Source organism: Nocardioides sp. LHD-245 (assembly GCF_030929495.1).
Classification (GTDB): Bacteria; Actinomycetota; Actinomycetes; order Propionibacteriales; family Nocardioidaceae; genus Nocardioides.
In genome coordinates this window covers 169605-225543 of record NZ_JAVFWN010000006.1, presented here as the reverse complement: position 1 = coordinate 225543, position 55939 = coordinate 169605, and the positions used below count along the sequence as shown (strand labels likewise).

Genomic DNA, 55939 nt, shown 5'->3' with positions numbered 1-55939 from the left:
GGACTACGACCCGGCGCCGTACCTGCGCACCGAGTTCGAGCTGACCGAGCGCGGCGACCGGGCCCGGGTCTACGCCACGGCACTCGGCATCTACCGGATGTGGGTCAACGGCACCGAGGTGACCGCCGACGCCCTGCTCCGCCCGGGCTGGACCGACTACGACACCCGGGTCCTGCACCAGAGCTACGACTGCACCGACCTGCTGGTCGAGGGCGCCAACACCATCGCTGTGCTCCTCGGCCGGGGCTGGTACGCCGGCCGGCTGGGTCTGCAGTGGGCGCCCGCCCTCTACGGCACGCAGCCCGCCTTCCTGGCCCAGGTCGAGACGGCGACCGGCACAGAGCGCCGGGTCGTGGCGGCCACCGGCCCCGGCTGGCGGACCTCCCCGGGCGCCGTGATCGCCAGCGACCTGCTCCGCGGCGAGATCGCCGACCTGCGTCGCGAGCACCACGGCTGGACCGGTGCCGGCTTCGACGACGCCGGCTGGAGCCCGGTCGAGCTGCCGGCCCACTCCGTCCCCGTCCATGCCCAGCCGCACGCGGACATCCGGGTGCTCCGTGAGCACCCCGGCACGCTGGTGCACCAGCACGCCCGCGGCCCGGCGATCTTCGACTTCGGCCAGAACCTCGTCGGCTGGCTGCGGATCGAGTCGGAGCTGACGCCCGGTGCCGACGTGATCGTCCGGCACGGTGAGATCCTCACTCCCGAGAAGCTGGTCTACCGCGACAACCTGCGCGGCGCCTTCCAGGAGGACCGCTTCGTCGACGCCACCGAGGGCCGGCGCACGCTCGAGCCCCGGTTCGGCATGCACGGCTTCCGCTACGCCGAGATCTGGGGCCTGAAGAACACCAACGGAGCCTGGCACCTGAACATCCCCGAGGAGAGCACCGTGACGGCGCTCTCGATGGACGCGGGCCAGGAGCTGGTCGGCTCGTTCGCCTGCTCCGACGAGGCGCTGACCGCGTTCGCCCGCGCGGTCGAGTGGACCGTGCGCGACAATTTCCTCGAGGTGGCCACCGACTGCCCGCAGCGCGACGAGCGGCTGGGCTGGCTCGGCGACGCCGGCGTGATCTCGCCGACCGCGAGCTACTTCTTCGACGTGGCGGCCTTCCTGGCCAAGTTCAGCAGGGATGCCGCCGACGCCCAGTGGGACGACGGCTCGGTGCCCTCCTACGTGCCGGTGGTGCCGCCGGGCAACGAGCGGCACGGTGCCCCGGGCTGGGCCGACGGCTACGTCCGGATGGTCAGCCTGCTGGTCCGCCGTTACGGCGACCTCGCCAGCGCCGAGGAGTACTTCGACTCGCTGCTGCGCTACCTCGAGTTCGTCGACCGGGAGAACCCGGACGGGATCCGGGTCAACGCCGTCGGCTCGGACTTCTCCGACTGGCTCTCGCTGCCCGACCGCGACGACGACGTGCCGCACCCGGGCTACGCCTACACCGGCGCCTTCTCGACCAGCCCGAAGCCGGTCGTCGCCACCGCGCACACCTACCGCTCGCTGTGCCAGGTCGCCGACATCGCCCGGCGGCTCGGCCGTGACGAGGACGCCGCCCGGCTGGAGCGGCGCGCGGAGGAGGTGCGCGCGGCGTACCGGGCGCGCTTCGTCGGTCCCGACGGCCGGTTCGAGGACGCCACGCAGACCGTCTACGCACAGGCGATCGGCTACGGGCTGCTCCGTGACGACGAGGCCCAGCGGGCCGCGGACCTGCTCCGCGAGCACATCGAGAAGCGCGGCCACGTCACAACCGGCATCCACGGCGTCGAGCACGTGCTGCCCGCGCTGGCCAGATACGGTCACGCGGACCTGGCGTCCGAGCTGCTGCTGCGCCGCGAGATGCCCAGCTGGCTCTACATGGTCGAGCACGGCGCCACCACCGTCTGGGAGAAGTGGGACGGCATCCGCCCGGACGGCTCCCTGGCCACCGCGGAGATGAACTCGTTCAACCACTGCGCGCTCGGCGCGGTCGGCGGCTTCCTGTTCGAGGACGTCCTCGGCCTCCACCTCGACGGCGCGGTCTGGGGCGACGGCCTCACCGTGGCGCCGGTCTACCTGGGCGGCCTGGACTGGGCCGAGGGCGCGCATCGCGGCCCGACCGGTCCGGTCTCCAGCCGCTGGGAGCGGGACGGCGATCGGGTCCGGCACGTCATCGAGCTGCCGGCCACCGGCCCGGCCAGGTTCGTCGCGCCGGCGGGCTACGCGATCGCCGCCGTGGACGGCGTCGCCGCCGAGTCGAACGCGGTCGACCTGGACGGCGGCCGTCACGAGCTGCTCCTGGAGCGTCGATGACGACTCCCGGAGCCGGACTGAGGGAGGAAGACATGGAGTGGAACGAGCGGGTCGCGGTGGTCACCGGCGCGGCATCCGGCATCGGCGCCGCCACGGCGCGGGTGCTGGCCGGGCGCGGCGCCGAGGTGCTCGGCGTGGACATCAACGAGGACGGACTGGCCGCGACCACCGAGGCGATCGCCGCGGCCGGCGGCCGGTTCCGCGCCGTCGTGTGCGACGTCTCCGAGCAGGACGCGGTCCGGACCGCGGTCTCCTCCTTCGCCGACACCGGCGGACGGGTCGACATCGTGGTGAACGCGGCGGCCAACTTCCTGGCCCGCGGAGCCGAGGTGACCACCGAGGAGTGGGACAGCGTGCTCGGGGTGAACCTGCGCGGCATCGGCAACGTGGTCCAGGCCGCGTTGCCGTACCTGCGCACCACTCCCGGCGCCGCGGTCGTGAACATCGCCAGCATCTCCGCGCACATCGCGCAGCGCTCCCGCTGGACCTACAACGCCACCAAGGGCGCGATCGTCTCGCTGACCCGGTGCATGGCGATGGACCTCTCCGAGTACGGCATCCGGGTCAACTCGGTCAGCCCGGGCTGGATCTGGACCCCCGAGGTCAGCAAGGCGGCCGACGGCGACCGGGAGCGGTGGGAGCCCGTCTGGGGCCGGTACCACCTGCTGCGCCGGCTCGGCGAGGCCGAGGAGGTCGCCACGGCGGTGGCCTTCCTGTGCTCTCCGGACGCCAGCTTCATCACGGGTGTCGACCTGCCGGTCGACGGCGGCTACCTGGCGATGGGCCCCGAGGGACTCGGGGACTCCTCCAGCTTCGCCGGCTCCGCCTGACCCGCCCCACCGACACCGCTTTCGAAGGAGATTCATGTTCAACGTCGTCATCACCGACACCAACCTGGGTGACGGTTCGCACGAGCGGGAGGTGCTGGAGCCCGAGTTCTCGGTCGCGAAGCACGACGTCACCACCGAGGCCGAGGTGATCGAGGCCGCCGCCGAGGCGGACGGTCTGCTCGTCCAGTGGGCGCCGATCACCGACGACGTGCTCGGCGCACTGCCCCGGCTCAAGGCCGTGGTCCGCTACGGCATCGGGCTGGACAACATCGACCTGGACGCGGCCGCCCGGCGCGGCGTCGTGGTCAGCAATGTCGACGACTATTGCCTCGCGGAGGTGGCCGACCACGCCGCGGCCTCGATCTACGCGCACAACCGTCGGCTGACGGCCGGCTCCCGCAACCTGGCCGCAGCGGGCTGGACGACCGCAGGGATCTCCCAGCCGCCCCCGCCGGGACGGGACCCGGTCGGCATCGCCGGCTTCGGCCGGATCGGCCGGGCCCTGGCCGACCGGGTCGCCGCGCTCGGCTTCCCGGTCCACATCTGGGACCCGTTCCTGACCGAGTCGCCCGGAGGCGTCACCGTCTGGCCGACCCTGCTGGAGCTCGCCGAGGCGGTCGGGCACCTGTCCCTGCACATGCCGAGCACCGCCGAGACGGCCGGCGTGGTGGACGCGACGATCCTGGCCGCGCTCGGCCGCGAGGGACATCTGGTCAACACCGCCCGCGGAGCGCTGGTCGACGAGACCGCCCTGCTCGCCGCCCTGGACGCCGGCACGCTCGGCTTCGCCAGCCTGGACGTCCTCTGCTCCGAGCCGCCGACGGGCGTCTCCGCGAAGCTCGCGGAGCACGCTCGCGCGCTGGTCACCCCCCACATCGCCTACCTGTCCACCGATTCCCTGCCGCAGCTGCGGGTCCGCGCGGCGCAGATCCTGGCCGATCTGCTCCGTGCCCACGGGGGACGGGCATGAGGGCTCTGGTCTTCACCAAGGCGAGCACGGTCGAGCTCCAGGACCTCGACGAGCCGCGGCCGGCCCCGGGCGAGGTGGCGATCCGGGTGGTCGCCTCCGGCATCTGCGGCAGTGAGCTGCACGGCGTCCGGCACACCGACTTCCGCAAGCCGCCCCTGGTGATGGGCCACGAGCTGGCCGGCACCACCGCCGACGGCCGCCGGGTCACGGTCAACCCGCTGCTCAGCTGTGACAGTTGCGACCAGTGCCTGCGCGGGGACGAGCACCTGTGCCGCAACCGCGCCATCCTCGGCATCCATCGGCCGGGCGCCTTCGCCGAGACGGTGGTGGTCCCCGAGGCCGCGGTCTACGTGATCCCGGACTCGATGAGCTTCGAGACCGCGGCGATGGTGGAGCCGCTGGCCAACGCGGTGCACGCCGTACGCCTGGCACGCCCGGAGGGCAACCCTCGGATCGCGGTCATCGGCGCCGGCACCATCGGGCTGGTGACCCTGCTCGTCGCTCTGGAGCACAGCGACCAGGTCACCATCAGCGACCTGGACGAGGGGCGACTGGCGATCGCGTCCCGCCTCGGCGGCCGGGCGGTCACCGAGCTGACGGGCGAGTTCGACATCGTCATCGACGCGGTCGGCGCCGAGCAGACCCACAAGATCTCCGTCGACGTACTCCGTCCGGGCGGCGTCGCGGTCTGGATCGGACTGCTCAGCACCCAGGCCGGCTTCGACGGGCAGGAGATCGTACGCTCGGAGAAGCGGGTGCTCGGGTCCTACTGCTACCGGCGGGCGGACTTCGCGGAGGCGCTGGAGATCGCCGGGCGGGTGCGGCTCGACTGGACCACGACCTTCCCGTTCGAGTCCGGTGCGGAGATCTTCGGCGAGCTGCTCGAGGGTCGCCGTGACGTGATCAAGGCGCTGCTGCAGCCCTGACGGAGCTGCTCAGCCAGGGCAATCAGCCAGAGCAAGGAGAGTGGGAATGACGTTCGGTGTGCGGATCCTGCCGCTGGGCTTCGGCGAGGTGCCGGGCCCGGAGGTGTACTGGATGTCCGACTGGGACCAGTGGTACCGGCTGGCGTTCCAGGCATTCCTGATCGAGGGACCGGGCGTGCGCGCGCTCGTCGGCACCGGCCCGGCCGAGGACCTCACCGCCATGAACGCGGGCTGGGCGGCGTTCCTGGGGGAGCGGGCCGCGTTCCAGCGCGAGCCGGGACAGTGGCTGCCCGACCAGCTCACCGCGCTCGGGCTGACGCCGTCCGACATCACCCACGTGCTGCTCACCCCGCTGCAGCTCTACACGACAGCGAACCTCACCCTGTTCGACCGGGCGCAGATCTGCCTGACCGAGCGGGGCTGGACCCATTTCCACTCCACGCATCGCCACCCGCACGACGACCGCTGGACGTCGCTGCTCCCGGAGGCGCTGAGCTATCTGACCCACGACGCCTGGGACCGGGTCCGGCTGCTCGCCGACGAGGACGAGATCGTGCCCGGGCTGCGGACCTGGTGGACCGGCTCGCACCACCGTGCGTCCATGGCCGTCGAGGTCGACACCGCCGTCGGGGTGGTCACCGTCACCGACGCCTACTTCACCCGGCGCAACCTCGACGAGGACCACCCGATCGGGATCTGCGAGAACATCTACGAGGCGATGGCCGCACACGCCCGGGTCAACCGGGTCGCCGACCACGCCCTCACCCTGTACGACGAGGGCCAGCTGCAGCGGTACCCCGATCTCGTGGTGGCGCCGGCGCCGACGGCCTAGCCCGGCGTCGGCGTGTCCCGTGTGTCCCGCCTGGTCCTCGGCACCGCCCGCTGGGCGTTGGCCGCGCGACCCGACCGGGCCCTGCTGAGCGCCACCGTCGCCGCGGCCCTGGACGCCGGCATCGACCGATTCGACACCGCGCGCGCCTACAGTCCACCCGGTCGGCCGGGGGAGGGCGAGCGGCTGCTCGCCGAGGCGCTCGGCCCGCACGCGCGGGCCGGGCGGGCGCGGGTGGCGACCAAGGGCGGGCACTGGCGTCGCCCGGACGGCTCGTTCGCGGTCGACGCCCGGCCCGCGACGCTGCGGTCCCACGTCGAGGCGAGCCTGCGCGTGCTCGACACCGAGCGGCTCGACCGCTACTTCCTGCACTGGCCCGATCCCGCGGTCCCGCTCGCCGAGAGCATCGGGGCGCTGGCCGACCTCCGCACGGCGGGGCTGATCGCCGAGGTCGGCGTCTGCAATGTCGGCGTCGCCCAGCTGGAGGCCGCGTGCGCGGCCGGTCCGGTCGCCGCGGTGCAGAACCGGCTCGCCTATCTGGGCGTGGACGATCCGGTCCGGGAGCGCTGCGCCGTGCTCGGGCTGGAGTACGAGGCGTACTCGTCGCTCGGCGGGCCGGACGGGCCGGGCCGGCTGGAGGAGCTGACCCGTCGTGAGCCGCGGGTCGCGGCGCTCGCCGCGCGGCTGGGCGCCACCGGGGCGCAGCTGGCGCTCGCCTGGCTGCTCGCGCAGGGTGCCGAGGTGGTGCCGGTGCTCGGTGCCGGGCGCGAGGGCTCGGTGCGCGCCAGCGCCGCCGCGGCGACGCTCACGCTGGTCGCCGACGATCTGGCCCTGCTGGACGAGGTGCGCCCGCGCCCCGCGCCTGACACCGCCTGACACCGCCTGACACCGCCTGACACCGCCTGACACCGCCCGACCGGGTCGGACGGCGCCAGGCGGCGTGGTGGGCAGGCTCAGGCGCCGGGGACGACCCGCTGGCGCTGGCGGCCGAGACCGTCGATCTCCAGCTCCATCTCGTCCCCGACGGTGAGATAGGGGAAGCGCCCGGAGAGGGCGACGCCCTCGGGCGTGCCGGTGAGCACCAGGTCGCCGGGTGCGAGCAGCACGTGATGCGACAGGTGTCGGATGATCTCGGCGACGCTGAAGACCATGTCGGCCGTGCTCGAGTCCTGGCGCTTCTCGCCGTTCACCCAGGAGCGCAGCCGCAGTGCCTGCGGGTCGAGCTCGCCGGCCGGGCGCAGGAAGGGGCCGACCGGGCAGAAGGTCTCCGCCGACTTGCCCTTCGACCACTGGCCTCCGGAGTGCTCGAGCTGGCTGGCCCGCTCGGACAGGTCGTTGGCGATCACGTAGCCGGCGACATAGTCGAGGGCCTCGGCGGTCGTGGCGAGCCGGCGCGGCGTGCGCTTGACGACCACGCCCAGCTCGACCTCCCAGTCGGACTTCTCCGAGCCCGGCGGCAGCAGCACGTCGTCGTCCGGGCCGACCATCGTGCCCGGGTGCTTGTAGAAGAGCACCGGCACCTCCGGCGGCGCGGCTCCGGACTCGGCGGCGTGGGCCGCGTAGTTCATGCCGATGCAGCTGATCGCCTGGGGCCGCGCGATCGGCGCGCCGATCCGCCGGCCGCTGAGCGCGGCCGCGTCGAGGACGGGCAGCTCACCGGCTGCCAGTGCGGCAGCGACCCGCTCGATGCCGTCGGCGGCGAGGAAGTCGCCGTCCAGGTCGGGGGTCAGGCCGCTGAGGTCGTAGGCGATCCCGTCGCTGCGGACGGCGGGACGCTCCTGGCCGAGGGGGCCGTGGCGGAACAGCTCCACGTGCTTCATCACTCCTGTGGTCGGGGTTGGCGGTGGGGAAGGGCGTGAGGTCAGCTGAGGCGCTGCGAGATCTGCACGGTGGCGTGCCGAAGGCTCTCGATGGTGCGCGCCGTGAGGTCGTCGGAGCGGCGCACGTGCGGCACCGAGACGCTGATCGAGGCGAGGCCGTAGTCACGGCTCGGCTTCAGGGGGAAGGCGATGCAGTAGACGCCCTCCGTGTACTCGGCGTCGTCCTCGGCATAGCCGCGGGCCCGGATCTCGCCGAGCACCGCGATCAGCTCGTCGACCGAGTGCAGCGAGCGCTCGGTGTACGGCGTGAAGGCGACCCCGTCGAAGCGCCGCCGGACCTCCTCGTCGGGCAGCAGGCTGAGCAGCGCCTTGCCGAGGCCGGTCGCGTAGGCGGGCAGCCGGGCGCCGACGTGCGAGGCGAGGCGGAGCTGCTGGTCGGGGTCGACCTTGCCGATGTAGACGTTGTCCGTGCCGTCCAGGATGGCCAGCTGCACGGTCTCGTTGAGGGCGTCGCGGACGGCCGTCATGTAGGGGAGCGCGAGCTGCTCGAGCGACGTGGCGGTCAGGTAGCTCTGACCGGCCTGCCACAGGCGAATGCCGACGGCGTACTTGCGGGTGTTCGGGTCCTGCTGGACGAAGCCGCGTACCGCCATCGTGTTGACCAGCCCGAAGGTGCTGCTCTTCGGGAAGTCCATGGCCCGCTGGATCTCGGTCAGGGTGAGGCCGTCGGGGTGCTCGGTGAGCAGATCGAGGATCTGCAGTACGCGGTCAGCGGATTTCACCAGGGCTGCCATGACCCCTCCTCAGGTTCACATGTTTGAATCACGGTTCGGCTACATGGGAACCGTAGCCGAACCTGCCTGCTCGTGACCAGTGGTCGGGCGGCGACCTGACAGCGAGAGGTTCATGTAGATGAACTTCCGTCTACATACTTGACACACGGGCGAAACCTGCAGCACGCTCGCTTTTCAGGAGAGCGAACTGTGGTTCTCAAACGGAACTCTCCGGGCGGCATGGCGCGGCCCCTGAGCAGAAGGAACGGCATGTGAACGCGACGACGAGAGAGACGACGGCCCCGGTCGACCGGCGCGCACCGGCGCGCTGGTCCCGGGTGCTGCGCAGCAGGGGCTGGCTCAAGCTGATCCGCCTGCTCGCGGTGCTGTTCATGATCTCCGTGCTGACCTTCCTCAGTCTCCAGCTGCTTCCCGGCGACCCGGCGCGGGTGATCCTGGGCGACCAGGCCAACGACCCGGCCACGCTGGCCGCGATGCGTCATGAGCTCGGGCTCGACCAGGGCATCCTGGCCCGCTACCTCGACTGGATCGGCGGCGCGCTCAGCGGTGACCTGGGCTCGTCCTATGTCACCAAGGAGACCGTCTCCTCGATGATCTCCAGCCGGCTGCCGATCACGCTCGAGCTGGTGATCCTCAGCCAGCTGATCGCGCTCGTGCTCGCGATCCCGGCCGGCATCGTCGCGGCGATCAACAAGGGCCGCGGAGCGGACCACGCGATCGGCCTGTGGGTCTTCGGTGTCCTCTCCACTCCGAACTTCGTCATCGGCGTGATCCTGATCTGGATCTTCGCGGTCACGCTGGGCTGGTTGCCGGCCAACGGCTACCAGCCCTGGTCCGAGGGTGTCGGCGCCCACCTGGGCTCGGTGATCCTGGCCTCGATCTCGCTGGCTGCGGCCCCGTTCGCCCTCTACCAGCGGGTGCTCCGGGCGGACTACGCCGAGACGCTCGGCCGGGACTTCATCGACGTCGCCCGGGCGAAGGGGATCTCCCCGCTGCGGATCGTGTTCCGGCACGCGATCCGGCCCAGCATCCTGGGCCTGCTCACCGTCACCGGCCTCACCGTCGGTGTGCTGATCGGCTCCACCGTGGTCGTCGAGAACCTCTTCGGGCTGCCCGGACTCGGCGCGGGCCTGGTCTCCGCCGTCCAGAACCGGGACTACATCGTCGTGCAAGGAATGACCCTGGTGATCGCCTGCAGCTTCGTGCTGATCAACACCCTCGTCGACTTCCTCTACGGCGTCGTCGACCCGCGGCTGCGCGGCGCGACGGCCGGGAACCGGGAGGGCTGAGTGATGACGACCGAGCTCACCGCACCTCCCGCCGTACCGTCCGGCTCTCGGCGCCGCGGCCGCGCCTCCCGGCGCCGCTCGTGGACCTGGATGGAGATCCTCAGCGCCACCTGGCTGGTGCTGCTGGTCTTCGGCATGTTCCTGCTGCCGCTGATCCTGCACCTGGACGCCCTCGAGTTCGACGCCAAGGCCCGCTTCGCCGGGCCGAGCGCGGAGTACCTGCTCGGCACCGACAACTACGGCCGTGACCTGCTCGCTCGGGCCCTCTCCGGCGCCAAGGTCTCCCTGTTCATCGGCCTCGGCTCCACCTTCCTGGCGCTGGTCATCGGAGTGCCGATCGGCACCGCGGCGGCCTACTTCGGGGGCTGGGTGGACGCCGTGATCAGCTTCGTCACGGACGTGATCCTGGGCTTCCCCGGCCTCGTGCTCGCCCTGGTCCTGACCGCCTTCCTGGGCGCCTCCAAGACCAACGTGATGATCGCGATCACCGCCCAGGCGATCCCCGCGTTCGTCCGGATGGCGCGCTCCCAGACGCTCGCGCTGATGAACCGCGACTTCGTCGAGGCCAGCAAGGTGCTCGGCACCCGGCCGCACTCGATCATCGCGCGCGACCTGTTCCCCAATATCGCCGACACCATCCTCGCGTTCGCCTTCGTCGCCGCCGGCCGCGCGATCATCATCGAGGGCGGCCTCAGCTTCCTGGGGATGGGCCTGCCGCTGCCGCAGCCCACCTGGGGCGTGATGATCAACGAAGGTCGGCAGTACCTCAACACCGACCCGCACCTGATCCTGGTGCCCTCGGTCTTCTTGATGCTGAGCATCCTCAGTTTCAACGTCCTCGCCGACCGGCTCCGCGCCGACGCGACCACTGACGGAGGTGGCAAGGGTGCCTGAGACCCCGTTGTTGCAGATCGAGGACCTGGTCGTCGAGTTCCCGACGCGCGGCGGCCTGGTCCGCGCCGTGGACGGCGTCAGCCTCACCCTCGGCCGCGGCGAGCGGCTCGGCATCGTGGGCGAGTCCGGCTCCGGCAAGAGCGTGCTCGGCCGTACCGTGATGGGCCTCAACGACCGGGCCCGGGCCCGGATCTCCGGGCGGGTGCTCTTCGAGGGCAAGGACGTGCTCGGCGCCAGCGCCCAGGAGCGCCGCGAGCTCTGGGGCAGGCAGATCTCGATGATCTTCCAGGACCCGCTCAGCGCCCTGCACCCGATCACGCCGATCGGCGCCCAGATCGCGGAGGCCGTGCGCCGGCTGCCCGACGTCGACAAGGCGCAGGCCGCGGAGCGCGCGGTCGAGCTGCTCGACATGGTCGGCATCCCGGACGCGCGGCGGCGGGCGCGGCAGCGCGCCCACGAGTTCTCCGGGGGCATGCGGCAGCGGGCCCTGATCGCGATGGCGATCGCCTGCAAGCCGAAGCTGATCATCGCCGACGAGCCGACGACCGCCCTCGACGTCACGGTGCAGGCGAAGATCCTGGACCTGCTCGACGAGCTGTGCACCGAGCTGTCGATCGGCTCGGTGCTGATCACGCACGACATGGGCGTCGTCGCGCAGCACACCGACCGGGTCGCCGTGATGTACGGCGGCCAGGTGGTCGAGACGGCGCCGGTCGCCGGTCTCTTCGCGGCTCCCACGATGCGCTACACGCGCGCCCTGCTGGCCGCGATCCCGCAGATGGCGCCCGGGCGGCGCTCGCTGCCGGTGCCGATCGGCGGCACGCCGCCGAACCCGCTCGAGCGCGGCGCCGGCTGCCGCTTCGCGCCGCGGTGCACCTTCGCCGAGGACGACTGCCACCAGGCGATCCCGGAGCTGCTCGCGCTGGCGGACGCGACCGACCACCGCTACCGCTGCTGGCACCCCGCGGCGGTGCCGGCCGAGACCGAGGCAGGTGCCCGATGACCAGCGCGACCAGCCCCGTCGGCGCCACCGGTTCCGCCGGTTCCGCGGATGCGTCCGACGTCCCGGTGCTCGAGCTCGTCGACGCCCGGGTCCGCTACCGCGACCGTCAGGAAGGCGGTTACTTCGAGGCCGTCCGTGGGGTCAGCCTGACCGTGGGGCGAGGTGAGGCCCTCGGGCTGGTGGGCGAGTCCGGCTGCGGCAAGTCCAGCACCATCCGCGCGATCCTCGGGCTGGCGCCGCTCTCGGAGGGCCGGCTGCTGATCGACGGCGTCGCCGTGGACCCGCGCGACCGCGCGGTCCGGTCCCGGATCGGGGCGATCTTCCAGAACCCCGCCGGGTCCTTCAACCCGCGCCGCTCGCTGCTCGACTCGGTCGCCGAGCCGCTGCGGGTGTGGCGGGGCGGTTCCCGGGCCGACCGCGAGCGGGCCGCGCTCGCCGAGCTGGACCGGGTCGGCGTCACCGAGCTGATGGCGCGCCGCCGCCCGCACGAGGTGTCCGGCGGCCAGTGCCAGCGGGCCGCGATCGCCCGGGCCACCGTCCTGGGGCCCGAGATCCTGATCTGCGACGAGCCGGTCTCCGCGCTGGACGTGTCCATCCAGGCCCAGGTGCTGGTGCTCCTCGACGAGCTGCGCACCCAGGCCGGGCTGGCGATGCTGTTCATCTCGCACGACCTTGCCGTCGTCGCGACGCTGTGCGACCGGACGGCGGTCATGAACGCCGGCGAGATCGTGGAGGTCGGCACCACCGCCGACATCGCCGACCGGCCGCAGCACGCCTACACCAAGCTCCTGCACGACTCCGTGCCTTCCCACCTGTTCTTGACGAACTCGGGGTCGTCGTGACGCAGCCCGGCCGATGCCGAGGACTGCGCTCGTGGCTCACCAAGAAATGCACCATCCCTGAGGAGGATTGCTGATGATGCACCACACGGCCCGATGGAAGGGGGCCCGGAGGCGGATCGCCGCCGCCGGACTCGCCTTGGGTCTCGCCCTGACCGTGGCAGCGTGCGGCGGGTCCGACTCGTCGTCCGGCGACGGTGGCACGCCCACGAAGGGTGGCGAGCTCAAGGTCGGTCTCGGTACCGACGTGGCCCGCCTCAACCCGGGCTCCGCCAGCCCCGGCTCGCAGGCCGTGCTCGGCGCGATCTACGACTACCTGATGGTCGTCGAGCACCGCGGCGAGGAGCCGAAGCCGAACCTGGCCACCGGGATGACGCCCAGCGACGACTTCAAGACCTGGACGATGACCCTGCCGACCGGCAAGAAGTTCTCCGACGGGGAGCCGTTCAACGCCGAGGCCGTCAAGTTCAACTTCGACCAGTTCAAGGACCCGACGACCGGGTCCGGCCTGGTGTCCGCCCTCAGCGCCCTGGAGTCCGTCGAGGCGCCCGACGAGACCACCGTGGTCTTCAAGCTCAGCGAGGCCGACGCCACCTTCCCGGTGCTGCTGGCCAACCAGGAGGGCGTCGCCGCCGCGTACGTCGCGTCGCCGAAGTCGCTGCAGGAGCACACCGACGACTTCAACGCGAACGCCGCCGGCATGGGCCCCTACAAGATCGCCTCGTGGAGCCAGGGTGGCGCCGAGGTCGTCGTGGAGAAGAACGAGAACTACTGGGACGGCGCCGACAAGGTGCTCCTCGACAAGATCACGTTCCGCAAGATCGAGGACCCGCAGAGCGCCTACCAGGCGGTCCGCGCCGGTGACGTCGACGTCATCTACTCGATCTTCTCCTCGGTCATCAAGCAGGCCGCCAACGACTCCTCGGTCAAGGTGACCATGGGCGTCGGCGCCGACCAGTCCAGCATCGTGCTGAACATGACCAAGCCCCCGTTCGACGACATCCGGATGCGCCAGGCGATCTCGATGGCGATCGACCGTGAGGAGATCACCGCGATCGTCAAGGAGGGCCTCACCTACGAGTCCACCAGCCTGTTCCCGCCGGACGACCCGTGGAACGGCGGAGCGGCGAACCCGGCGTACGACCCGGAGCGCGCCAAGGAGCTGATCGCCGAGTACGAGGCGGAGAACGGCAAGGTCCCCTTCACCTACACCTGCCGTCCCACCGTCGACGACACCACCGTCGTCGAGCAGCAGCTGCGCAAGGCCGGCTTCGACTTCAAGGTCGAGGTCCAGGAGACCACCGCCGCGCTGGAGGCGTTCTTCTCCGGCAAGTACACGGCGACCTGCTGGAACATGGCCGACTTCCTCGACCCGGGCACGCTGCCGTACCAGTTCTTCCACAGTGGCGGCGCCAACAACACCGGCGGCTTCGAGAACCCCGAGTTCGACGCGCTGGTCGACCAGGCGAAGACCACCGCCGACCTGGAGGAGCGCAAGAAGCTGTGGCAGCAGGCCGACGAGATCCTCGTCGAAGAGCTGCCGTGGGTGTGGCGCACCGGCCAGCCGGTCGCCTTCATCTACCGGCCGAACGTGCACAGCGTGGCCCTCGACGAGCCGGACCGCCTCCGCGGCCGGGTCATCGACACCCGCCACATGTGGGTCGAGGACTGACCACCAGCATCCAGTCATGACACCGGGGGCGCCGTTCGCGGCGCCCCCGGCGTCGTCCTCTCGACGTCCGAGGAGCGAGCAGTGAGCGAACCGATCGTAGGAACCGCGGCCGGCGAGGTGCGCGGCCGGCGGGAGAACGGGGTCCTGGTCTTCCGCGGGATCCCGTACGCCGAGCCGCCGGTCGGTCCGCTCCGGTTCGCCGCGCCGGTGCCGCGGTCGCCGTGGACCGGCGTGCTCGATGCCGGTGCCTTCGGCCCCGCCCCGGTCCAGGACTCGATCCTGGCCGCGCGACCCTCGCTGTGGAACCCCGGTGACGGACACGACTGCCTGACCGTGAACCTCTGGCGTCCCGACACCGAGCACGACGGGCTGCCGGTGCTGGTCTGGATCTACGGCGGCGCCTTCCGGATGGGCAGCAGCAGTGAGCCCTACTACGACGGCGCGACGCTGGCCCGGTCCGGCGTGGTGCTGGTCTCGCTCAACTACCGCGTCGGGTTCCAGGGCTTCGGCAGCCTGCCCGACGCACCGGAGAACCGCGGCCTGCTCGACCAGCTGACCGCGCTGGAGTGGGTCCGCGACAACATCGCCGCGTTCGGCGGCGACCCGGGCCGGGTCACTGTCTTCGGCGAGTCCGCCGGGGGGAGCTCGGTGGCGATCCTGCTCTCGACGCCCCGGGCGAAGGGCCTCTTCGTCCGCGCGATCGCGAGCAGCCCCGCCTCGGGGATGGCCGATCCCGCCCGCGCCGCACAGGTCACCGCCGCGATCGCGGGCGCCCTCGGCCGGCCCGGCACAGCGGCCGCCCTGGCCGATGTTCCCGACGAGGTCCTGCTGGCGGCCCAGACCCAGGCTCCGGTCGCGCTTGGCGACCCGGTGCCGGCCTTCGTCCCGGTCGTCGACGGGGAGACCGTGCTCGCCGAGCCGGGCACCGCCCTGGCCGCCGGGCACGGCCACGCGGTCGACCTGCTGGTCGGCGCCAATGCCGACGAGGCGACGATCTTCACCTTCGCGCTCCCGGAGGAGGCGACGGTCCCGGAGCCCCTGGCGCGGACGCTCGGTCTGGACGACACCGGGCTGGCGGCGTACCGGGAGCTGGTGGGGGACGGTGCGGGCACCCGGGCCCTGCACACCCGGCTCTTCTCCGACGGGCTGTTCCGGATGACCGCGCTGGACCTGGCCCGGACCCATGCGCGCAGCGGCGCCGGCCGCACCCTCCGCTACGAGCTCGGCTGGCCGAGCCCGGCCCTGGGCGGCGCGCTCGGCGCCTGCCACGCGCTGGACCTGCCGCTGGTCTTCGGCAACCTGGACTGCCCCGAGAGCCACCGTCTGCTCGGCGGGCCGCCGACCCCGGACGCCGCCGAGGTCTCCGCGACGATGCGCGCCGCCTGGGTGGCGTTCGCGACCACCGGCGATCCGGGGGCGGACTGGCCGGAGACGACGGTGGCGAGATCGCCGGCCCGGATCATCGACGTGCCGGGCCGGATCGAGGCCGAGCACCTGCGCGCCGAGGCGGCGATCTGGGCGGAGCACTCCACCCGGTTCACCCACTGACGGACCGGGAGTCCGCCGGGGCAGCCGCCCACGACGTACCCTCAGGGGGACGGCTCTGCCGCCAGCTCCGCCACCGTCCGGGCCTCGGCCCCCGATCGAGGACAGCAGCCCACCCCACCATGGACAACGCAGCATGACCGCTCTGCTCTACCTGCTCGGCGTCGTCGTCTTCGCGGCGGCGATCCTCGCCTCGATCGGGCTGCACGAGCTCGGCCACCTGATCCCGGCGAAGAGGTTCGGCGGCAAGGTGACGCAGTACTTCATCGGCTTCGGGCCCACGGTGTGGAGCCGGCAGGTCGGCGAGACCGAGTACGGCGTCAAGGCGATCCCCCTCGGCGGCTACGTCAAGATCGTCGGGATGCTCCCACCGGGTGCCGTCGAGCTCGCCGACCAGGTGGAGACCGACGCCGACGGCAACCAGGTGGTGCGGGTCCGCAAGTCCAACACCGGTATGTTCACCCAGCTGATCTCGGACGCCCGGGCCGCCGAGTGGGAGACGATCCGGCCCGAGGACGCCGACCGGCTCTTCTACAAGTTCCCCTGGTGGAAGAAGGTCATCGTCATGGGCGGTGGCCCGACGGTGAACATCCTGATCGCCTTCCTGATCTTCGCAGGCGTCTTCGCGACCTACGGCAACCCGGGCGACCAGGCGATCGAGACGACGATCGCGCAGGTGAACGCGTGCGTCCTCGCCCCGGAGGAGTCCGGCCGGGTCTGCACCGACGAGGAGGTCCGCGACCAGCCGACGCCGGCGTACTCCGCGGGGCTCGCTGCCGGCGATCGGATCGTGTCCTTCAACGGCACCGAGATCACGAGCTGGGAGCAGGTCCAGCGGCTGGTCAAGGCCAACGGCACCGACCAGGCCGAGATCGTGGTCGAGCGCGACGGCCGCCCGGTCACCGTCGAGACCCGGACCGTGGTCCGCCCGCCCGACGAGGTCGGCGGCAAGGTCGACGAGGAGGTCGGCTTCCTCGGCGTCGTCCCGGACAGCCACCCGACCACCGGCGGCGTGGTCTACACCGTCGGGCAGATGGGCCACATGACCGTCGAGGTCGTGAAGTCCCTGGCCACGCTGCCCGCGAAGGTGTGGGGCGTCGCCAAGGCGATCGTCGGCCTCGAGGAGCGCGACCCGATGGGCCCGGTCAGCATCGTCGGCGGTGGCCGTCTGGCCGGCGAGACCGCGGCTCACGAGGAGATCCCGCTGGACGGCAAGGTGGTCTCGCTGTTCCTCCTCATCGCCGGCTTCAACTTCTTCATCGGCATGTTCAACTTCGTGCCGCTGCTGCCGCTCGACGGCGGCCACATCGCGGGTGCGTTCTGGGAGGCGATCCGGCGGGGCTGGGCCCGGTTGCGCCGTCGCCCCGACCCCGGGTACGTCGACGTGGCGAGGCTGCTTCCGATCGCGTACGTCGTCGGCATGGCGGTGCTCGTCATGGGCGTCGTGCTGATCGTCGGCGACCTCGTCGTGCCGGTGCACCTGGAGTCGTAGCGACCCGCCGGCTGAATCCAGGCTCAGTCGGCGTACGCGGGGTCGGTCGGCGTGACCCACTGCACGAGCTGGTAGACCACCCCGTTGGGGTCGGCCATCTGGAAGTAGCGCTCACCCCAGGGCTCGGTCTCGATCGGGGTGACGATCTCGACGCCCTCGCGCCGCAGCCGCTCGTAGTCACCGTCGATGTCCTCGACGGTGAAGACGACGAGCAGCCCGTCGGCGCGCCCCGCGACCGACGCCGGCTTGAAGGACGCGAGCCCGGTGCGCAGGTAGATCAGGTGGCAGCCGGAGTCGGGATGGGCGAGCGAGCAGAACCCGTCGGCGGCCATCTCCTCGGCGAAGCCCAGGTGTCGCCGCACCCAGGTGGCGGAGGCCTCGACGTCAGGGACGTTGAGGGAGACGGCGGTGGCGGTGATGCGCATGGGCTCTCCTGTCAGAAATCACTGTACGGCGTACAATGTACAACGTATAACGAACCTGTGTGAGAATAGTTCCCGTGACCGACCACACCGGCTCGGGAGAGCCCAGCCGCACGCTCGCGCTGCTGTGGGGGGAGCCTGCGGCCGACGCGCCGCCACGCCGGAAGGGACCGGCCCGGTCGGTGACGCCGGGGCGGATCGTCGACGCGGCGCTCAAGCTCGCCGACGCGGAGGGTCTGGCCGCGGTGACGATGCGCGCGGTGGCCGAGCGGGTGGGTGTGTCCGCGATGTCGGTCTACACCTATGTCCCGGGCAAGCCCGAGCTGCTCGACCTGATGGTCGACGCCCGCTACGCACGGATGCCTCGCGAGCCGTGGGCGGGGGAGACCTGGCGGGAGCGGCTCGCCGGCGTGGCGCAGGCCAACCGGACCCTGCTCACGGCCCATTCGTGGCTCACCGAGGTGGCCGCGCTGAGCCGGCCGCCACTGGGGCCGGGGGTGATGACGAAGTACGAGCACGAACTGGCGGCGCTCGACGACACCGGGCTGAGCGACGTGGAAATCGACGCAGCGTTGAGCCACCTGCTCGGGTTCGTGCAGTCCCACTGCCGCTCCGCGCACGACGCGGCTCGGGTCGGCACCGACTCCGCGATGAGCGACGCCGAGTGGTGGGCGGCCAACCAGCCGCTCCTCGCGCGCGCCTTCGACCCGGCGGCCTATCCGCGCGCGGTCCGGATCGGTGCCGCGGCTGGTGCGGCCCAGGGCAGCGCGTGGAGTGCCGAACGGGCCTGGGAGTTCGGCCTGGCGCGGACGCTCGACGGTCTGGCCGCTCTCATCGAGGGCGCCCGCTGAGGTGCCTGCGGCATCGCGCGCGTCACGACTCCGGCGATGGCGGCCGGTGCCGGGGGAGCATCTAATCTTGACGTCATGACGTCGATCAGCCTCGGCATGCCGGAAGCGCCCCCGCCGGTGCTCGCCCCCCGCCGCCCGACCCGTCAGATCCGGGTGGGCAAGGTCGGGGTCGGCAGCGACCACCCGATCTCGGTGCAGTCGATGACCACGACGCTGACCTCCGACGTCAACACCACGCTCCAGCAGATCGCCGAGCTCACCGCCGCGGGCTGTGACATCGTCCGTGTCGCGTGCCCGAGCCAGGACGACGCCGAGGCGCTGCCCGAGATCGCGCAGCACAGCCAGATCCCGGTGATCGCCGACATCCACTTCCAGCCCAAGTACGTCTTCGCCGCGATCGAGGCCGGCTGCGCCGCCGTCCGGGTCAACCCGGGCAACATCAAGAAGTTCGACGACCAGATCAAGGAGATCGCCAAGGCGGCCACCGATCACGGCACGTCGATCCGGATCGGCGTCAACGCGGGCTCGCTCGACAAGCGGCTGCTCGAGAAGTACGGCAAGGCCACGCCCGAGGCGCTCGTCGAGTCGGCGGTGTGGGAGGCGAGTCTCTTCGAGGAGCACGGCTTCCGCGACTTCAAGATCTCGGTCAAGCACAACGACCCGGTCGTCATGGTGCGTGCCTACGAGCTGCTCGCCGAGCAGGGCGACTGGCCGCTGCACCTCGGCGTCACCGAGGCGGGCCCGGCCTTCCAGGGCACCATCAAGTCGGCCACGGCGTTCGGTGCGCTCCTCTCGCGCGGCATCGGCGACACCATCCGGGTCTCGCTCTCCGCTCCGCCGGTCGAGGAGGTCAAGGTCGGCATCCAGATCCTGCAGTCGCTCAACCTGCGGCCCCGCAAGCTCGAGATCGTCTCCTGCCCCTCCTGCGGTCGCGCCCAGGTCGACGTCTATACGCTGGCCGAGCGGGTCACCGCGGGCCTCGACGGCCTCGAGGTGCCGCTGCGGGTGGCCGTCATGGGCTGCGTCGTCAACGGCCCGGGCGAGGCGCGCGAGGCCGACCTCGGCGTCGCGTCGGGCAACGGCAAGGGCCAGATCTTCGTCAAGGGCGAGGTGATCAAGACCGTGCCCGAGTCCGAGATCGTCGAGACCCTGATCGAGGAGGCGATGAAGATCGCCGAGTCGATGGAGCCGGCCGAGGGCGCGGAGCCCTCCGTGTTCGTCGGCTGATCGCGCCTGCCGCGGTCGGTCAGAACCCAGACCCAGACCCAGACCCAGGCCGAGAGTCGAGAGCCGGTCGCCGCAGCCGGCGACGACGGTCGGGGCCGCGGGTACCACGGTGGCGACCCGAGCCGCGACATGGCCACGTCCTGTCACGCCGCGGGCCGCACCACTAGGCTCGGGCCGTGTTGACCACCCGGCACGGCGTGCGCGTCCTCGCGCAGGCCGACCTCTCCGCCTTCGTGGCCCTCGCCGGCCGCGACCCGGTCGTCAACGTGTTCGCGATCCACCGCGCCCACACCACCAACCTCGAGCCGCGCTGGCTCGGCGGCGAGATGTGGGGCCGGTTCGACGGCGGCCATCTGGTCGCCGCCTGTCATGTCGCGGCCAACCTGGTGCCGGTCCAGGCCACGCCCGAGGACGCCGAGGTGTTCGCCGGGCGGGCGCTGGCCCGACGCCGCACGGCCTCGACGATCGTCGGCCCTCAGGACGCCGTTCGCGCGTTCTGGGACCAGGTCCGCCCGGACTGGGGCCACCCGCGCGACGTCCGCTGGGACCAGCGGCACCTGGCCATCGACACCGAGCCGCTGGTCGCGCCCGATCACGGCGTCCGCTGCGGGACCCAGGACGACCTCCGGACGCTCTACCCGGCCTGTGTCGCGATGTACACCGAGGAGGTCGGCGTCTCCCCGGAGGTCGGTGGGGGAGCCGACCTCTACCGGGCGCGGGTCGCGCAGCTCGTGGGGCGCGCCTGGTCCTTCGTCCGGTACGACGGCGACGAGCTCGTCTTCAAGGCCGAGGTCGCGTGCGCGACGCCCGACGCCGCCCAGATCCAGGGGGTCTGGGTGCCGCCGCACCGCCGTGGCGAAGGGCTCGCGACCGCGGGCATGGCGGCGGTCGTGCGCCAGGTGCGGGCCCGGATCGCCCCCACGGTCTCGCTCTACGTCAACGACTGGAACCACGCGGCCCGCGCGGCCTACGAGCGGGTCGGGTTCACCGAGACCGCCCGTTTCGCGACCGTGATGTTCTGACGCACGAGGAGCGCCGACGTGGATCTCGAGAGCCTCGACACGACGCCGCTGAGCCGGACCCCGGACCGCGCGCGGTGGCGGCGGTTCCGGGCCGAGGCGGTGGCCGGCACCCACGGGGCGGATCTGGCCGGTGCGCGCTGGTGGCGACAGTGGGCGTATCCGGCGGCAGCGGTGATGGTCGTCGTTTCGATGGCCGCGATGCCGGTGGCACTGCTCGCCGCTGAAGGGGCCGGGGTCCGGTCGGTCACCTGGTCCGCCCTGTGGTGCGGCGGCGTCGCTGTCGTCGCCGTCACGCTGCTGGGCTGGCAGCGTCACGAGTTCTGGGGACCTCGGGCCCGCGGCCGGCTGCGTCTCGTCGAGTTCGCGCGCCGCAACGGACTTCGCTATGAGCCCGAGGCGTCGGTGCCGCGGCCTGCGGCCCACATCTTCGGCTCCGCGCGGCGGCGTCGTCACCTCGACCGCGTCGAGGTGCCCGGTCCGTGCGGCTTCGTCCTCGCCAGCTACGAGGAGACCTGGGATGACGGCATCGGCGAGTCGTGGGGGTACGACGCCGGGTACGCCGTGTTCCGCCTGCGCGAGTCCTACCCACGGACCCTCGTCGGGCGTGCGATGCCGGTGCGGGTCAAGGCGCTGCAGGACGTGGAGCCGATCGACGGCCCGGCGGGCACGCGGATCTGGTCGACGAAGGCGGCGTACCCGCTCCTGGGCCGTCTGCTGGAGAGCGGCGTCGTCGACCGGGTCCTCGAACTGGGGCGCTCGAGCCAGGTCGAGATCGTCGGCGACGAGCTGTTCGTGCTGCGCGGAGGCGGTCACTGGCCGACGGGATCGCCACGCCTGTGGACGCGCATGGAGGCGATCGCGCAGGCACTCGCGCCCTTCCTCGGGCCCGCGGCGGCCGATCCGGATGACAGCCGGGCGCTGCTGCTCAGACGGCCCGCGACAGGACCGCGGTGACCGTCGCCATCGACAGGTGACGGTCTCCTCGCATGTCGGTATCGCCTGCGGAAGGGCCCGTCCGAACCGCCCGGGTCGCGGGCGCGGATACCGGTTCGTGTGCCGACCCGGCGCGCCGTAGGCTTCGGCCCGTGAGTTCACCCCACGGAAGTGCTCGCTTCGCTCCGCTCTCCGCGGGGACCCCGAAGCTGCTGCGGATGTCGACCCTGTTCGTTCGGACCCTGCGCGAGGACCCCGCCGACGCGGAGGTTGCGAGCCACCGGCTGCTCGTGCGCGCGGGCTACATCCGCCGCGCCGCGCCGGGCATCTACACCTGGCTGCCGCTCGGCCTCGCCGTGCTGCGCAAGATCGAGGGCATCATCCGCGACGAGATGAACGCGATCGGCGCGCAGGAGGTGTCCTTCCCCGCGCTCCTGCCGCGTGAGCCCTACGAGGCGACCAACCGCTGGACCGAGTACGGCGACAACATCTTCCGGATGCAGGACCGCAAGGGTGGCGACTACCTGCTCGGTCCCACCCACGAGGAGATGTTCACCCTCCTGGTGAAGGACATGTACAGCTCCTACAAGGACCTGCCCCTCAGCCTCTACCAGATCCAGACGAAGTACCGCGACGAGGCGCGTCCGCGCGCCGGGCTGCTGCGCGGGCGCGAGTTCACGATGAAGGACTCGTACTCCTTCGACGTCACGGACGCCGGCCTCGACGCGTCGTACCAGCGCCACCGTGACGCCTACGTCCGGATCTTCGACCGGCTCGGCTTCGACTACGCGATCGTCCGCGCCACCGCCGGTGCGATGGGCGGCTCGAAGTCGGAGGAGTTCCTCGCCAAGGCCGACGTCGGCGAGGACACCTACGTGCGCTGCACGCGCTGCGACTACGCCGCCAACGTCGAGGCGGTCAAGGTCCGACCGCCCGTCGCCGTGGCGACGGAGGCGAACGGATGGGGCGACGCGCCGCCCGCCCATGCCGAGGCGACGCCCGACACCCCGACCATCGACACCCTCGTCGACCACCTCAACGCCGCCTTCCCGCGTGCGGACCGGCCCTGGGCTGCGGGCGACACGCTCAAGAACGTGCTCGTCCTGCTCAAGCACCCCGACGGCACCCGCGAGCCGCTCGCCATCGGCCTGCCCGGTGACCGCGAGGTCGACCAGAAGCGGCTCGAGGGCCAGCTCGAGCCGATCGAGGTCGAGCCGATGGACGAGGCTACGTTCGCGAAGCACCCCGCGCTGGTCAAGGGCTACATCGGCCCCGGCGTGCTGGGGGAGGAGGGCGCCTCCGGCATCCGCTACCTCGTCGACCCGCGCGTCGCCGAGGGCACCCGCTGGGTGACCGGCGCCGACGTCGCCGGCTCCCACGTGATCGACCTGGTGGCCGGTCGCGACTTCACGGCCGACGGCACCATCGAGGCCGCCGAGGTCCGCGACGGCGACGCCTGCCCCAACTGCGAGGACGGCACCCTCGAGTCCGCGCGCGGCATCGAGATGGGCCACGTCTTCCAGCTGGGACGCAAGTACGCCGAGGCGCTCGACCTCAAGGTCCTCGACGAGAACGGCAAGCTGGTCACCGTGACCATGGGCTCCTACGGCGTCGGTGTCACCCGCGCTGTGGCCGCGATCGCCGAGGACACCCTCGACGAGATCGGCCTGTGCTGGCCGCGCCACGTCGCCCCGGCCGACGTCCACGTCGTCGCCGCGGGCAAGGAGGAGGCGGTGTTCGCCGCCGCCGAGGAGCTCGTCGCCGGTCTCGTCGCGGCCGGTCTCGAGGTCCTCTACGACGACCGCGCGGGCAAGATCAGCCCCGGGGTGAAGTTCAAGGACGCCGAGCTGATCGGCGTGCCGACCATCGTCACGGTCGGCCGCGGCGTGGCCGACCCCGACAACCGGGTGGTCGAGATCAAGGACCGCCGCACCGGCGAGCGCCACGAGGTCGCCCTCGCCGGCGCCGTCGACGCGCTCGTGGGCATCGTCCGCGGCTGAGGGCCGCCGTGCCCGGACCGGTCGAGAGCAACGACCTGGTCCGGGATCGGTGTTCTAGGGTTTCGCCCATGGGGATCGAGGCGGTCATCTTCGACTGGGGCGGCACGCTGACCGCCTGGCACGACATCGACTTCCACGCGGAGTCGCTCGCCCTCGCCCAGGCTGTGCTGACCACGCCGGACACCTCCGACGACCACCATGCCCACGCCGCCCGTCTGCACGAGGCCGGCAGCGCGATCTGGGGGCGCAGCCGCGACCACCAGCAGAGCGCGACGATCGCCGACCTGTTCGACGCGGCCGGCCTCGACCACGACCCCGACCTGCTCGACGCCTACTACGGGTTCTGGGAGCCGCACACGCTCACCGACCCCGAGGTCGCCCCGCTGTTCGCCTGGTTGCGCGGTGAGGGGATCAAGGTCGGCGTGCTCTCGAACACGATCTGGCCGCGCGCCTGGCACCGCGGGTTCTTCGAGCGCGACGGCGTCCTCGAGTTGATCGACGGGGACGTCTACACCAGCGAGATCCCCTGGACGAAGCCGTCGCCCGACGCGTTCCGCGCCGCGATGGCCGCCGTCGGCGTGAGCGACCCGGCGACCTGCGTGTACGTCGGCGATCGGCTCTTCGACGACGTCTGGGGTGCGCAGAACGCCGGGATGCGGGCGGTCCACGTGCCGCACAGTGCCATTCCGGCCGAGCAGATCGGCCACACCGAGGGGGAGCCGGACGCTGTCGCCCGCCGGCTCGCCGACCTGCCGGGGCTGCTCGCCCCCTGGCGCTGAACCGCCCGGAGCCGTCCGGTCCACGCTCAGGTGAGGGCTCCCTGATCTGCAGGTTTGTGCAGTGCACATTTATGAGGATCGCGATGACGGGCTCCCCGACGCGTTCTGTTGCATGATTGTGCACACGGCGATCGGCGAGCCCCACCTCTCCCGTCGTCGATGACCGTTGTCCCCGGTCATCAGCGGTTCGCGACCCCGGCTTCGGGGGACGTCTCGGGAGTTCCCCGGATGTCGGAGGTCGCGAACCGCTGCTTGTTTTTGGGGCGCGCGCCGCGCTGCTCGCCCTGGCGCGAGCGGGTCGGGTCAGAGACCGGGCAGGCGATCCGGCCGGGCGCCGAAGCCCAGGCCACGCACCGCGGCATCGAGGAGTGCCTGGATCGCCCAGGCGCGCGCGTCGTCGACCGTGCTGGCCACGAGGTAGGCGTAGGTCGCGGCGGCGGCCTCCTCGAGCTCGCGCGCGCGGGCGGTGACCGCGCCCGGCGTACCGAGCTCCGCGGGCAGGGCGTAGCCGGGCTCGGCCGCGACCGGCTCCGCGTCGGCCGCATGCAGCCTGGCCATCAGGTCGTCGCGCCGCGTGCGGTGCACCGCGTACGCCGCGGTGAGCGCCGTGTAGAGGTCCGGGCTGCCGGACTCCGAGGTCTGGGCACCCAGGGCGCCGTACACGAAGACGGCGGCGTGCTCGGCGGCCAACGTGGTCTGGAGCGCGGCGACCGCGGCGTCGGTCTCGTCGGGGACCGTGCCGGGGGACGGCGCGACGGGGGTGGTGCTCATGCGAGGACCGCCTGCTGCTGGGCCAGGGCCGCCGCCATGGCGGCCAGCACCTGGGCGAGGGCGCCGCTGTGAGCCTGCTGGGCTGCCGCGACCAGCCGCTGCTGCAGCTCGGCCTCCGCCGCGAGCAGGGTGGCCCAGGCCTGCTTCGGGTCGCCCGGGACCGCGGGCGCGGCGGCGGTGACGGCGCCGCCCAGCTCGGCCGCGTGGGCGTCGTGGATCCGGGCCAGCCGGGCGCCGCGCCTGGCCAGAGCGGGGAAGCCCGCGGCGACGGCGGCCGCCAGCGCGCCGGTGGTCGAGATGGCCTCGACGGTGTCCCCGACGAGGCTGCTGTCGGCGTCCGCGGCGGGGGCGGTCGGCGTGACGGCGCCCGACACGCCCGGGGCGCCGGTGTCGTCCGGGCCGCCGAGCACGTCGTCGATCAGGTCGCAGCCCGTGAGGGCCAGCGTCGCGCCGCCGATCCCGCCGGCGAGGACCAGGCGCCGCGAGACGGGTGGGGGACTGTCGGGCACGCGGTGACCCTATATCGACGGGTAGGGTGGGACCCGCACAGCCACAACAGGACACGGGGAGGACTCCCGCCATGGGTACTCATTCCGCTCAGGGAGCGACAGCAGAGCGGATCGAGCACGTCCTCGTCGCTCCTCTCGCCGAGCTCGGCCTCGACCTGGAGGCCGTCGAGCTCACCCCGGCGGGGAAGCGCCGCGTGCTCCGGATCGCCGTCGACACCGACGGCGGGCTCACGCTCGACGACGTCGCCGCCGCCACCAAGGTGATCGACCGGGTCCTGGAGGACGACGGCCCGGCCGGCGCCGCCAAGGCTCTCGGCGAGCTGCCCTACACGCTGGAGGTCACCTCCCGTGGCGTCGACCGACCGCTGACACTGCCGCGTCACTGGCGGCGCAACGAAGGCCGGCTGGTCAAGGTGGCGCTCGCCGACGACGAGACGGTCACCGGCCGGATCGGCGCGTCCGACGACGACGGCGTGGTGCTGGAGGTGGCCGGCGCCGAGCGCCGGGTCTCCTACGGGGACCTGGGCAAGGCGCTGGTGCAGATCGAGTTCAACCGCAAAGACACGACTGACAAGGACGCCGACTGATGGACATCGACCTCAGCATCCTCCGGACGCTGGAGCGCGAGAAGGAGATCAAGTTCGACGTCCTCGTCGAGGCGATCGAGCAGGCGCTGCTCACGGCGTACCACAAGACCGAGGGCTCGGTCGCCCAGGCGCGGGTCGAACTGAACCGCAAGACCGGGCACGTGACCGTGCTGGCCGCGGAGCTCGACGCCGAGGGCACCAAGGTCGGCGAGTTCGACGACACGCCCGACGGCTTCGGCCGCATCGCCGCGACGACCGCCAAGCAGATCATGCTCCAGCGCCTGCGCGACGCCGAGGACGAGATCAAGTTCGGCGAGTTCTCCGGCAAGGAGGGCGACATCATGTCCGGCGTCATCCAGCAGGGACGCAACCCCGACGACGTCCTCGTCGACCTGGGCCGGATCGAGGCACATCTGCCCGCCAGCGAGCGGGTTCCGGGCGAGGACTACGCGCACGGCACCCGGATCAAGTGCCTCGTGGTCTCGGTCCGCAAGGGCATGCGCGGTCCGCAGGTCACCTTGTCCCGCTCACATCCCAGTCTGGTGAAGAAGCTGTTCGCCCTCGAGGTCCCGGAGATCGCCGACGGCACCGTCGAGATCGCCGCGATCGCCCGCGAGGCCGGCCACCGCACCAAGATCGCGGTCAAGTCCACCGTCGCCGGCGTCAACGCCAAGGGCGCCTGCATCGGCCCGATGGGTCAGCGGGTCCGCAACGTGATGGCCGAGCTGGGCGGCGAGAAGATCGACATCGTCGACTGGTCCGACGAGCCGGCGAAACTGGTCGCCAACGCGCTGTCGCCGGCGCAGGTCCAGTCGGTGACCGTCGTCGACGAGTCCGCCCGCTCGGCCCGGGTCGTCGTCCCGGACTTCCAGCTCTCCCTCGCGATCGGCAAGGAGGGGCAGAACGCCCGCCTCGCCGCGCGGCTGACCGGCTGGCGCATCGACATCCACTCCGACGAGGAGGCCGGCGCAGCCGGCTGACGGTCCGCGTGGATGCCGCCGAGGCGGCGTGCCGACGCCTCCCGGTTCGTTAACTCGACACCCCAGGCGGTAGAGTCGGTTCTTGGTGGCACGCCGACTGAATTCCCCTGCGCGACCTGACGATCGTCCCCGACCGGGACCCGTCCGGACCTGCATCGGATGCCGGGCGCGGGCCGCCAGAAGCGAGTTGTTGCGGGTGACCGCCGGCTCGGGCCCCGACGGCCACCCGGTCGTCGTACCCGATCCTGACGGCACCGCGCCGGGACGTGGAGCGCACCTGCACCCCACCTCCGGCTGCTACGACCTCGCCGTACGGCGGAAGGCCTTCTCCCGTGCGCTCCGGTTCACCCCGGGCGCGGGTGGCCTGTCCAGCGTGCCGGTGGGGGAGTACGTCGCCAGCCAGGCAGCAGCGACTCGGACCGATCCGACCGACAGAGACTGGAGCAACAGCTCATGAGCACTCGATGAGTACCTCGCGATGAGCCAGTTCGTTCTGCACCACCCACCAACGGTCTGAGATCCACCCCGGGTCTGGGCCAGAAGGAGAACCGTGGCCAAGACCCGAGTTTCCGAACTCGCGAAGCAGTACGGCATCAAGAGCGCCGATGCGCTCAAGATGCTGAGTGACATCGGAGAGTTCGCCAAGACTGCGTCCTCGAGCATCGAGCTTCCTGCCGTCAAGAAGTTCGAGGCGACCTACGGAGCCGAGCTCCTCGCCAAGATGAAGCCTGCCGGCGACGCCGCCGGCGAGGCGGCGAAGCCCGCTCCCCAGGCACCGGCGAAGAAGGCCGCCGCCGCGCCCGAGGCCCCTGCCGCCGCTGCCGCGCCGGCTCCCGTCGCGCCGGCCCCTGCCGTCGAGACGCCTGCCGCCGAGACGTCCGTGGCCGAGTCGCCTGCCGCCAAGCCGGGCGGTCCCCGTCCCGGCCCCCGGCCCGGCCCGGCCAAGGCCCCGGCCGCCCCCGAGGCGCCCGCGGTCGAGGAGAAGCCCGCCGCGGCCGCGGCGCCGGCTGCTCCCGAGGCCCCGGAGGCCCCGGCCGCCCCCGCGCCGACCGGCAAGCCCGCCGCGCCGAAGCCGCCGACGCCGAAGGCGCCGGCTCCCGCTCCGCGCCCGGTCGGCAAGCCCGGCGGCACCCCCCGTCCGGGCAACAACCCGTTCGCGCCCAGCCAGGGCATGGGTCGTCGTCCCGCCCCGCCGCCGCGTGAGGGCGAGGCCGGTCCGGCCGGCCCGCGCCCGCCGGCCGGTGCCGGTGGCGGCGGTCGTCCCGGCATGCCGCGCCCCAACCCGGCGATGATGCCCAAGTCCGCCGGCTCGTTCGGTCAGGGCGGTCCCGGCGGTGGCCGTGGCCCGGGTGGCCCCGGTCGTCCCGGTCCCGGTGGTCGTGGTCCGGGTGGCCCCGGTCGCGGCGGTGCCGGTGCGCCCGGGCGCGGTGGCGCCGGTGCGGGTGCCGGTGCTCCCGGTGGCGGGCGTGGTCCCGGTGGCTTCGGCCCCGGTGGCGGCGGTCGTCCCGGTGGCGGCGGTCGTCCCGGCCAGCGTGGCCAGACCCAGGGTGCCTTCGGTCGCCCCGGCGGTCCGGCGCGTCGTGGTCGCAAGTCGAAGCGGGCGCGTCGCCAGGAGTTCGAGGCCATGGAGGCCCCGACGATCGGCGGCATGCGGGTCCGCAAGGGCAACGGCGAGACCGTTCGCCTGGCACGCGGCTCGTCCCTGACCGACTTCGCCGAGAAGATCGGCGTCGACGCCGCGTCGCTCGTGCAGATGCTCTTCCACCTCGGCGAGATGGTCACGGCCACCCAGTCGGTGGGCGACGAGACCCTCGAGCTGCTCGGCGACGAGCTCAACTACGTCGTCGAGGTCGTCTCCCCGGAGGACGAGGACCGCGAGCTGCTGGAGACCTTCGACCTCGAGTTCGGCGCCGACGAGGGCGGTGAGGAGGACCTGGTCATCCGGCCGCCCGTCGTCACCGTCATGGGTCACGTCGACCACGGAAAGACCAAGCTCCTCGACGCGCTCCGCGACGCCAACGTCGTGGCCGGCGAGGCCGGTGGCATCACCCAGCACATCGGTGCCTACCAGGTCCACACCGAGGTCGACGGCAACGACCGCCGGATCACCTTCATCGACACCCCGGGTCACGAGGCGTTCACCTCGATGCGTGCCCGTGGTGCGCAGGCGACCGACATCGCCGTCCTGGTGGTCGCGGCCGACGACGGCGTCATGCCGCAGACGGTCGAGGCGCTCAACCACGCCAAGGCGGCCAACGTGCCGATCGTGGTCGCGGTCAACAAGATCGACAAGGAGACCGCCGACCCGACCAAGGTCCGCGGCCAGCTCTCCGAGTACGGCCTGGTGCCCGAGGAGTACGGCGGCGACGCGATGTTCGTCGACGTCTCGGCCAAGGCCGGCCTCAACCTCGACAAGCTGCTCGAGGCGATCGTGCTCACCGCCGACGCGTCGCTCGACCTGCGGGCCAACCCGGTGCAGGACGCGCAGGGTCTGGTCATCGAGGCGCACCTCGACCGCGGTCGCGGTCCGGTCGCGACCGTCCTGGTCCAGCGTGGCACCCTGCGCGTCGGCGACTCGATCGTCGCCGGTCCGGCCCACGGTCGCGTCCGCGCCATGCTCGACGAGCACGGCAACGAGCTGACCGAGGCCGACCCGGCCCGGCCCGCGATGGTTCTCGGCCTCTCGTCCGTCCCGGGCGCCGGCCAGAACTTCCTCGTGGTCGAGGACGACCGGATGGCACGCCAGATCGCCGAGAAGCGTGAGGCGCGCGAGCGGGCGGCCCTGCAGGCCAAGCGCCGCGTGCGTCGTACCCTCGAGGACTTCATGGCCTCCATGGAGAAGGGCGAGAGCCAGGAGCTCAACCTCATCCTCAAGGGCGATGTGTCCGGCTCGGTCGAGGCCCTCGAGGACGCGCTGGCGCAGATCGACGTGGGCGAGGAGGTCAACCTCCGGGTCATCGACCGCGGTGTCGGTGCGATCACCGAGACCAACGTCGACCTGGCGGCGGCGTCCGACGCGATCATCATCGGCTTCAACGTCCGCCCGCAGGGCAAGGCGGGTCAGATGGCCGAGAAGGAAGGCGTCGAGATCCGCTACTACTCGGTCATCTACCAGGCGATCGAGGAGATCGAGGCCGCGCTCAAGGGCATGCTCAAGCCCGAGTACGAGGAGCAGACCCTCGGCCAGGCCGAGATCCGCGCCATCTTCCGCTCGTCCAAGATCGGCAACATCGCGGGCTGCATGGTCATCGACGGCGTCATCCGACGCAACGCGAAGGTCCGTGTGCTCCGCGACGGTGCGGTCATCGCCGACAACCTCGACCTGGCCTCGCTCAAGCGGGAGAAGGACGACGCGGCGGAGGTCCGGGAGGGCTTCGAGTGCGGTCTCGTGCTCAAGAACTTCCAGGACATCAAGGAGGGCGACATCGTCGAGGCCTTCGAGATGAAGGAAATCCCCCGGAGCTGATGCTCCGCGGGTGACGGTTCATCACGGTAGGTAGGTCGACCCCCGCTTCTCCTGGCGAGCTCCGCACGGGAAGCGGGGGTTCGGCTACCTACCGTGATGAAACGACCACGTTGCACCAGCTGATAGGAATCGACTCATGGCCAGCCCGCGCGTGCGCAAGATCGCCGACCGGATCCAGGTGATCGTCGCCGAGATGCTCGAGCGACGGATCAAGGACCCGCGCCTCGGCTTCGTCACCGTGACCGAGGTCCGCCTCACCGGTGACGCGCAGAACGCCACCATCTACTACACCGTCCTCGGCGAGGACGCGGACCAGCAGGCGACGGCGACCGCGCTGGAGTCGGCCAAGGGCGTCCTGCGCTCCGAGGTCGGCAAGCAGCTCGGCATGCGCCATGTCCCGACACTGGCCTTCGAGTTCGACGGCGTACCGGAGAACGCGCGCCACCTCGACGAGCTGCTCGCGCGCGTCCGTGAGGCCGACGCCGCCGTCGCCGCCGCTCGGGCCGGTGCTCAGCCGGCGGGCGAGGCCGACCCCTACAAGAAGCCGCGCGAGGTCGAGCCCGACAACGAGGCCGAGGACGAGTAGTGGTCACCTCCGGCGTGCCGTCGGGCCTCGTCGTCGTCGACAAGCCAGGGGGCATGACCTCGCACGCCGTCGTCTCCCGCGTACGACGGGCGATGGGCACCCGCAAGGTGGGCCACGCCGGCACCCTCGACCCGATGGCGACCGGCGTGCTCGTGCTGGGCGTCGAGCGGGCGACCCGGATGCTCGGCCACCTGATGCTCACCGAGAAGGCGTACGACGCCACGGTGCGCCTGGGCAGGTCGACCACCACCGACGACGCGGAGGGCGAGGTGGTCGCCGACACGCCAGCCGGCGACCTGGCGCCGGGACCCGTCCTGGCGGCGTTCGAGACGCAGGTCGGCGACATCCTCCAGGTGCCGACGGCCGTCAGCGCGATCAAGGTCGACGGCAAGCGCGCCTACCAGCGCGTGCGTGACGGCGAGCAGGTCGAGCTCCGAGCGCGCCCGGTGACGGTCCACGCGCTGCACGTCCACGACCAGCGGGTCGTGGACGACCGGCTGGACGTGGACATCACCGTCCGCTGCTCCAGCGGCACCTACATCCGGGCGATCGCGCGCGACGTCGGCGCGGCGCTCGGGGTCGGTGGGCACCTGACCGCGCTGCGTCGTACGGCCGTCGGCCCGTTCACGCTGGCCGAGGCCGACGCCGATCTCGACCACCTCACCCCCATCCCGCTCGCTCGGGCCGCACGGGACTGCTTCCCCGCGGTGGACCTCGACGCCGAGCAGGCCCAGGCGGTCCGCTACGGCCGGCCGCTGCCGCTCGCGATCGACACGCTGACGGGCGTGTTCGCCCCCGACGGCGAGTTCCTCGCGCTCTATCGCCCGGAGGGCGGGGCTGCCCGCCCGGCGGCCGTCTTCGTCGGCTGATCTTCGGCTCCGCCGGTCGATGTGGGAGAGTTGCCGCCGTGCGAGTGTGGCGTGACTTCTCCGACGTGCCCCGCGATCTCGGTCGCACGGTCGTGACGATCGGGAACTTCGACGGCATGCACCTGGGCCACCAGCACGTCATCCGGCGGGCGCGCGAGGTCGCGGCCGAGGTCGGCACCTCCACGCCGGTCGACGGCGTGGTCGCCGTCACCTTCGACCCCCACCCGATCGCGGTGCTGCGCCCGGAGCACGCGCCGCCCACCATCACCACGATCGACCAGCGACTGCGGCTGCTGGGAGAGGCGGGGATCGACGACGTGCTCGTCATCCCGTTCTCCCGCGACATCGCGGCCTGGACGCCGACGGAGTTCATCGACCGGATCCTGCTCGACGCCCTGCACGTCAGGGCGGTCGTCGTCGGAGCCAACTTCCGCTTCGGCAACCGGGCGGCCGGTGACTGCAACCTGCTGCGCGCGGCCGGTGCCGAGCACGACTTCGTGCTGGAGGAGGTCAGCCTCGACGGCGGCCCGCAGGTGTGGTCGTCGACGTACGTCCGGACCTGCCTGTCGGCCGGCGACGTCACCGGCGCCGCCGAGGCGCTCGGCCGCGCCTTCACCGTCACGGGCGTCGTCATCGAGGGCGACAAGCGGGGGCGCGAGCTGGGCTACCCGACCGCCAACGTGCCGGTCCGCGCCGGCGCGGCCGCTCCCGCCGACGGCGTGTACGCCGGCCGCCTGACCCTGCTCGACGGCCCGGACGCCGGTACGACCTACCCGGCGGCGATCAGCGTCGGCACCAACCCGACCTTCGCGGGTGAGCGCGAGCGCCGTGTCGAGTCGCACGTGCTCGACCGCACCGACCTCGACCTCTACGGACGCGAGGTCGAGGTCGCCTTCGTCGAGCGGCTGCGCGGCATGGTGCGGTTCGACTCGGTCGAGGACCTCCTCACCGCCATGGCCGACGACGTCGACCGGGCGCGGACGATCCTCGCCGACTGACGGGCCGCCCGACATGACCGGTGCGCAGGACGACGTCGCCGCTGCCGAAGGGTGGTTCGTCGAGCACGGGCTGCCCTATTTTGTCGACGACGTCCGGGCCGGCGTGGCGCGTGGCCTGGGCCGGGGCCGGCTCGTCGGCGTCCTCGGTGCGGCCGTCGTGCTCGGCATCGTGGGCGGCTGCGGCGTCGGGGCGGGGCTCGGGGCCGCGGCGGGCCTCGGCGGCGGCCTGACCGTCGCCGGCATCGTGGCCGCCGCCTATGCGGTGGCGACGCTGCGGGCCTGGCTGATCGTCGGCTGGGCGGTGCGGCGCACCCTGCGCTCCTTCGGCCTGGTGCTGCCCCTGGTGACCCGGGCGTTGCCGCTGCTCCTGCTGTTCATCACCTTCCTGTTCATCAACGCGGAGGTGTGGCAGGTCGCGGCCAGCCTCGACGGCGGGGTGCTGTGGGTGGCGGTGTTGCTCTTCGCCGCCATCGCGGTCGGCTTCCTGCTCACCCGGCTCCCCGAGGAGCTGGACACCGTCGACGCCGGCCTGCGTGGCCTGGAGCGGGTCAACCTGCTGTTGGTGCTGCTCGTCGCCCAGGCCGTCCAGGTGCTGCTGCTGGCCCTGGCGGTGTTCGCCTTCTTCATCCTGTTCGGCGTCGTCGCGATGGAGCCGTCGGTGGTGAGCCAGTGGACCGGCGGCGCGCTGCACGCCCCCGACGGGCCCGTGGGGGACTGGCTCGGCGACCGGCTCAGCCTCGAACTGCTCCGGGTCTCGACGTTCCTGGCGGCGTTCAGCGGCCTCTACTTCACCGTGTACGCCGTCACCGACGAGCTCTACCGCAAGCAGTTCTTCACTGTCGTGATCCGCGAGCTGGAGCAGGCGGTCGAGGCCCGTGCGGCCTACCGGAGCCTCCGTGACGGGGACGACGCGTGATCCCGGTCGTCCTCGACTGCGACACCGGCACCGACGACGCGGTGGCGATCCTGCTGGCCGCGCTGCACCCCGATCTCGACCTGCTCGGCGTGAGCACCGTGTGGGGCAACCACGACGTGCGCCACACGACCGACAACACGCTGCGGGTGCTCGACCTGATCGGCCGCGGCGATGTCGGCGTCCATCCCGGTCGCAACACCCCGATCCGGCCGCGGATCGAGCAACTGCCCAGCGGCCGCGCGGACCTGCCGCCGACCCTCGACCTGCCGGCGCCGGCGTCGACCGCGGGCACCGACGCGGTGGAGTGGCTGGTGGAGACGCTGCGGGCGACCACCGAGCCGGTCGCCGTCGTCGCCACCGGGCCGCTCACGAACCTCGCGGCGGCCCTGGCGGCCGACCGGTCGATCACCGGGTCGGTCGGGCGGCTGGTCGTGCTCGGCGGCGCGCACCGCGCGGCCGGCGTGACGCCGTACGCGGAGCGGAACGTGTGGTGCGACCCGGAGGCCGCCGCCGACGTCCTCGCCGCGCGCTTCCGCGACCTGCTGCTGGTGACGGTCGACGCCACCTTCTCCGCACCGCTCACCGCCGCCGACGCGACCCGGCTGCGTGCACTCGGCACGCCGGCCGCCGCGGCTGCCGCCGCCTTCGTCGAGGCCCGGATCGAGTGGTACCGCCGGGACGAGGAGATGGCCGCGGTCGGCGGAGCACCGCTGCACGATCCGCTCGCCGTGGCCGCCCTGGTCGACCCCGCCCTGCTCACCACCCTGCGCGCCGAGGCGCGGGTGGAGCGCGCCGACCCGACGACGTACGGCGCCACGCGGTTCGCCGCCGAGGTCGACGACTCGCGTGGCCGGGTGTCGGTCGCGGTTCGCGCCGACAGGGAGCGGTACGTCGACCTGCTCTGCGCGACGCTCGCGACGCCACCTCCCGCCGGCCGGACCTTTCAGCCGGCGTAGCGGGCGAGCAGCGCGGCGGCGGCCGGGCCGTAGGCGTGGAGGAGCCGGGCCCAGGTCGTCACGCTCACGCCGTCACGGAGCCGGTGGGTCAGTCCTGGATCCGGCCGCGCAGCTGCTTGGTCCGTCCGCGCTGCCGTTTGGCCTCCAGGCGACGTTCCTTCGCGCCGCGGGTCGGCTTCGTCGGGCGCCGGGGCGGTGGCGGGGGAGCGAGCAGCTCGCGGATCCGAGCCGCGAGGCGGTCGCGGGCGGCGGTGCGGTTGCGGTGCTGGGAGCGGTGCTCGTGGGCGACGACGACGAGCGGTCCGTCGTGCCGACGGGTCAGCCGGGTGCGCTGGTGCTCGTCGAGGACGGCGGACACGGCCGGGTCCCAGACCAGCTCGACGCGGGTGTCGGTCGTGTTGACCGACTGCCCGCCGGGCCCCGGGGAACGGGAGAAGCGCTCCACCAGCTCGCCGTCGGGGATGACCAGGCCACCGGGCAGCCCGGGGCCGGGCGGCACGGTCAGGTCCACGGACCCACCGTGACGGGCACGCCGGACAGCGCGGCGTTGCCCGACACGTCGAGCAGCTCGGGGTCGGTGAGGTCGTTGATCGAGACGCCCGAGACCCCGGCGGCGACGCCGAGGCGGGCCCCGGCCCGGCCGTGGCCGTAGCCGTGGGGGAGGGAGACCACGCCGGGCATCACGTCCTCGGTCGCGGCCACCTCCACCGTCACCTCGCCGATCCGGGAGCGGACGGTGACGACGGCACCGTCGGCCAGGCCGCGGGCGTCGAGGTCGGCGGGGTGCATGAGGAGCTGATGGCGCGCCCGGCCGCGGGTGAGGCGGTCGGTGTTGTGCATCCACGAGTTGCAGTCGCGCTGGTGGCGCCGGCCGATGAGCAGCAGCTCGCCGTCCCGCGGCAGCGCCCGTTCGCCCAGCCGGGCGACGTCCTCGGCGACGAGGGCGGGGAGAGCGTCGACCCGGCGCTCCCGGGTCCGTAGCCGGCCGGGGAGCTGGCCGGGCCGCAGCGGCCCGAGATCGACCCCCTCGGGACGGCGGCGCAGCGCGGTGAGGGTCGTCTGCGACCGGCCCGAGCGCAGCAGCATCCCGATCAGGAAGGTGGGGCTCATCCGCATCCGCGCCTCGGCCGCGATCCGGCGCTTCAACGGAGGCTTCCGGCGGCGGCGCCGGGTCACCCGCAGGTAGAGGTCGCGGAAGATCTCCCAGTCGTGGCGCTGGTCGCGCCCCTTCGCGAGTACCGCCGGCGTGAACCGTGCCGTGTTGCGCACCGCCAGCAGGTGGAACACCAGGTCGTAGTGGTCACGCTCGAGGATCGTCGTCGGCGGCAGGATCACGTCGGCGTGCCGGGTCGTCTCGTTGATGTAGAGGTCGACCGCGGCATAGAAGTCCAGGCCCTGGATCGCCCGGTCGAGCGCGGCGCCGTCCGGCGTCGACAGCACCGGGTTGCCGGCCACGGTGAGCAGCGCCCGGACCTGCCCGTCGCCGGGGGTCTCGATCTCCTCGCGCAGCACCGACACCGGCAGCTCGCCTCCGAACTCGGGCGCCTGCCGCACGCGGGAGCGGTACCGGTCGTGGTGGCCGCGCCCGATCAGCCCACGCCCGATCGCGTCGATCGCGGGGTTCGTCAGCAGCACCCCGCCCTCGCGGTCGAGGTTCCCGGTCACCAGGTTGAGCAGCTGGACCGCCCACTGGCAGACCGTCCCGAACTCCTGGGTCGACACGCCGATCCGGCCGTACGCCGCCGCGCCGTCGGCCGCCGCGAGCTCTCGCGCGATCCGGCGCACCTCGCCGGCCGGGACCCCGCTCGCCCGCTCGGCGAGCTCGGGGGTGAAGCGGGCGACCAGCTCCTCGACCGCGCCCAGCCCGTCGACGTACGACGGCGGGCGGGTCAGCCTCTCGGCGAACAGCACGTGCAGCAGCGCGAGCAGCACCCAGGCGTCGGTGCCGGGACGCACGAAGTGGTGCTCGTCGGCCACCTTCGCGGTCTCGGTGCGCCGCGGGTCGAAGACGACCATCCGACCGCCGCGGGCGTGCAGCTCGCGCAGCCGGGCCGGGAAGTCGGGCACCGTCATCAGCGATCCGTTCGACGCCATCGGGTTGGCGCCGAACACCAGGAAGTAGGACGTCCGGTCGATGTCGGGCACCGGCAGCAGCAGCTGGTGGCCGTAGAGGAGATAGCCGATCACCTGATGGGGCAGCTGGTCGACCGAGGTCGCGCTGAACTTGTTGCGGGTGCGGAACGACTGCGCCAGGGCCACGCCGTGGGTCATCGCCCCCAGGCTGTGCACGTTGGGGTTGCCGAGGTAGATCGCCAGGGCGTCCTCCCCGTGCTCGTTCACCGTCGCCGCGAGCCGGTCGGCCACCAGGTCGAGCGCCTCGTCCCAGCCGATCTCCTCGAACGCGTCGCCGACGCGCCGGACCGGTCGGCGCAGTCGGTCCGGGTCGGCGTGGATGTCGCCGACAGCGACGCCCTTGGGGCAGATGTGGCCGCGGGAGAGTGGGTCGTCGGGGTTGCCGCGGACGCCCGTCACGCGCTCACCGCCGTCGGTGCGCTCGACGGTCAGCAGCAGGCCGCAGGTGGCCTCGCACAGGTTGCACACGCCCACCTGCTGTCGGACCTGTCGTTGCTCCATCTCGGCATCGTCGCACAGCGTCGACCTACGAGACGGGGAACCAGTCGGCGGTCGTGGCCAGCCGGACCAGCTGGTCGCGGGACAGCGGCGGCGCCCCGCTACCGGTGGCGGTCAGGTCGATGACCAGCCCGTCCCGCCGGAAGTAGGTCACCCGGGCGAACCGGGCGCTCGGGTCGCCTCCGGCGACATCGGGGCGCCCGGCCATCGAGATCGCCCAGCCGTCGTCGGTGACGGCGCACCGGGTCGGACCGTCGTTGCCGCCTGCCAGCACCGGCGCGCACTTGTCGGTGGCGTCGACGGGCGCGCCGTCGACCGCGGCGGAGTCGTAGGCCAGGGCGGTGACGACGCCGTCGGCGTAGGTGCGCTCGGCCTCGACCCGGCCCGACGTCTGGGTGATCGGGATGGCGGTGCTGAGGCCCGGGAGGGCGGCGGCCAGCCGTTTCTCGAGCTCGTCGGCCGTGGGCGGCCGGGGCGTGGCCGGGGCGGTGGCCGGGGCGGCGGTCGGCGCGGCAACGCTGAGATCGTCGGCGACCGGGGCCGGACCGCCGGCCGTCAGCGTCGAGCCCAGGGCGGCGGCGAGGGCGAGCCCGCCGCCGGCGTACGTCGCCCGGCGACGGTGGGTCCGTCGTCGCCCGGTCCGCAGGACGGCTCCGAGGAGCGCGTCGTCGGCCTGCACGTCGGCCATCGCGTCGCGCATCAGCGTGGCGAACAGGTCCTCGGTCGTGGTGGTCATGGCATCTCCTTGTCGGGGTGGGTGCTGAGCGCCCCCGCGAGCTCGGGGCCCATCAGGTGGCGCAGCCGGGCCAGCGCCCGGGTGCTACGGCTGCGGACCGCCTGGCCGGACAGTCCGAGGTCGGCGGCCACGCCGGCGACGTCCTGGTCGAGCAGGTAGCGCTGCACGACCACGGCCCGGTCGACCGGGGCGAGCTCGCGCACGGCGGCGACGAGGGTCTGGCGCAGCGCGACGTCGGGCTCGGCGCTCCGCGGCAGGCGCGGGTCGTCGTCGAGCAGGCCCGGACGCTCACCCGAGCTGCGCCGGCGAGCTCCGTCGATATAGCGCCGGACGAGGACGGTGCGGGCGTAGGCGATCGGGTTGTCGGCCCGGCGTACCTGTCGCCAGCGGGTGAAGACCCGTACCAGCGCCTCCTGGAGCAGGTCCTCGGCCGCCGTCCGGTCGCCGGTCAGCAGCCAGGCCGCGCGCAGCAGCTCGCTGGATCGGGTCCGCACGAAGTCCTCGAACTCGGCCTGCTCACCGGGGCGCATGGACGTCCTCTCTGTGGTCTGCTCGTCATCCTGCTCGACGGGCCGGGGCGGCCCGATGTGTCAGGCCGCAGCGATTCGGGGTCGGGTCACCTCCGCTGTTAACCTTGTGCGGTTGCCGTCAGAACGGCCGCGGACAAAGAGAGCCCCAGGATTTCAGGCTGGGGCGCCGCGCAACGAGCACTGAGCCCCAGGGCGAGGAAGAGGAGTTTCCATGGCAGTCGGTACCGACGCTGAGACCAAGAAGAAGATCATCGCGGAGTACGCCACCGCCGAGGGTGACACCGGTTCGCCCGAGGTCCAGATCGCGCTCCTGAGCCACCGGATCAGCCACCTGACCGAGCACCTCAAGCAGCACAAGCACGACCACCACAGCCGTCGTGGCCTGCTGCTCCTCGTCGGCCAGCGCCGTCGTCTTCTCAACTACCTGAAGAAGACCGAGATCGAGCGCTACCGCTCCATTGTCGAGCGTCTAGGCCTCCGCCGCTGATCCGCGGCGTTCACGGCACTTCTGCGGAGCGTCCGCGGCGTTGGCGGCCCTCGACGGCCCGCTCCGCTTGAAGGCCGCCTTCGGGCCGCCGCCTTGCGGCCGCACGCGCAGAAGCACCGTGAACGCCACGGATGAGATCGACAGAACGGGCGACCCTCTCGGGTCGCCCGTTCTGCATTTGGCCCGCTGCTCGCTAGTGTGGCTGGCAACAACTCACATCCATTCCCGCGGGGCAGCGTGTCCCGTACGCACGAATAAGAGAACACTTTGACTGAACCCGTCATCTCCGCCGTCGAGACCGTTCTCGACAACGGCAAGTTCGGCACCCGCACCGTCAAGTTCGAGACGGGCCTGCTGGCCCGTCAGGCCGCCGGCTCGGTGACCGCCTACCTCGACGACGACACCATGCTGCTCTCGGCGACGACCGCCGGGAAGCACCCCAAGGACCACTTCGACTTCTTCCCCCTGACGATCGACGTCGAGGAGCGGATGTACGCCGCGGGCAAGATCCCCGGCTCCTTCTTCCGCAGCGAGGGTCGTCCGGGTGAGGACGCGATCCTCACCTGCCGTCTCATCGACCGCCCGCTGCGCCCGACCTTCAAGAAGGGCCTGCGCAACGAGGTCCAGGTCGTCATCACCGTGATGGCCCTCAACCCCGACACGCCGTACGACGTGCTCGCCATCAATGCGGCGTCGATGTCGACCCAGCTCTCCGGCCTGCCGTTCTCCGGCCCCGTCGGCGCGACCCGGGTCGCCCTGATCGACGGCCAGTGGGTCGCCTTCCCGACCCACAGCCAGCTCGAGAACGCCGTCTTCGACATGGTCGTCGCCGGCCGGGTCACCGAGACCGGTGACGTCGCCATCATGATGGTCGAGGCCGAGGCCACCGAGCAGTCGTGGGGCCTGGTCACGTCCGGCGCCCAGGCGCCGACCGAGGAGATCGTCGCCAGCGGTCTGGACGCCGCCAAGCCGTTCATCAAGCAGCTGGTCGAGGCCCAGGTCGAGCTCGCCAACGTGGCCGCCAAGCCGATCCAGGAGTTCCCGATCTTCCTCGACTACGAGGACGACGTCTTCGCGGCCGTCGAGGCGGCCGCCAAGGCCGACCTGACCGAGGCGATGACCATCGGCGACAAGCAGGAGCGCGAGGCGCGCACCGACGAGCTCAAGGCCGACGTGCTCGACAAGCTGGCCGGTCAGTTCGAGGGCCGCGAGAAGGAGATCGGCGCGGCCTTCCGCTCGGTCAACAAGCAGGTCGTCCGCGAGCGCGTGCTGCGCGACAAGGTCCGCATCGACGGCCGCGGCCTCGCCGACATCCGTCCGCTGCACGCCGAGGTCGACGTGGTCCCGCGGGTCCACGGCTCCGCGCTGTTCGAGCGTGGCGAGACCCAGATCCTGGGAGTCACCACCCTCGACATGCTCAAGATGGAGCAGCAGCTCGACACGCTCTCCCCGGAGAAGCACCGCCGCTACATGCACAAGTACATCTTCCCGCCGTTCTCCACCGGCGAGACCGGTCGCGTCGGCTCGCCGAAGCGCCGCGAGGTCGGCCACGGCGCGCTCGCCCGTCGCGCGCTGCTGCCGGTGCTCCCGAGCCGCGAGGAGTTCCCCTACGCCATCCGCCAGCTCTCCGAGGCCATGGGTTCCAACGGCTCCACCTCGATGGGCTCGGTCTGCGCGTCCACGCTGGCACTGCTCCAGGCCGGAGTGCCGTTGAAGGCCTCCGTCGCCGGCATCGCGATGGGCCTGATCTCCGGTGAGATCGACGGCAAGCTCGAGTACGTCGCGCTGACCGACATCCTCGGAGCCGAGGACGCCTTCGGCGACATGGACTTCAAGGTCGCCGGCACCAAGGAGTTCGTCACCGCGCTCCAGCTCGACACCAAGCTCGACGGCATCCCGGCCGAGGTCCTCGCGAAGGCCCTCAACCAGGCTCGTGACGCCCGTCTGGCCATCCTCGAGGTCATGGCCGAGGCCATCGACGGCCCCGAGGAGATGTCGATCCACGCGCCGCGGATCATCACCGTCAAGGTGCCCGTCGACAAGATCGGCGAGGTGATCGGGCCCAAGGGCAAGGTGATCAACCAGCTGCAGGACGACACCGGCGCCTCGATCTCCATCGAGGACGACGGCACCGTCTACATCGGTGCGACCAACGGTGAGGCGGCCGAGGCGGCCCGGTCCGCGATCAACGCGATCGCGAACCCGACCATGCCCGAGGTCGGCGAGCGCTACCTCGGCACGGTCGTCAAGACGACCAACTTCGGCGCCTTCATCGCGCTCATGCCCGGCAAGGACGGCCTGCTGCACATCAGCAAGCTGCGTGGTCTCGCCGGCGGCAAGCGCGTCGAGAACGTCGAGGACGTCGTCGCGGTGGGGCAGAAGCTCCAGGTCGAGATCGCCGAGATCGACGACCGCGGCAAGCTGTCCCTCATCCCGGTGGTCGAGGAGACCGAGTCGGCCGAGGCCGAGCCGGCCGAGGAGTCCGCCGACTCCGAGTGAGTCGCTGAGACGCCACGAGGGGGTGGCCGCCTGCGGGCGGCCACCCCCTCGTTCCGTGTGGGAACGTGCGGGGACGGAGGCTCAGTCGCGCTCGTAGTGGCCGGTGGGAGTCGGGTCGGGGCGTGGCATCACGAGCTGGTCGGCGTCGTGGAGGGACGCCGCGAGGGTGGCGATCCCCTCGCCCGCGGTGGTGACCGCTGCGTCGCCCTCCTTCGCGATGTCGCGGAACGTCTGCTCGACGGTGTCGATGATGACCTGGGCGGTCGGCTGCTTCTCGACCTCGACCTCGTTCGCCTCGAGCGTGGTGAGGAGCTTGTACGTCAGCGTCGCCGGCTTGACCGCGGGGATCTTCGAGATCAGCTTGCCCGTGACCTTGTCGAGGGCCCAGTCCTTGCCGAGGTTGCCGAGCGGACCCAGGTCCGGGAGCGTGTCCGAGAGGGACTCGACCTTGCTCTGGATCACGCCCCCGATCGCGGTCCCGATGTCCTTGAACTTCCAGTCCGAGCCCGGCGGGAAGGGGAACGCGTCGGCGTCGTCGTGCCAGGCCTTGATGGTCGCCTCGAGCGCATCGCGGGCGTTCTCCGCCTGCTGCATCATCGCCTCCTGGGTCGCTCCGATCGCGGCACCGGCCTTCGCGACACTCGACTGCGCCGCGTAGGCGAACAGCAGCATCACCGCCGGGGCGGCGTCGGCGACCGCGACCCAGGTGAAGAAGGCGTCCATCGAGTCGCCGTCCCAGTCCCATTCATCGGCGAGCGCCGCGTTGACCTCGCCGAGGTTGGCGGTGAGCGTGGTCCCGTGCTGGATCACCAGACCGGCCTGCTGGTCGGCGCCGTTGATCAGTGCCTCGGCGTCGACCAGGTAGAAGTTGTCCATGATCGAGCGCAGCCAGGCGCCGGTCCCCGCCGCCGACTGGGCGCCCGCGGCGTACGCCTGGTTGATCCAGTCCTGGTAGGAGTGCTGGTCGCCCGATGTGTCGAAGGGCGGCTCGGGCAGGATGGGATAGACGGTGAAGGGCTTGCTGGCGGGCAGGTTCATCGGCCGCACGGTGGGCGTCACCTGCTCGTCCTCGTGGTACGTCTTCAGGTTCACGAGGTAGGTGCGGAACATGTCCGCGGCGGCCTCGATGCCCATCAGGTCGGCGAGCAGGTCCTCGATCTTGTCGGTGACGGTCTCGAAGCGCTGGTCGCTGTAGTCGAAGGAGAGCCCGCCGCCACCACCACCGTCCGGCCGGGTCACGACGTCGCCTCGTCGAACGTAGGAGGCTGCGCCATCGGCGGGGTCTGGATGTCGGAGGCCTTGATGCCCAAGGCGTGCATGGCCTCGCGCGCCTCGGCGTCGCTGGCCTGGAAGTCCTTGGTGATCAGGACCACCGCCGACGCGGCGTCCTGGAAGGACAGCACCGCCCGGCGGAGCAGCCCGTACACCGTCCGGTTGATCTCGAGCGCCTGGGCGAGTGCGGCAGGCGACCCGGCGCGGATCGTCGGCTCGTACCACTGCTGGTGGACCCCGCTGATCCCTTCGAGGGCCGCGGCGAGGTCGGCTGCCTGGTCGGGGAAGTTCTTGGTCCCCGCCCGATAGAGGACCTCGAACTGCAGCTTGACCGACTCAGCCATGGGCCGTGACTCCTCTCGCCTGCGAGCAGGCCCGATGGCTGCCCGTGAGACGGCTTCCCGATACCGCTCCGGGCCAAACGCTTGGGTACCGTCGGGGTTATGCAGGCTCGCGCGTCGTCCGGCGCCAACACCAGGACCGTGCACACGGTCACCGGGACCGACGGACTCGTCGTCTCCCGCGTCCGCCGCACCCAGCTCCCCTCCGGGCTGCGCATCGTCACCGAGCAGATGGCCGGGGCCCGCTCCGCCTCCATCGGGGTGTGGGTCGGCGTCGGCTCCCGCGACGAGCGGGCTGCCACGCACGGTGCCTCGCACTTCCTGGAGCACCTGCTCTTCAAGGGCACCCCGGAGCGATCGGCACTCGACATCTCCATCGAGCTCGACGCGGTGGGCGGCGAGTTCAACGCGTTCACGGCCAAGGAGTACACCTGCTTCCACGCGCGGGTGCTCTCCGACGACCTGCCGCTCGCCGTCGACGTGCTCGGCGACATGATCACCGGATCGGTCATCGCAGGCCACGATGTCGACGCCGAGCGCGACGTCATCCTCGACGAGATCGCCATGCACGACGACGACCCGGACGACGTCGTCCAGAACCTCCTCGCCGAGCTCGCCTGGGGCGCCGCCTCGCCGCTCGGGCGCCCGATCGCCGGCACCACCGGCTCGATCGAGGCGATGACCCCGGCCCAGATCAAGCGCTTCTACCGGCGGCACTACGTGCCGGCGAACACGGTGATCTCGGTGGCCGGCGCGCTCGACCACGGCGCCGTCGTACGCGCGGTGAAGAAGGCGTTCGGACGCCACGACTGGCTGGCGGCCCAGGCCGCCCCGGCGCCCGCGCGGACGACGGGCGCCCGGCGCCGCGCACGGCTCGGGCCGGGGGAGGGGCGGGTGGACCGACCGTTCGAGCAGGTCAACCTGGTCCTCGGACGCGAGGGCATCACCCGCGACGACGACCGGCGCTACGCCCTCGGCGTACTCAACACCGCCCTCGGCGGCGGCACGTCCAGCCGGCTGTTCCAGGAGGTCCGCGAGCTGCGCGGGCTCGCGTACTCCGTCTACTCCTTCGCCAGCCACTACGCCGACTCCGGTCTCGTGGGCGTCGCGGTCGGCTGCCTGCCCGACCGCACCGACGAGGTCCTGAGCGTGGTCCGCGACCAGCTGCGCCTGATCGCCGCCGAGGGGATCGCCGAGGAGGAGCTGACCCGCGGCAAGGGCCAGCTGGTCGGCGGCATGATCCTGGGCCTGGAGGACTCCGGCTCGCGGATGATGCGCCTGGGCAAGAACGAGCTCGTCAACGGCGAGGTGCTCGGCATCGACGAGGTGATCGCCCGGATCGAGGCGGTCACCCTGGACGAGGTCCGGGAGATCGCCGCCGAGGTCTTCGGCCGACCCGAGCTGCTCGCGCTGGTCGGGCCGGCGTGACGTCATTCGTTCCGTGGGCATGAGCCCACGGAACGAATGACGTTACCGCGCGGTTTCCGGCTCGGGCTCGGGCTCCGGCTCGACCGGCTCGATGGAGAGCACGAAGTCGTCGCCGTGCTCGGTGACGCCGGTGATGACGGCCTGCTCGACCGCCTCCTCGCCGTAGCGGCGACGGACGACCATGGGATCGGTGCGCAGCTCGCGGACCAGGGAGGCGGCGAGGCCGACCATGATCACCACGAACGGCAGTGCCGCCACGATGGTGATCGTCTGCAGACCCGTCAAGGCGTCCTCACCCCCGGCGAGCAGCATCACCGCGGCGACCGCGCCGGTCGCGACGCCCCAGAAGATCACGACCGCGCGCCGCGGCTCGGTCGTGCCGCGCTCGGACAGGCTGCCCATCACGATCGATGCCGCATCCGCCCCGGAGACGAAGAAGATCGCCACCAGCAGCATGACCAGGATGCTGGCGAGGGTCGCGAGGGGGAGCGCGTCGAGAGTGCCGAAGAGCTGGGCCTCGAGGCCGCCCGCGTCGGCGATGTCGGTGCCGGTGCTCTGCAGGTCGATGGCGGTGCCACCGAGGATGCAGAACCAGATCACGCTCACGACGCTCGGGACGAGCAGCACGCCGGTGACGAACTGGCGGATGGTGCGCCCACGCGAGATGCGCGCGATGAACATGCCGACGAACGGCGTCCAGGACAGCCACCAGGCCCAGTAGAAGACGGTCCAGCCGCTCAGCCAGGCCTCGGTGTCGGCCCCCTCGGCGCCGGTGCGGGCCGCCATCATCGCGAGATCCTGGACGTAGCTGCCGAGCGAGGTCGGCACCAGGTTGAGGATGAACACGGTCGGCCCGACCACGAACAGGAACAGCGCGAGGACGACGGCGAGCACCATGTTGATGTTCGAGAGCCACTGGATGCCCTTGGCGACACCGGAGACCGCGGACAGGACGAAGGCGACGGTCAGCACGGTGATGATCACGACCAGGGCGCCGTTGCCGAGCGGACCGACGTCGCCGACGATCTCGAGCCCACTGCTGATCTGGAGCGCGCCGAGGCCCAGCGAGGTGGCCGACCCGAACAGCGTCGCGAAGATCGCGAACATGTCGATCACCTTGCCGGCGCCGCCGGAGGCCCGCTTGCCGAGCAGCGGCACGAAGGCGGCGGAGATCAGCTGGACGCGGCCCTTGCGGTAGACGCCGTAGGCGATGGCGAGGCCGACGACGGCGTAGATCGCCCACGGGTGCAGCGTCCAGTGGAACATCGTGGTCGCCATGGCGGTCTGCGCGGCGGCGTCCGGATCGCCGCCGGTGCCCGGGGGCGGGGTGACGAAGTGTGAGAGCGGCTCGCTGACGCCGTAGAACATCAGACCGATGCCCATGCCGGCACTGAACATCATCGCGATCCACGAGGTGGTCCGGAACTCAGGCTCCTCGTCGTCGCGGCCCAGCGGGATCGTGCCGTACTTGCTCATCGCCAGCCAGATCACGAACACGACGAAACCGCTGGAGGTGAGGACGAAGAGCCAGCCGGTGTTGGTCATCACCCAGTCCAGCGCCTTGCCGGAGGCGGTGCCGAGCGAGGTGGTGCTCACCAGGCCCCACACGACGAAGCCGATGCACACGGCCGCGGCGGTGCCGAAGACGACCGGGTCTAGTCCGCGTCGGGCGGGCCGCTCGGTCTCGACCGCCTGGTCGAGGGCCGGGTGGGGGACGACATCCGCTGCCGGCGTACTCAGCGCCTCGGCGGCTCGGGAGGTGCGGCTCTTGCTCGGGGTCGTGCTGGAAGTCTGGGTCACGTCTCTCCAGGGGTTCGCCGGTCAGGACGCATGTCCGTCCCGGCGGGTTCCCGGAGGGCGCGGGCCCGACGTGACGGCGTGGAATGATCGCCACGCGGTCACGTCGAGTTCGAGTCTCTCCGAGAGACAGGCCAGCCCGAAACGGGCATGCTGCCCCAGCAGGCTAACAAGAGGTGGCCCCGTCCCGGCCAATCGCGAGCCCGGCCGCGGCCCGCGCGCAACGCTCAGCGGCGCCCGATGATCCCGATCACCGGCGGCATCTTCGAGTCGACGATGTAGACGCGGAAGCCGCTGTCGCGCAGCTGCGCGGCCGCCTTGGCGAGGATGTCGGGCACCTGCTCGGGACGAGTCGCGTCGAAGAACAGGTTGACCGAGCCCCCGGGCATCAGGCGCTCGTGGAGGAGGGCGATCTCCTCGTGGGCATCGCGCACCCAGAACAGGTTCACGTCGAAGGCGAAGACCTTGGTCAGGCGCTTGACGGGCACCCGCAGGGTGGCCAGGTCGATCTGGCGCACGGTGAGCTTGCCGGCCGCGATGTGCTCGGCACAGCGGGCCTTGGTGCGGTCGACCCCGGCCTCGGAGCGGTCGATGGCGAACATCTTGCCCTTGCCCTCGAGCCGGCGGCAGACCAGGTCGGCGGCGGCGCCGTTGCCACAGCCGATCTCCAGAACATGGTCGTTGGGCTGGACGTCCATGAAGTCCACCGCCCACCGGATCCGGGCCGGGATCTTGTTCACCATGGGGGTCAGCCTGCCAGAACGCGACGCGAGGCGACGCACTACCTTGGTGCCGTGAGCTCACGTGTCGCGGATCAGGCAGCAGGAGAGCGTCTCCGGGTGGGGGTGCTCGGGGCCCGGGGCAAGGTCGGCGCCGAGGTCGTCAAGGCCGTCGAGAGCGCCGATGACCTGGACTTCACCGTCGGCGTCGACCAGGGCGACCCGATCGCCTCCCTGGCCGAGAGCGGCACGCAGGTGGTCGTCGACTTCACCCACCCCGACGTGGTGATGGACAACCTGCGCTACTGCGTCGAGAACGGCATCCACGCCGTCGTCGGTACGACGGGCTTCGACGACGCCCGCCTCGAGCTGCTCCGAGGCTGGCTCGCCGAGAGCCCGGGCACCGGCGTCCTGATCGCCCCCAACTTCTCCATCGGCGCGATCCTGATGATGCGCTTCTCCGCCGCCGCCGCCCCCTTCTTCGAGTCGGTCGAGGTCATCGAGCTGCACCACCCGACGAAGGCCGACGCGCCGAGCGGCACGGCCGGTCGCACCGCCGAGCTGATCGCCGCCGCCCGCCGGGAGGCCGGCAGCGCGCCGATCCCGGACGCCACGAGCACCGGGCTCGAGGGGGCGCGGGGCGCCGACGTCGACGGGGTCCGCGTCCACAGCGTCCGGGTGCGTGGCCTGGTGGCGCACCAGGAGGTCGTCTTCGGTGGCCTGGGGGAGACCCTCACCATCCGTCACGACTCGCTCGACCGGGTCTCCTTCACGCCCGGCGTGCTCACCGGCGTACGCCGGATCGGCGACTTCCCCGGCCTCACCGTCGGTCTCGAGCATCTGCTGTTTTGATGGGGCCGAGCGTGTCGCCTATCGAGGCGCTCCGCACGGTCCTCGCTGCGCTCGGACCGCGGGCGCACCTCGATGCGCTGCGCGCGGGCGCCACGCTGCCGGCGCGCGGGCGCCACGCTGCCGGCGCGGGGCGCCACGCTGCCGGCCGGGGGCGCCGGGCTGCCGCGCCGCGGTCGCTACAGCAGGCGGACGAGGGCGGCGGCCACGGCGGAGCCGAAGACCACCACCAGGAAGGGCGCCCGGGCGAGCAGCAGCAGGACCGCCACGCCCAGGGCGAGCACCCGCCCGTCCAGCGTGAGAGCGCGTCCCTCGGGTGCGGCGAGCACCTGCACGGTCACCAGGGCGGCGAGCAGGGCGACCGGGATCAGGTCGGCGATCCGGGCGACGAGCGGGTTGCCGAGCACGCGGGCCGGGACGGAGAGGCCGACGAGCTTGAGCAGGTAGCAGCCGATGCCGGCACCGAGGACCGCCCACCAGATCACGGCGCGTCCTCCGGCTGCCGGGCAGGGCGCGGCGCCAGCGCCGCGACGAGTACGGCGACGCCCGCCGCCACGAGCACGGGTACGCCGGCCGGCGTGACCGTCACCGCGCCGGCGGCGACCAGCGCGGCCAGCACCGCGGTCACCCGCAGGACGGGGGTGCTCAGACGTGGCCAGAGCAGGGCGAGGAAGGCCGCGCCCACGGCCGCGTCGAGGCCCAGGTCCTTCGGGTCGCCGAGCTGCTCGCCGGCGACCGCGCCCACGAGGGTGGTCAGGTTCCAGAGCGCGAAGATGGTGAGCCCGGTGGTGAGAAAGCCGGTGCGGGCCAGGCTCCGGTCGGGCCGGGTCACGCTCATCGCCGTGGACTCGTCGATGAGCACCTGGGCGGCCGCGAGCCGGCGCCAGCCTCGGTAGCCCAGCAGCGGGGCCATCCGGAGGCCGTAGAGGGTGTTGCGGGTGCCGAGCAGCAGGGCGGTGAGCGCGCCGGCCAGGGGCGTGCCGCCCGAGCCGAGGACGCCGACCAGCGCGAACTGCGAGGCCCCGGTGAACATGACCAGCGACAGCGCGCAGGTCTGCGCCACGTCCAGGCCCGAGGCGACGCCGACGGCGCCGAAGCTCAGCCCGTAGGTGCCGGTCGCGATGGCGACCCCCAGGCTGTCGCGTACGACGGCCCGCCGCACCTCCTCGCCGCTCATGGGGCCTCAGGCGAGCGCGGTGTGGAGCCGGACCTGCTTGACCGAGCCGGTCCCGGCCTCGGCGGCGAGCTCACGGCTCGCGCCGTCGGGTGCCCAGCCGGACTCGGTCAGGAAGGCCCGGAAGACGTCGTCGGTCGCGTCCAGCCAGCACACCGCGCGGGTGAACCCGTCCGCGACCAGCGTGTCGACGCAGGCCTGGAGCAGCCGGGAGCCGTGCCCGGCGCGGGTCTCGGCCGGGTCGACGGTGAACTCCGCCATCTCACCGTCGACGGCCCCGTCGGCGTCCGGGTCGGGGTTGGGGCCGGTCACGGCGAAGCCGACCACCCGGTCGCGGGCCAGCGCCACCAGCGCCCGGTGCCGGGCCTCCGGCGGCCTGGCCAGCGACTGCTGCCAGGCACTCGCGAGGGTGGCGGCGTCGAGGCCGCGCTCGGTGAGGCCGGCCACCCCGTCGTCGTACCGCTCCTGCCAGGCCCGGAGCTGGACCGCGGCGATCCCGCCGGCGTCGGCCGGCCAGGCGACCCGAACGGACACGTCAGCAGCGACCATGCCGGTCAGTGTGGCAGGACGCCGATGTGGTCCGGCGCACTAGGGTCAACCCATGGAGATTCGCAACCTCGGGGCGAGTGGCCTCCGCATCTCAGCCATCGCCTACGGCAACTGGATCACGCACGGTTCCCAGGTCGAGGAGGAGGGCGCCCTGGCGTGCGTGCGTCGCGCGCTCGACGAGGGGATCACGACCTTCGACACGGCGGACGTCTACGCCAACACCGCGGCCGAGACCGTGCTGGGCAAGGCCCTGGCAGGGGAGCGGCGGGAGGGCCTGGAGGTCTTCACGAAGGTCTTCTGGCCGACCGGGCCCGGCGGCCACAACGACCACGGCCTCTCACGCAAGCACATCATGGAGTCGATCGACGGTTCGCTGCGCCGGCTCGGCACAGACTATGTCGATCTCTACCAGGCCCACCGTTTCGACCACGAGACGCCACTGGAGGAGACGATGCTGGCGTTCGCCGACGTCGTCCGGTCGGGCAAGGCGCTCTACATCGGAGTCTCGGAGTGGCGTGCCGAGGAGATCCGGGCGGCCGCCGGCCTGGCGCGCGAGCTGCGGGTGCCGCTGATCTCCAACCAGCCGCAGTACTCCATGCTCTGGCGGGTGATCGAGGCCGAGGTGGTGCCGACCTCCAAGGAGCTCGGCATCGGCCAGATCGTGTGGTCGCCGATCGCCCAGGGCGTGCTCACCGGCAAGTACCGTCCGGGCCAGGCGCCGCCGGCCGGATCGCGGGCCACCGACGAGAAGGGCGGCGCCAACGACATCGGTCGCTGGCTGCGCGACGACGTGCTCGAGCGGGTGCAGCTGCTGGCGCCGATCGCGGAGGAGGCGGGGCTCTCGCTCGCCCAGCTCGCCGTCGCCTGGGTGCTGCAGAACGACAACGTGTCCGCCGCGATCATCGGAGCCAGTCGTCCCGAGCAGGTCACCGAGAACGTGAAGGCCGCCGGCGTGCGCCTCGACGCCGACACGCTGGCCGCCATCGACCGGGCGCTCGACGGTGTCGTCACCACCGATCCGACCCTGACCCGCTCGCCACGCCGCTCGGAGATCCTCGGCTGAGCGGGCCGCGGCGAGGACGTACGCCGGGTCAGAGGGCGAAGACGTAGCGGCTGGTCGGCACCAGATCGAGGCCGTCCGCCGCGCCGAAGCGCGCGCAGCTGTCCATCAGCGTCGTGAACCGGCGCTGGAGCTCCTCCTCGTCGCCGCCGCTGCCGTAGAACGCGTGTCGGTCGGTCAGCGCGGCCATCGGGAACAGCTCCTCGACGATCCCGGCGACGTCACCGCCACCGGGCGTGAGGTGCTCGAGGACCGGGTTCTGGACGTAGCCGAAGGTGCCCTGGGTGGCGATCGCCACCTGCGTGTGCCGCTCGAGCCAGTCGGCCAGCCACACGGGGTGCGGCATCGTCTCCGGCCGGCGCAGGAAGGCGAGGTTGGCCAGGGCGTCGGCACGCTCGCCGTCCGGCACGCCGGGCGGGACCAGGGGCTCCCGCTCGGCGACGGACCACGCGTGCGCGGCCGGGTCGTGCCGTCGTACGACGTCGAGAAGGGTCCGCGGGGTGCCGTCGGTCCACACCGACACCATCGCCGTGATCGGCGCGTCCGGACCGAACCGCATCGCGCCCGCGACGGCGTCGTCGTCGACGTTGACCTGGAGCCGGCTGGCCCCGGTCGCGGCAACCTCCGCGCGGAACGCGGGGTCGAGCAGGGCGGATCCGGGACCGTGCAGCGCGGCGATGACCTTCACGCCGAGGAACCTACTTGTCGTAGTCCTCGGGCAGCGGCTGACCGATCTTCACGCGCGCCTTCGGCAGACGCATGAACTTCATCTGCATCGACCGGGTCAGGGCGTAGTAGGTCGTGCCCTTGAGCGACTGGCCGGGGAAGCGGCGGCCCAGCTCGCGACGCAGCCGGAACCGCAGCAGGATCATGTCGGTCACCACGAACAGCACGGTGGCGAGCAGGATCATGCTGCTGGCCTGGGCCAGCGCGGAGCTGCCCGTGTAGCCGAGCATCAGGCCGATGATCATCAGGGGGATGACCATCTCGACGATCGAGAAGCGCCGGTCGACGTAGTCGCGGATGAAGCGGCGCACCGGGCCCTTGTCGCGGGGCAGGAAGTAGCGCTCGTCGCCGTTCTTCATGCCCTGGCGGATCTTGCGGCTCTCCTCGGCGCGGAACTCACGCTGGCGGCGGGAGGCGTCCTTGCGATCGCGCGGGCCCTTGGCGCGTGCCTTCGCCGCCGCCTCGGCCTCCTTGCGCGTGGGCGTCGGACGGCCCTTGCCGCCGGCCTTGCCGTCGGGAGCGGTCTGCTCCGCGGTGGCGGGGGACTTGGTGCGCTTGAACACGCTCAGGCCTTCCTGACCAGACTGGACTTCAACTGCATCGGTCCGAACCCGTCGACCTTGCAGTCGATGTCGTGGCCGCCGACCCGGGCCTCGGCAGGGACGAGGCGGATGGCGCGGACCTTGGTGCCGGACTTGATCGGCTTGGGCGCCCCCTTCACCGGGAGATCCTTGACCACGATCACGTCGTCGCCCTCGGCGAGGGACTTCCCGTTGGCGTCACGTACGACGTCCGCCGCCGCTGCCTCGGCGGGCGACCACTCATGGGCGCACTCCGGGCAGACCATCAGGTCGCCCAACTCGTAGGTGTACGCGCTCGAGCACTCCGGGCAGGGGGGCAGCGGCTCAGTCACGATGGGCCCCTCCCTTGTGTTCCAGGCCGGGGAGGTCCAGCATCCGCTGCAGGGCGGTCAGCGCGTCGGCCTCGGTCTGCGGGTCGACCTCGATCTGGTTGGCCACGACACCCTCGACGAGGTTCTCCAGGGTCCACACGAGGTGGGGCAGGTCGATCCGGTTCATCGTGGAGCAGTAGCAGACGTTGCGGTCCAGGAACATGATGTTCTTGTCCGGGTGCGCGTCGGCCAGGCGCTGCACGAGGTTGAGCTCGGTGCCGATGGCCCAGCTGGAGCCGGCGGGTGCCGCCTCGATGGTCTTGATGATGAACTCGGTGGAGCCGACCAGGTCGGCCTTGAGCACCACCTCGTGCTGGCACTCGGGGTGCACCAGGACGTTGAGGTCCGGCACCTTGGTGCGCAGTTCGTCGACGACATCGGCGGAGAACCGCCCGTGGACCGAGCAGTGCCCCTTCCACAGGATCATCCGGGCGCCCGCCAGCTCCTCGGCGCTCAGCCCGCCGTTGGGCTTGTGGGGGTTCCACACGACGCACTCGTCGAGCTCGAAGCCCAGCTGCAGGACCGCGGTGTTGCGGCCGAGGTGCTGGTCGGGCAGGAACAGGACCTTGGTGTCCTTGTTGTCCACGCCCTTCTGCTGGAAGGCCCAGTCGAGGGCGGCCTCGGCGTTGGAGGAGGTGCACACGACGCCGCCGTTGCGGCCGCAGAAGGCCTTGATGTCGGCGCTGGAGTTCATGTAGGTCACCGGAACGACGGAGTCCTGGACACCGGCCGCCGCCAGCGCCTCCCAGGCCTTCTCGACCTGCGCGATCCGCGCCATGTCGGCCATCGAGCAGCCGGCCGCGAGGTCGGGCAGGATCACCTTCTGCTCGGGACCGGTGAGGATGTCGGCCGACTCCGCCATGAAGTGCACGCCACAGAAGACGATGAACTCCGCGTCCGGCCGGGCTGCGGCATCGCGGGCCAGCTTGAACGAGTCACCGGTCACGTCGGCGAACTGGATGACCTCGTCACGCTGGTAGTGATGCCCCAGCACGAACAGCCGCTCGCCCAGCTTCTCCTTGGCGGCGCGGGCGCGCGCCACGAGGTCCGGGTCGGACGGTGCCGGCAGGTCGCCGGGGCACTCGACGCCCCGCTCGGAGAGCGGGTCCGTGCCACGGCCGAGCGGCAGCAGCGGAAGGTCCACGGTGGTCATCCCGTCAGTCTAGTTTGACGGGGGAGCGCTGCGGCAGCGCCCCGTGGTGCAGGTACGCCGCCGGGGCCGCCGTCGCCGATCCGCAGGTCCGGATGCCGGCGACGGCAGATGTCCACCATGATGTGACCCATGCGGATCCTGGTGGCCCCCGACAAGTTCGCGGGCACGCTGACGGCGGTCGAGGCAGCTGAGGCGATCGCCGCCGGCTGGCGCCGACACGCCCCGGACGACGAGATCGTGCTGGCGCCGATGTCCGACGGCGGGCCCGGGTTCGTCGACGTCCTGCACGCGAGCCTCGGCGGCGAGCTGCTGGCGGTCGTCGGGGAGGCGCCGCAGGGCCACGAGGTGCCGGCCACGATCCTCAAGGTCGGCGAGACCGTCTACGTCGAGAGCGCGCAGGTCTGCGGCGTACACCTCACCGGCGGCCGGCTCGGCGAGTTCGGTACGACGGTCGGTGTCGGTCGGCTGCTGCTGGAGGCGGTCGACGCGGGAGCGACCCGCGTGGTCGTCGGGCTCGGCGGGTCCGGGACCAACGATGGCGGCGCCGGTCTGCTCGCCGCGCTCGGCGCGGACGCCGACGTCGCTCTCGACGTGGGCGGGATCTTCCTCGACGGGGTGACCCGGGTGGACCTGAGCATCGCCCGTGGCATGGTCGACGGCGTCGAGCTCGTCGCGGCGACGGACGTCGACAGCCCGCTCACCGGCCTGTTCGGGGCGAGCAAGACCTTCGGCGCCCAGAAGGGCATCGACGAGGAGACCCAGGTCCTGCTCGACGGCTTCCTCGAGAGCTTCGCCGCCGCGACCGACCGGCGGCTCGCGCTCGAGCCGGGCGCCGGCGCCGCGGGCGGGCTCGGCTTCGCCCTGATGCTGCTCGGCGGCACCCGGGTCTCGGGCATCGGACTGGTCGCCGAGGCCGTGGACCTCGCCGGTCAGGCGCGTGCGGCCGATCTGGTGATCACCGGTGAGGGTGCCTTCGACTTCAGCAGCCGGGCCGGCAAGGTGCCGGCGGGGGTGGCCGCGCTCGCCGCCGAGGCGCTCCGGCCGTGTGTGGCCCTGGCCGGGCAGGTGCTCGTGGGGTCCCGCGAGATGAGGGCGCTCGGCATGGACGCGGCGTACTCCCTCGTCGGCGCGGTCGGGGAGGAGCGGGCTTTCGCGGACCCCTCCGGCGCGCTCACCGAGCTGGCAGCCCGGGTGGCGCGGACGTGGTCGTCCTGAACCCCGGCACCTGACGCCTCTCGCCAAGAAGTGGAACGTGTTCTAGATTGCTCGGGTGACCGACAACAGGACGCGTTTCGACGACCTCCGCGCGGCCGAGCATGCGGCTCCCCGTGATCTCGACGCGCTCTGGGCCGATCTCGCGACCGTCCGGGTCGACGAGATGCTCGGGGCCTGGCGCGGGGGCGACTTCGCCACGGGGCACGTCGCCAGCACGGTGCTGCGGCAGGTGCGCTGGCACGGCAAGCGGTTCGACAGTCCGCTCGCCGCGGTGCCGCTCGTGTGTCGCGACGAGAACGGCGAGCTGTACTCCAACCTCGCCGCCGGCGGCGGAGGTGAGGCGTCGCTGTGGCCGGTCGGCTTCCGCGGCGAGGTCACCGCCACGATGGTCTACGACAAGATGCCGGTCCTCGACCATTTCAAGAAGGTCGACTCCCGCACCGTCATGGGCATCATGAACGGCAAGCTGGCCGGCACCTTCGGCAGCGACGACCTCTACTACTTCTGGCTGGAGCGTGACGCGTGAAGACCACCGCCTTCCTCGTCGAGGAGCCGGGCGGCGACTTCGTCGTCGCCGACGTCGAGCTCGAGGATCCCCGTGACGACGAGGTCCTGGTCCGGATCGTCGCGACCGGCCTGTGCCACACCGACCTGACCGTGCCGGCGATGCTGCCGCAGGAGATGCTGCCGACCGTCGTGGGCCACGAGGGCACCGGCGTCGTGGAGCGGGTCGGCGCCACGGTGAGCGGCATCGAGGTC

General features: G+C 72.0%; 56 protein-coding genes (2 of these 56 only partly in view). 36 read left to right on the top strand and 20 right to left on the bottom strand.

What is annotated here, in order from left to right:
* The 6 genes in view from RB608_RS11695 to RB608_RS11670 are tightly spaced (at most 46 nt apart) and all read left to right on the top strand, a layout consistent with a single transcriptional unit that may run on beyond the window.
* Nucleotides 1-2287: the 3' portion of a family 78 glycoside hydrolase catalytic domain gene (locus RB608_RS11695; protein WP_308088082.1), read on the top strand. The gene continues 332 nt to the left of window position 1, outside the view; only the last 2287 of its 2619 coding nucleotides appear in the window; its start codon lies beyond the left edge, outside the window; its stop codon occupies nt 2285-2287.
* 32 nt (nt 2288-2319) lie between these two features.
* The gene (locus RB608_RS11690) at nt 2320-3117 is read left to right on the top strand and encodes an SDR family oxidoreductase (RefSeq protein WP_308088080.1); all 798 of its coding nucleotides are present in this window, start codon (nt 2320-2322) and stop codon (nt 3115-3117) included.
* Nucleotides 3118-3151: 34 nt separating this feature from the next.
* A complete protein-coding gene (locus RB608_RS11685; RefSeq protein ID WP_308088079.1) occupies nt 3152-4087 on the top strand; it encodes an NAD(P)-dependent oxidoreductase in 936 nt (311 codons plus the stop codon).
* The gene (locus tag RB608_RS11680; protein WP_308088077.1) at nt 4084-5013 is read left to right on the top strand and encodes an alcohol dehydrogenase catalytic domain-containing protein; all 930 of its coding nucleotides are present in this window, start codon (nt 4084-4086) and stop codon (nt 5011-5013) included. Before RB608_RS11685 ends, RB608_RS11680 begins: the two co-directional genes overlap by 4 nt.
* Before the next feature lie 46 nt (nt 5014-5059).
* A complete protein-coding gene (locus tag RB608_RS11675; RefSeq protein WP_308088076.1) occupies nt 5060-5845 on the top strand; it encodes a hypothetical protein in 786 nt (261 codons plus the stop codon).
* Nucleotides 5846-5857: 12 nt separating this feature from the next.
* Complete coding sequence (locus RB608_RS11670) at nt 5858-6718, top strand: aldo/keto reductase (RefSeq protein WP_308088075.1); 861 nt, start codon at nt 5858-5860, stop codon at nt 6716-6718.
* Nucleotides 6719-6795: 77 nt separating this feature from the next.
* On the opposite strand, the gene RB608_RS11665 is transcribed toward RB608_RS11670, so the two are convergent.
* Nucleotides 6796-7662: a fumarylacetoacetate hydrolase family protein gene (locus RB608_RS11665; RefSeq protein ID WP_308088074.1), complete on the bottom strand. Its 867-nt coding sequence runs from the start codon at nt 7660-7662 to the stop codon at nt 6796-6798.
* A 41-nt stretch (nt 7663-7703) separates the two neighbouring features.
* Nucleotides 7704-8456 (bottom strand): IclR family transcriptional regulator, encoded by a 753-nt coding sequence (locus RB608_RS11660; RefSeq protein ID WP_308088073.1) that lies wholly within the window; start codon nt 8454-8456, stop codon nt 7704-7706.
* Between the two features lie 251 nt (nt 8457-8707).
* On the opposite strand from RB608_RS11660, the gene RB608_RS11655 reads away from it, so the two are divergent.
* The 7 genes from RB608_RS11655 to RB608_RS11625 all read left to right on the top strand — a co-directional run bounded on the left by RB608_RS11655 (nt 8708) and on the right by RB608_RS11625 (nt 17190).
* Nucleotides 8708-9745 carry an ABC transporter permease gene (locus RB608_RS11655; RefSeq protein WP_308088072.1) on the top strand — a complete coding sequence of 346 codons (1038 nt, stop codon included), beginning with the start codon at nt 8708-8710 and terminating at the stop codon, nt 9743-9745.
* A gap of 3 nt (nt 9746-9748) precedes the next feature.
* Nucleotides 9749-10639: an ABC transporter permease gene (locus RB608_RS11650; protein WP_308088070.1), complete on the top strand. Its 891-nt coding sequence runs from the start codon at nt 9749-9751 to the stop codon at nt 10637-10639.
* Entirely contained in the window at nt 10632-11642 is a 1011-nt protein-coding gene (locus RB608_RS11645; RefSeq protein ID WP_308088069.1) for an ABC transporter ATP-binding protein, read from the top strand. The genes RB608_RS11650 and RB608_RS11645 overlap by 8 nt, the downstream gene beginning before the upstream one ends.
* Entirely contained in the window at nt 11639-12484 is an 846-nt protein-coding gene (locus tag RB608_RS11640) for an ABC transporter ATP-binding protein (RefSeq protein ID WP_308088068.1), read from the top strand. The genes RB608_RS11645 and RB608_RS11640 overlap by 4 nt, the downstream gene beginning before the upstream one ends.
* Before the next feature lie 73 nt (nt 12485-12557).
* The gene (locus RB608_RS11635; protein WP_308088066.1) at nt 12558-14153 is read left to right on the top strand and encodes an ABC transporter substrate-binding protein; all 1596 of its coding nucleotides are present in this window, start codon (nt 12558-12560) and stop codon (nt 14151-14153) included.
* Nucleotides 14154-14234: 81 nt separating this feature from the next.
* Nucleotides 14235-15701: a carboxylesterase family protein gene (locus RB608_RS11630; protein ID WP_308088065.1), complete on the top strand. Its 1467-nt coding sequence runs from the start codon at nt 14235-14237 to the stop codon at nt 15699-15701.
* A 133-nt stretch (nt 15702-15834) separates the two neighbouring features.
* Nucleotides 15835-17190 (top strand): site-2 protease family protein, encoded by a 1356-nt coding sequence (locus tag RB608_RS11625; RefSeq protein ID WP_308088064.1) that lies wholly within the window; start codon nt 15835-15837, stop codon nt 17188-17190.
* A 23-nt stretch (nt 17191-17213) separates the two neighbouring features.
* Here the strand turns inward: RB608_RS11625 and RB608_RS11620 are convergent, their stop codons facing one another.
* Nucleotides 17214-17615, bottom strand: coding sequence for a VOC family protein (locus RB608_RS11620; RefSeq protein ID WP_308088063.1), 402 nt, complete (start codon nt 17613-17615; stop codon nt 17214-17216).
* Nucleotides 17616-17689: 74 nt separating this feature from the next.
* Between RB608_RS11620 and RB608_RS11615 the strand changes: the two genes are divergently transcribed.
* The 6 genes from RB608_RS11615 to RB608_RS11590 all read left to right on the top strand — a co-directional run bounded on the left by RB608_RS11615 (nt 17690) and on the right by RB608_RS11590 (nt 24424).
* Complete coding sequence (locus tag RB608_RS11615; protein WP_308088062.1) at nt 17690-18463, top strand: TetR/AcrR family transcriptional regulator; 774 nt, start codon at nt 17690-17692, stop codon at nt 18461-18463.
* 75 nt (nt 18464-18538) lie between these two features.
* Nucleotides 18539-19690, top strand: a complete 1152-nt coding sequence (ispG, locus tag RB608_RS11610) for a flavodoxin-dependent (E)-4-hydroxy-3-methylbut-2-enyl-diphosphate synthase (protein WP_308088060.1) — start codon at nt 18539-18541, stop codon at nt 19688-19690.
* A 176-nt stretch (nt 19691-19866) separates the two neighbouring features.
* Nucleotides 19867-20712 (top strand): GNAT family N-acetyltransferase, encoded by an 846-nt coding sequence (locus RB608_RS11605; protein ID WP_308088059.1) that lies wholly within the window; start codon nt 19867-19869, stop codon nt 20710-20712.
* A gap of 18 nt (nt 20713-20730) precedes the next feature.
* Nucleotides 20731-21666, top strand: coding sequence for a hypothetical protein (locus RB608_RS11600; RefSeq protein ID WP_308088058.1), 936 nt, complete (start codon nt 20731-20733; stop codon nt 21664-21666).
* A gap of 197 nt (nt 21667-21863) precedes the next feature.
* Complete coding sequence (locus tag RB608_RS11595) at nt 21864-23645, top strand: proline--tRNA ligase (RefSeq protein ID WP_308088203.1); 1782 nt, start codon at nt 21864-21866, stop codon at nt 23643-23645.
* Between the two features lie 68 nt (nt 23646-23713).
* Entirely contained in the window at nt 23714-24424 is a 711-nt protein-coding gene (locus RB608_RS11590) for an HAD family hydrolase (RefSeq protein WP_308088057.1), read from the top strand.
* Nucleotides 24425-24727: 303 nt separating this feature from the next.
* On the opposite strand, the gene RB608_RS11585 is transcribed toward RB608_RS11590, so the two are convergent.
* Complete coding sequence (locus RB608_RS11585; RefSeq protein ID WP_308088056.1) at nt 24728-25195, bottom strand: DUF4439 domain-containing protein; 468 nt, start codon at nt 25193-25195, stop codon at nt 24728-24730.
* Nucleotides 25192-25704 carry a hypothetical protein gene (locus RB608_RS11580; protein ID WP_308088055.1) on the bottom strand — a complete coding sequence of 171 codons (513 nt, stop codon included), beginning with the start codon at nt 25702-25704 and terminating at the stop codon, nt 25192-25194. The genes RB608_RS11585 and RB608_RS11580 overlap by 4 nt, the downstream gene beginning before the upstream one ends.
* A gap of 71 nt (nt 25705-25775) precedes the next feature.
* Between RB608_RS11580 and rimP the strand changes: the two genes are divergently transcribed.
* From rimP to RB608_RS11535, 9 genes are all read left to right on the top strand, one after another.
* Nucleotides 25776-26291: a ribosome maturation factor RimP gene (gene rimP, locus RB608_RS11575; RefSeq protein ID WP_308088054.1), complete on the top strand. Its 516-nt coding sequence runs from the start codon at nt 25776-25778 to the stop codon at nt 26289-26291.
* The gene (gene nusA, locus RB608_RS11570; RefSeq protein WP_308088053.1) at nt 26291-27271 is read left to right on the top strand and encodes a transcription termination factor NusA; all 981 of its coding nucleotides are present in this window, start codon (nt 26291-26293) and stop codon (nt 27269-27271) included. Before rimP ends, nusA begins: the two co-directional genes overlap by 1 nt.
* An 85-nt stretch (nt 27272-27356) precedes the next feature.
* Complete coding sequence (locus tag RB608_RS11565; RefSeq protein ID WP_308088052.1) at nt 27357-27728, top strand: YlxR family protein; 372 nt, start codon at nt 27357-27359, stop codon at nt 27726-27728.
* Between the two features lie 93 nt (nt 27729-27821).
* Nucleotides 27822-30737 carry a translation initiation factor IF-2 gene (gene infB, locus RB608_RS11560; RefSeq protein ID WP_308088050.1) on the top strand — a complete coding sequence of 972 codons (2916 nt, stop codon included), beginning with the start codon at nt 27822-27824 and terminating at the stop codon, nt 30735-30737.
* Between the two features lie 136 nt (nt 30738-30873).
* A complete protein-coding gene (gene rbfA / locus RB608_RS11555; RefSeq protein WP_308088049.1) occupies nt 30874-31323 on the top strand; it encodes a 30S ribosome-binding factor RbfA in 450 nt (149 codons plus the stop codon).
* Entirely contained in the window at nt 31323-32192 is an 870-nt protein-coding gene (gene truB, locus RB608_RS11550) for a tRNA pseudouridine(55) synthase TruB (protein ID WP_308088047.1), read from the top strand. The genes rbfA and truB overlap by 1 nt, the downstream gene beginning before the upstream one ends.
* Before the next feature lie 38 nt (nt 32193-32230).
* On the top strand, nt 32231-33190 hold the full coding sequence (locus RB608_RS11545; protein ID WP_308088045.1) for a bifunctional riboflavin kinase/FAD synthetase: 960 nt from the start codon (nt 32231-32233) through the stop codon (nt 33188-33190).
* Between the two features lie 13 nt (nt 33191-33203).
* The gene (locus tag RB608_RS11540) at nt 33204-34106 is read left to right on the top strand and encodes a hypothetical protein (RefSeq protein ID WP_308088044.1); all 903 of its coding nucleotides are present in this window, start codon (nt 33204-33206) and stop codon (nt 34104-34106) included.
* Nucleotides 34103-35062 carry a nucleoside hydrolase gene (locus RB608_RS11535; RefSeq protein ID WP_308088043.1) on the top strand — a complete coding sequence of 320 codons (960 nt, stop codon included), beginning with the start codon at nt 34103-34105 and terminating at the stop codon, nt 35060-35062. The genes RB608_RS11540 and RB608_RS11535 overlap by 4 nt, the downstream gene beginning before the upstream one ends.
* A gap of 88 nt (nt 35063-35150) precedes the next feature.
* On the opposite strand, the gene arfB is transcribed toward RB608_RS11535, so the two are convergent.
* The 4 genes from arfB to RB608_RS11515 are packed head-to-tail and all read right to left on the bottom strand — an operon-like array spanning nt 35151 to nt 38959.
* A complete protein-coding gene (gene arfB, locus RB608_RS11530) occupies nt 35151-35573 on the bottom strand; it encodes an alternative ribosome rescue aminoacyl-tRNA hydrolase ArfB (RefSeq protein WP_308088042.1) in 423 nt (140 codons plus the stop codon).
* Nucleotides 35564-37696: a molybdopterin-dependent oxidoreductase gene (locus RB608_RS11525; RefSeq protein WP_308088041.1), complete on the bottom strand. Its 2133-nt coding sequence runs from the start codon at nt 37694-37696 to the stop codon at nt 35564-35566. The genes arfB and RB608_RS11525 overlap by 10 nt, the downstream gene beginning before the upstream one ends.
* A gap of 25 nt (nt 37697-37721) precedes the next feature.
* A complete protein-coding gene (locus tag RB608_RS11520) occupies nt 37722-38429 on the bottom strand; it encodes a hypothetical protein (RefSeq protein ID WP_308088040.1) in 708 nt (235 codons plus the stop codon).
* The gene (locus RB608_RS11515; RefSeq protein WP_308088039.1) at nt 38426-38959 is read right to left on the bottom strand and encodes a SigE family RNA polymerase sigma factor; all 534 of its coding nucleotides are present in this window, start codon (nt 38957-38959) and stop codon (nt 38426-38428) included. Before RB608_RS11515 ends, RB608_RS11520 begins: the two co-directional genes overlap by 4 nt.
* Before the next feature lie 211 nt (nt 38960-39170).
* Here RB608_RS11515 and rpsO point away from each other — a divergent pair, with 211 nt between their 5' ends.
* Entirely contained in the window at nt 39171-39446 is a 276-nt protein-coding gene (rpsO, locus tag RB608_RS11510) for a 30S ribosomal protein S15 (protein WP_257423640.1), read from the top strand.
* A gap of 267 nt (nt 39447-39713) precedes the next feature.
* Nucleotides 39714-41945 (top strand): polyribonucleotide nucleotidyltransferase, encoded by a 2232-nt coding sequence (locus RB608_RS11505; protein WP_308088037.1) that lies wholly within the window; start codon nt 39714-39716, stop codon nt 41943-41945.
* Nucleotides 41946-42026: 81 nt separating this feature from the next.
* Here RB608_RS11505 and RB608_RS11500 read toward each other — a convergent pair whose 3' ends face one another.
* Both RB608_RS11500 and RB608_RS11495 read right to left on the bottom strand, forming a co-directional pair.
* The gene (locus tag RB608_RS11500; RefSeq protein WP_308088036.1) at nt 42027-43184 is read right to left on the bottom strand and encodes a hypothetical protein; all 1158 of its coding nucleotides are present in this window, start codon (nt 43182-43184) and stop codon (nt 42027-42029) included.
* Entirely contained in the window at nt 43181-43561 is a 381-nt protein-coding gene (locus tag RB608_RS11495) for a hypothetical protein (RefSeq protein ID WP_308088035.1), read from the bottom strand. The genes RB608_RS11500 and RB608_RS11495 overlap by 4 nt, the downstream gene beginning before the upstream one ends.
* Nucleotides 43562-43660: 99 nt before the next feature.
* Here RB608_RS11495 and RB608_RS11490 point away from each other — a divergent pair, with 99 nt between their 5' ends.
* Nucleotides 43661-44986: a pitrilysin family protein gene (locus RB608_RS11490; RefSeq protein WP_308088034.1), complete on the top strand. Its 1326-nt coding sequence runs from the start codon at nt 43661-43663 to the stop codon at nt 44984-44986.
* Nucleotides 44987-45028: 42 nt separating this feature from the next.
* On the opposite strand, the gene RB608_RS11485 is transcribed toward RB608_RS11490, so the two are convergent.
* Nucleotides 45029-46786 (bottom strand): BCCT family transporter, encoded by a 1758-nt coding sequence (locus RB608_RS11485; protein ID WP_308088033.1) that lies wholly within the window; start codon nt 46784-46786, stop codon nt 45029-45031.
* 224 nt (nt 46787-47010) lie between these two features.
* A complete protein-coding gene (locus RB608_RS11480; RefSeq protein ID WP_308088032.1) occupies nt 47011-47526 on the bottom strand; it encodes a class I SAM-dependent methyltransferase in 516 nt (171 codons plus the stop codon).
* 51 nt (nt 47527-47577) lie between these two features.
* Here RB608_RS11480 and dapB point away from each other — a divergent pair, with 51 nt between their 5' ends.
* Nucleotides 47578-48354: a 4-hydroxy-tetrahydrodipicolinate reductase gene (dapB, locus tag RB608_RS11475; RefSeq protein ID WP_308088031.1), complete on the top strand. Its 777-nt coding sequence runs from the start codon at nt 47578-47580 to the stop codon at nt 48352-48354.
* 176 nt (nt 48355-48530) lie between these two features.
* Here the strand turns inward: dapB and RB608_RS11470 are convergent, their stop codons facing one another.
* Genes RB608_RS11470 through RB608_RS11460 form a run of 3 tightly spaced genes read right to left on the bottom strand, consistent with a single transcriptional unit; the run spans nt 48531 to nt 50074 of the window.
* The gene (locus RB608_RS11470; protein ID WP_308088030.1) at nt 48531-48836 is read right to left on the bottom strand and encodes an AzlD domain-containing protein; all 306 of its coding nucleotides are present in this window, start codon (nt 48834-48836) and stop codon (nt 48531-48533) included.
* Entirely contained in the window at nt 48833-49528 is a 696-nt protein-coding gene (locus tag RB608_RS11465; protein WP_308088029.1) for an AzlC family ABC transporter permease, read from the bottom strand. The genes RB608_RS11470 and RB608_RS11465 overlap by 4 nt, the downstream gene beginning before the upstream one ends.
* A 6-nt stretch (nt 49529-49534) precedes the next feature.
* Entirely contained in the window at nt 49535-50074 is a 540-nt protein-coding gene (locus RB608_RS11460; protein ID WP_308088028.1) for a GNAT family N-acetyltransferase, read from the bottom strand.
* A 52-nt stretch (nt 50075-50126) separates the two neighbouring features.
* Here RB608_RS11460 and RB608_RS11455 point away from each other — a divergent pair, with 52 nt between their 5' ends.
* A complete protein-coding gene (locus RB608_RS11455) occupies nt 50127-51137 on the top strand; it encodes an aldo/keto reductase family protein (RefSeq protein WP_308088027.1) in 1011 nt (336 codons plus the stop codon).
* A gap of 28 nt (nt 51138-51165) precedes the next feature.
* Here RB608_RS11455 and RB608_RS11450 read toward each other — a convergent pair whose 3' ends face one another.
* The 4 genes from RB608_RS11450 to nadA are packed head-to-tail and all read right to left on the bottom strand — an operon-like array spanning nt 51166 to nt 53965.
* Nucleotides 51166-51822, bottom strand: coding sequence for a hypothetical protein (locus RB608_RS11450; protein ID WP_308088026.1), 657 nt, complete (start codon nt 51820-51822; stop codon nt 51166-51168).
* Between the two features lie 10 nt (nt 51823-51832).
* Entirely contained in the window at nt 51833-52423 is a 591-nt protein-coding gene (locus RB608_RS11445) for a DUF3043 domain-containing protein (protein ID WP_308088025.1), read from the bottom strand.
* 2 nt (nt 52424-52425) lie between these two features.
* Nucleotides 52426-52773 carry a zinc ribbon domain-containing protein YjdM gene (locus RB608_RS11440; protein ID WP_308088024.1) on the bottom strand — a complete coding sequence of 116 codons (348 nt, stop codon included), beginning with the start codon at nt 52771-52773 and terminating at the stop codon, nt 52426-52428.
* Nucleotides 52766-53965 carry a quinolinate synthase NadA gene (nadA, locus tag RB608_RS11435; RefSeq protein ID WP_308088023.1) on the bottom strand — a complete coding sequence of 400 codons (1200 nt, stop codon included), beginning with the start codon at nt 53963-53965 and terminating at the stop codon, nt 52766-52768. The genes RB608_RS11440 and nadA overlap by 8 nt, the downstream gene beginning before the upstream one ends.
* 129 nt (nt 53966-54094) lie before the next feature.
* On the opposite strand from nadA, the gene RB608_RS11430 reads away from it, so the two are divergent.
* The 3 genes in view from RB608_RS11430 to RB608_RS11420 are tightly spaced (at most 55 nt apart) and all read left to right on the top strand, a layout consistent with a single transcriptional unit that may run on beyond the window.
* Complete coding sequence (locus RB608_RS11430; protein WP_308088022.1) at nt 54095-55180, top strand: glycerate kinase; 1086 nt, start codon at nt 54095-54097, stop codon at nt 55178-55180.
* 55 nt (nt 55181-55235) lie between these two features.
* On the top strand, nt 55236-55706 hold the full coding sequence (locus tag RB608_RS11425; RefSeq protein WP_308088021.1) for a DUF4334 domain-containing protein: 471 nt from the start codon (nt 55236-55238) through the stop codon (nt 55704-55706).
* A protein-coding gene (locus RB608_RS11420) for an NAD(P)-dependent alcohol dehydrogenase (RefSeq protein WP_308088020.1) crosses the window boundary here: on the top strand, nt 55703-55939 show its 5' end (the start). Its footprint extends 882 nt past the window's final position; 237 of the gene's 1119 nt are visible here — the first part of the coding sequence; it begins with the start codon at nt 55703-55705; the stop codon falls past the right edge of the window. The genes RB608_RS11425 and RB608_RS11420 overlap by 4 nt, the downstream gene beginning before the upstream one ends.

Bases quoted from the DNA above. Each gene is read 5' to 3' on its own strand.
- RB608_RS11465 (WP_308088029.1), bottom strand. From the start codon at position 49,528: ATGAGCGGCGAGGAGGTGCGGCGGGCCGTCGTACGCGACAGCCTGGGG.
- RB608_RS11625 (WP_308088064.1), top strand. From the start codon at position 15,835: ATGACCGCTCTGCTCTACCTGCTCGGCGTCGTCGTCTTCGCGGCGGCG.
- RB608_RS11585 (WP_308088056.1), bottom strand. From the start codon at position 25,195: ATGAGCACCACCCCCGTCGCGCCGTCCCCCGGCACGGTCCCCGACGAG.
- RB608_RS11460 (WP_308088028.1), bottom strand. From the start codon at position 50,074: ATGGTCGCTGCTGACGTGTCCGTTCGGGTCGCCTGGCCGGCCGACGCC.
- RB608_RS11635 (WP_308088066.1), top strand. From the start codon at position 12,558: ATGATGCACCACACGGCCCGATGGAAGGGGGCCCGGAGGCGGATCGCC.
- ispG (WP_308088060.1), top strand. From the start codon at position 18,539: ATGACGTCGATCAGCCTCGGCATGCCGGAAGCGCCCCCGCCGGTGCTC.
- RB608_RS11455 (WP_308088027.1), top strand. From the start codon at position 50,127: ATGGAGATTCGCAACCTCGGGGCGAGTGGCCTCCGCATCTCAGCCATC.
- RB608_RS11690 (WP_308088080.1), top strand. From the start codon at position 2,320: ATGGAGTGGAACGAGCGGGTCGCGGTGGTCACCGGCGCGGCATCCGGC.
- RB608_RS11685 (WP_308088079.1), top strand. From the start codon at position 3,152: ATGTTCAACGTCGTCATCACCGACACCAACCTGGGTGACGGTTCGCAC.
- RB608_RS11620 (WP_308088063.1), bottom strand. From the start codon at position 17,615: ATGCGCATCACCGCCACCGCCGTCTCCCTCAACGTCCCTGACGTCGAG.
- RB608_RS11660 (WP_308088073.1), bottom strand. From the start codon at position 8,456: ATGGCAGCCCTGGTGAAATCCGCTGACCGCGTACTGCAGATCCTCGAT.
- RB608_RS11495 (WP_308088035.1), bottom strand. From the start codon at position 43,561: ATGGCTGAGTCGGTCAAGCTGCAGTTCGAGGTCCTCTATCGGGCGGGG.
- RB608_RS11595 (WP_308088203.1), top strand. From the start codon at position 21,864: ATGTCGACCCTGTTCGTTCGGACCCTGCGCGAGGACCCCGCCGACGCG.
- RB608_RS11490 (WP_308088034.1), top strand. From the start codon at position 43,661: ATGCAGGCTCGCGCGTCGTCCGGCGCCAACACCAGGACCGTGCACACG.
- nusA (WP_308088053.1), top strand. From the start codon at position 26,291: ATGGACATCGACCTCAGCATCCTCCGGACGCTGGAGCGCGAGAAGGAG.
- RB608_RS11640 (WP_308088068.1), top strand. From the start codon at position 11,639: ATGACCAGCGCGACCAGCCCCGTCGGCGCCACCGGTTCCGCCGGTTCC.
- rpsO (WP_257423640.1), top strand. From the start codon at position 39,171: ATGGCAGTCGGTACCGACGCTGAGACCAAGAAGAAGATCATCGCGGAG.
- RB608_RS11590 (WP_308088057.1), top strand. From the start codon at position 23,714: ATGGGGATCGAGGCGGTCATCTTCGACTGGGGCGGCACGCTGACCGCC.
- RB608_RS11540 (WP_308088044.1), top strand. From the start codon at position 33,204: ATGACCGGTGCGCAGGACGACGTCGCCGCTGCCGAAGGGTGGTTCGTC.
- RB608_RS11520 (WP_308088040.1), bottom strand. From the start codon at position 38,429: ATGACCACCACGACCGAGGACCTGTTCGCCACGCTGATGCGCGACGCG.
- nadA (WP_308088023.1), bottom strand. From the start codon at position 53,965: ATGACCACCGTGGACCTTCCGCTGCTGCCGCTCGGCCGTGGCACGGAC.
- rbfA (WP_308088049.1), top strand. From the start codon at position 30,874: ATGGCCAGCCCGCGCGTGCGCAAGATCGCCGACCGGATCCAGGTGATC.
- RB608_RS11430 (WP_308088022.1), top strand. From the start codon at position 54,095: ATGCGGATCCTGGTGGCCCCCGACAAGTTCGCGGGCACGCTGACGGCG.
- RB608_RS11650 (WP_308088070.1), top strand. From the start codon at position 9,749: ATGACGACCGAGCTCACCGCACCTCCCGCCGTACCGTCCGGCTCTCGG.
- RB608_RS11665 (WP_308088074.1), bottom strand. From the start codon at position 7,662: ATGAAGCACGTGGAGCTGTTCCGCCACGGCCCCCTCGGCCAGGAGCGT.
- RB608_RS11675 (WP_308088076.1), top strand. From the start codon at position 5,060: ATGACGTTCGGTGTGCGGATCCTGCCGCTGGGCTTCGGCGAGGTGCCG.
- RB608_RS11680 (WP_308088077.1), top strand. From the start codon at position 4,084: ATGAGGGCTCTGGTCTTCACCAAGGCGAGCACGGTCGAGCTCCAGGAC.
- RB608_RS11525 (WP_308088041.1), bottom strand. From the start codon at position 37,696: ATGGAGCAACGACAGGTCCGACAGCAGGTGGGCGTGTGCAACCTGTGC.
- RB608_RS11480 (WP_308088032.1), bottom strand. From the start codon at position 47,526: ATGGTGAACAAGATCCCGGCCCGGATCCGGTGGGCGGTGGACTTCATG.
- rimP (WP_308088054.1), top strand. From the start codon at position 25,776: ATGGGTACTCATTCCGCTCAGGGAGCGACAGCAGAGCGGATCGAGCAC.
- RB608_RS11515 (WP_308088039.1), bottom strand. From the start codon at position 38,959: ATGCGCCCCGGTGAGCAGGCCGAGTTCGAGGACTTCGTGCGGACCCGA.